General features: G+C 51.0%; 45 protein-coding genes, 2 tRNA genes and 1 pseudogene (2 of these 48 cut by a window edge). 33 read left to right on the top strand and 15 right to left on the bottom strand.

Annotation, left to right across the window (positions count from 1 at the left end; all coding sequences use genetic code 11):
- On the bottom strand, positions 1–486 hold the 5' portion of the coding sequence (gene upp / locus JTE88_RS08630; protein WP_204424387.1) for a uracil phosphoribosyltransferase. Its footprint begins 153 nt before the window's first position; the window shows 486 of its 639 coding nt (coding positions 1–486); the start codon lies at positions 484–486; the stop codon falls past the left edge of the window.
- A gap of 164 nt (positions 487–650) precedes the next feature.
- Here upp and tadA point away from each other — a divergent pair, with 164 nt between their 5' ends.
- From tadA to JTE88_RS08590, 8 genes and pseudogenes are all read left to right on the top strand, one after another.
- On the top strand, positions 651–1103 hold the full coding sequence (gene tadA, locus JTE88_RS08625; protein WP_239519516.1) for a tRNA adenosine(34) deaminase TadA: 453 nt from the start codon (positions 651–653) through the stop codon (positions 1101–1103).
- 126 nt (positions 1104–1229) lie between these two features.
- A tRNA-Ser gene (locus JTE88_RS08620) sits at positions 1230–1320 on the top strand.
- 610 nt (positions 1321–1930) lie between these two features.
- A complete protein-coding gene (locus tag JTE88_RS08615) occupies positions 1931–5845 on the top strand; it encodes a VaFE repeat-containing surface-anchored protein (protein WP_204424385.1) in 3915 nt (1304 codons plus the stop codon).
- A gap of 353 nt (positions 5846–6198) precedes the next feature.
- A complete protein-coding gene (locus JTE88_RS08610; protein ID WP_204424383.1) occupies positions 6199–6390 on the top strand; it encodes a hypothetical protein in 192 nt (63 codons plus the stop codon).
- 398 nt (positions 6391–6788) lie between these two features.
- Positions 6789–6926: a hypothetical protein gene (locus tag JTE88_RS09325; protein ID WP_204424381.1), complete on the top strand. Its 138-nt coding sequence runs from the start codon at positions 6789–6791 to the stop codon at positions 6924–6926.
- Positions 6927–6962: 36 nt separating this feature from the next.
- Entirely contained in the window at positions 6963–7193 is a 231-nt protein-coding gene (locus tag JTE88_RS09320; protein ID WP_420826948.1) for an integrase core domain-containing protein, read from the top strand.
- 34 nt (positions 7194–7227) lie between these two features.
- Positions 7228–7497 (top strand): annotated as a pseudogene (locus JTE88_RS08595) (hypothetical protein); the annotation flags it as partial.
- A 498-nt stretch (positions 7498–7995) separates the two neighbouring features.
- A complete protein-coding gene (locus tag JTE88_RS08590; protein ID WP_204424378.1) occupies positions 7996–10485 on the top strand; it encodes a SpaA isopeptide-forming pilin-related protein in 2490 nt (829 codons plus the stop codon).
- A 154-nt stretch (positions 10486–10639) separates the two neighbouring features.
- On the opposite strand, the gene JTE88_RS08585 is transcribed toward JTE88_RS08590, so the two are convergent.
- From JTE88_RS08585 to JTE88_RS08555, 7 genes are all read right to left on the bottom strand, one after another.
- Positions 10640–13366 carry a hypothetical protein gene (locus JTE88_RS08585; protein ID WP_204424376.1) on the bottom strand — a complete coding sequence of 909 codons (2727 nt, stop codon included), beginning with the start codon at positions 13364–13366 and terminating at the stop codon, positions 10640–10642.
- A gap of 4 nt (positions 13367–13370) precedes the next feature.
- Complete coding sequence (locus JTE88_RS08580) at positions 13371–15227, bottom strand: HSP90 family protein (protein ID WP_204424375.1); 1857 nt, start codon at positions 15225–15227, stop codon at positions 13371–13373.
- Between the two features lie 24 nt (positions 15228–15251).
- A complete protein-coding gene (locus JTE88_RS08575) occupies positions 15252–15728 on the bottom strand; it encodes a type III secretion system chaperone family protein (protein WP_204424373.1) in 477 nt (158 codons plus the stop codon).
- A gap of 1 nt (position 15729) precedes the next feature.
- Entirely contained in the window at positions 15730–16173 is a 444-nt protein-coding gene (locus JTE88_RS08570) for a type III secretion system chaperone family protein (protein WP_204424372.1), read from the bottom strand.
- 157 nt (positions 16174–16330) lie between these two features.
- A complete protein-coding gene (locus JTE88_RS08565) occupies positions 16331–17404 on the bottom strand; it encodes an acyltransferase family protein (RefSeq protein WP_204424370.1) in 1074 nt (357 codons plus the stop codon).
- A 126-nt stretch (positions 17405–17530) separates the two neighbouring features.
- Positions 17531–18808 (bottom strand): hypothetical protein, encoded by a 1278-nt coding sequence (locus JTE88_RS08560; RefSeq protein ID WP_204424368.1) that lies wholly within the window; start codon positions 18806–18808, stop codon positions 17531–17533.
- Positions 18809–18974: 166 nt separating this feature from the next.
- A complete protein-coding gene (locus JTE88_RS08555; protein ID WP_204424367.1) occupies positions 18975–19850 on the bottom strand; it encodes an endonuclease domain-containing protein in 876 nt (291 codons plus the stop codon).
- Positions 19851–20296: 446 nt separating this feature from the next.
- Here JTE88_RS08555 and def point away from each other — a divergent pair, with 446 nt between their 5' ends.
- The 10 genes from def (at position 20297) to rbsK (ending at position 36591) form a co-directional block, all read left to right on the top strand.
- Positions 20297–20995, top strand: coding sequence for a peptide deformylase (gene def / locus JTE88_RS08550; RefSeq protein ID WP_204424365.1), 699 nt, complete (start codon positions 20297–20299; stop codon positions 20993–20995).
- A 284-nt stretch (positions 20996–21279) separates the two neighbouring features.
- Positions 21280–22773, top strand: a complete 1494-nt coding sequence (locus JTE88_RS08545) for a DUF1846 domain-containing protein (RefSeq protein WP_204424364.1) — start codon at positions 21280–21282, stop codon at positions 22771–22773.
- A 2-nt stretch (positions 22774–22775) separates the two neighbouring features.
- Entirely contained in the window at positions 22776–25196 is a 2421-nt protein-coding gene (locus JTE88_RS08540; RefSeq protein WP_204424361.1) for an HAD-IC family P-type ATPase, read from the top strand.
- A gap of 395 nt (positions 25197–25591) precedes the next feature.
- Positions 25592–25849 (top strand): GlsB/YeaQ/YmgE family stress response membrane protein, encoded by a 258-nt coding sequence (locus tag JTE88_RS08535; RefSeq protein ID WP_204424359.1) that lies wholly within the window; start codon positions 25592–25594, stop codon positions 25847–25849.
- A 172-nt stretch (positions 25850–26021) separates the two neighbouring features.
- Positions 26022–28649, top strand: coding sequence for a sialidase family protein (locus JTE88_RS08530; RefSeq protein ID WP_204424357.1), 2628 nt, complete (start codon positions 26022–26024; stop codon positions 28647–28649).
- 139 nt (positions 28650–28788) lie between these two features.
- Positions 28789–32049 (top strand): FG-GAP-like repeat-containing protein, encoded by a 3261-nt coding sequence (locus JTE88_RS08525; protein WP_204424356.1) that lies wholly within the window; start codon positions 28789–28791, stop codon positions 32047–32049.
- 128 nt (positions 32050–32177) lie between these two features.
- Positions 32178–33149, top strand: a complete 972-nt coding sequence (locus JTE88_RS08520; protein ID WP_204424354.1) for a sugar-binding transcriptional regulator — start codon at positions 32178–32180, stop codon at positions 33147–33149.
- Positions 33150–33312: 163 nt separating this feature from the next.
- Positions 33313–34656, top strand: a complete 1344-nt coding sequence (fucP, locus tag JTE88_RS08515; RefSeq protein WP_204424352.1) for an L-fucose:H+ symporter permease — start codon at positions 33313–33315, stop codon at positions 34654–34656.
- A gap of 63 nt (positions 34657–34719) precedes the next feature.
- The gene (locus JTE88_RS08510) at positions 34720–35685 is read left to right on the top strand and encodes an aldose 1-epimerase family protein (RefSeq protein WP_239519515.1); all 966 of its coding nucleotides are present in this window, start codon (positions 34720–34722) and stop codon (positions 35683–35685) included.
- A gap of 3 nt (positions 35686–35688) precedes the next feature.
- Complete coding sequence (gene rbsK, locus JTE88_RS08505; RefSeq protein ID WP_204424348.1) at positions 35689–36591, top strand: ribokinase; 903 nt, start codon at positions 35689–35691, stop codon at positions 36589–36591.
- Between the two features lie 119 nt (positions 36592–36710).
- Here rbsK and JTE88_RS08500 read toward each other — a convergent pair.
- The 3 genes from JTE88_RS08500 to JTE88_RS08490 form a co-directional block, all read right to left on the bottom strand.
- Positions 36711–36784: transfer RNA gene (locus tag JTE88_RS08500), tRNA-Pro, on the bottom strand.
- Between the two features lie 105 nt (positions 36785–36889).
- Complete coding sequence (locus JTE88_RS08495) at positions 36890–37867, bottom strand: metallophosphoesterase (protein ID WP_204424346.1); 978 nt, start codon at positions 37865–37867, stop codon at positions 36890–36892.
- Between the two features lie 15 nt (positions 37868–37882).
- Positions 37883–40306, bottom strand: a complete 2424-nt coding sequence (locus tag JTE88_RS08490; protein WP_204424345.1) for a penicillin-binding protein — start codon at positions 40304–40306, stop codon at positions 37883–37885.
- A 155-nt stretch (positions 40307–40461) separates the two neighbouring features.
- Between JTE88_RS08490 and JTE88_RS08485 the strand changes: the two genes are divergently transcribed.
- From JTE88_RS08485 to JTE88_RS08475, 3 genes are read left to right on the top strand one after another with little or no spacing between them, the layout of a single operon-like run.
- The gene (locus JTE88_RS08485) at positions 40462–40782 is read left to right on the top strand and encodes a WhiB family transcriptional regulator (protein WP_204424344.1); all 321 of its coding nucleotides are present in this window, start codon (positions 40462–40464) and stop codon (positions 40780–40782) included.
- A gap of 56 nt (positions 40783–40838) precedes the next feature.
- Complete coding sequence (locus JTE88_RS08480; RefSeq protein WP_204424342.1) at positions 40839–40997, top strand: Sp36 family protein; 159 nt, start codon at positions 40839–40841, stop codon at positions 40995–40997.
- Entirely contained in the window at positions 40998–41471 is a 474-nt protein-coding gene (locus tag JTE88_RS08475) for a RidA family protein (protein WP_204424340.1), read from the top strand. It abuts the gene before it with no gap.
- Between the two features lie 172 nt (positions 41472–41643).
- On the opposite strand, the gene JTE88_RS08470 is transcribed toward JTE88_RS08475, so the two are convergent.
- A complete protein-coding gene (locus JTE88_RS08470) occupies positions 41644–42321 on the bottom strand; it encodes a Crp/Fnr family transcriptional regulator (RefSeq protein WP_204424338.1) in 678 nt (225 codons plus the stop codon).
- A 186-nt stretch (positions 42322–42507) separates the two neighbouring features.
- On the opposite strand from JTE88_RS08470, the gene nth reads away from it, so the two are divergent.
- On the top strand, positions 42508–43200 hold the full coding sequence (gene nth, locus JTE88_RS08465) for an endonuclease III (RefSeq protein ID WP_204424336.1): 693 nt from the start codon (positions 42508–42510) through the stop codon (positions 43198–43200).
- 20 nt (positions 43201–43220) lie between these two features.
- Here nth and JTE88_RS08460 read toward each other — a convergent pair whose 3' ends face one another.
- Complete coding sequence (locus tag JTE88_RS08460; protein WP_204424334.1) at positions 43221–44132, bottom strand: alpha/beta fold hydrolase; 912 nt, start codon at positions 44130–44132, stop codon at positions 43221–43223.
- A gap of 28 nt (positions 44133–44160) precedes the next feature.
- Entirely contained in the window at positions 44161–45330 is a 1170-nt protein-coding gene (locus JTE88_RS08455) for a hypothetical protein (protein WP_204424332.1), read from the bottom strand.
- 182 nt (positions 45331–45512) lie between these two features.
- On the opposite strand from JTE88_RS08455, the gene JTE88_RS08450 reads away from it, so the two are divergent.
- The 7 genes from JTE88_RS08450 to JTE88_RS08420 all read left to right on the top strand — a co-directional run bounded on the left by JTE88_RS08450 (position 45513) and on the right by JTE88_RS08420 (position 50148).
- On the top strand, positions 45513–46538 hold the full coding sequence (locus JTE88_RS08450) for a CpaE/TadZ family protein (RefSeq protein WP_204424331.1): 1026 nt from the start codon (positions 45513–45515) through the stop codon (positions 46536–46538).
- Entirely contained in the window at positions 46535–47683 is a 1149-nt protein-coding gene (locus tag JTE88_RS08445) for a TadA family conjugal transfer-associated ATPase (RefSeq protein ID WP_204424329.1), read from the top strand. Before JTE88_RS08450 ends, JTE88_RS08445 begins: the two co-directional genes overlap by 4 nt.
- Before the next feature lie 8 nt (positions 47684–47691).
- Positions 47692–48378: a type II secretion system F family protein gene (locus tag JTE88_RS08440; RefSeq protein WP_204424327.1), complete on the top strand. Its 687-nt coding sequence runs from the start codon at positions 47692–47694 to the stop codon at positions 48376–48378.
- Positions 48379–48906 (top strand): type II secretion system F family protein, encoded by a 528-nt coding sequence (locus JTE88_RS08435; RefSeq protein ID WP_204424325.1) that lies wholly within the window; start codon positions 48379–48381, stop codon positions 48904–48906. It begins immediately after the preceding gene.
- 185 nt (positions 48907–49091) lie between these two features.
- Complete coding sequence (locus JTE88_RS08430) at positions 49092–49283, top strand: DUF4244 domain-containing protein (protein ID WP_204424323.1); 192 nt, start codon at positions 49092–49094, stop codon at positions 49281–49283.
- Between the two features lie 126 nt (positions 49284–49409).
- Positions 49410–49763, top strand: coding sequence for a TadE family type IV pilus minor pilin (locus JTE88_RS08425; RefSeq protein WP_204424322.1), 354 nt, complete (start codon positions 49410–49412; stop codon positions 49761–49763).
- A 76-nt stretch (positions 49764–49839) separates the two neighbouring features.
- Positions 49840–50148 carry a pilus assembly protein TadG-related protein gene (locus JTE88_RS08420; RefSeq protein ID WP_204424320.1) on the top strand — a complete coding sequence of 103 codons (309 nt, stop codon included), beginning with the start codon at positions 49840–49842 and terminating at the stop codon, positions 50146–50148.
- Here the strand turns inward: JTE88_RS08420 and JTE88_RS08415 are convergent.
- Positions 50145–52433, bottom strand: coding sequence for a DEAD/DEAH box helicase (locus JTE88_RS08415; protein ID WP_204424318.1), 2289 nt, complete (start codon positions 52431–52433; stop codon positions 50145–50147). The two genes, JTE88_RS08420 and JTE88_RS08415, sit on opposite strands and share 4 nt — an antisense overlap.
- A gap of 296 nt (positions 52434–52729) precedes the next feature.
- Here JTE88_RS08415 and JTE88_RS08410 point away from each other — a divergent pair, with 296 nt between their 5' ends.
- The 4 genes from JTE88_RS08410 to topA all read left to right on the top strand — a co-directional run.
- Positions 52730–54538 (top strand): ribonucleoside triphosphate reductase, encoded by a 1809-nt coding sequence (locus JTE88_RS08410; protein ID WP_204424316.1) that lies wholly within the window; start codon positions 52730–52732, stop codon positions 54536–54538.
- Positions 54539–55300: an anaerobic ribonucleoside-triphosphate reductase activating protein gene (locus tag JTE88_RS08405; RefSeq protein ID WP_204424315.1), complete on the top strand. Its 762-nt coding sequence runs from the start codon at positions 54539–54541 to the stop codon at positions 55298–55300.
- A 7-nt stretch (positions 55301–55307) separates the two neighbouring features.
- On the top strand, positions 55308–56822 hold the full coding sequence (locus JTE88_RS08400; RefSeq protein WP_204424301.1) for a DUF7059 domain-containing protein: 1515 nt from the start codon (positions 55308–55310) through the stop codon (positions 56820–56822).
- A gap of 67 nt (positions 56823–56889) precedes the next feature.
- Positions 56890–57671, top strand: the beginning of a protein-coding gene (topA, locus tag JTE88_RS08395; protein WP_204424299.1) for a type I DNA topoisomerase. 1978 nt of this gene lie beyond the right edge of the window; 782 of the gene's 2760 nt are visible here — the first part of the coding sequence; it begins with the start codon at positions 56890–56892; its stop codon lies beyond the right edge, outside the window.

The raw sequence follows: 57671 nt of genomic DNA, 5'->3' as shown, positions 1-57671 counted from the left end.
GGCAGCCAAAATGCATACAGCTGTGACGTCACGAGCGCCGCGCTCCAACAAGTAATCGATCGACGCGATCAACGTGTGGCCGGTAGCCAACATCGGGTCGAGGACGAAACACTGACGGTCGTGCAGGTCGTCAGGAAGGCGGTTAGCGTAGGTGATCGCCTCAAGAGTCTGCTCATCACGCTTCATACCCAAGAAACCAACCTCGGCCGCTGGGATAACGCGAACCATACCATCAAGCATGCCTAAACCCGCACGTAAAATTGGGACCACAACTGGGCGTGGGTGAGCCATCGTTGTACCGGTCATATGTGCAACCGGAGTATCGATTTCCTTTGGTTCAGTGAGAATATCGCGTGTTGCTTCATAAGACAGAAGCATGATGATTTCTTCAACCAGTTGGCGGAAAACTGGGGAAGGGGTTTTCTTGTCGCGGAGAGTTGTAAGCTTATGTGCCACAAGTGGGTGGCTAATTACCTGAAGTTCCATACTTACTAATCTACCGGGTTTATGGATATCAGACATGTTTTACTGGTGACGAATGTGCATCAAAATTTGGTAGGGCTCGAGGGAGGTGGGTGCGCGAGGATGGTGGCGTTCTGGAAATTCTATCGAGAGTACACGGATGGCAACAAACATGCGACCATAGTGATATGTATGAATCCGAAAAAGAAGCGATGAGTCACGCCATAGAGCTTGCTCGCCGTGCCGGGGAAGCTGGCGACGTGCCGGTGGGTGCATTGGTGTTTGCCGACGACGTCGTCATCGGCACCGGGTGGAATACCCGCGAGGTCGACGCCGATCCGTGCGGGCACGCCGAAATTAACGCCTTGCGGGAAGCGGCGCGAGCATTGGGTCGCTGGAATTTAAGCGGATGTACGTTGGTGGTGACGCTTGAGCCGTGCACGATGTGTGCCGGAGCGATTGTGAACTCGCGGATCTCGTGCGTGGTGTTTGGTGCTTGGGACGAAAAAGCCGGAGCGGCTGGGTCTGTGCGGGACGTATTGCGCGACGCTCGACTTAACCACACCGTCGAAGTTCTTGGCGGCATCCGTGAAGAAGAAAATATGCAGCTGCTGCGCGACTGGTTCCAGCAACGTCGGTAGTGCACTGGAAAAAGAGCCGACAAATCCCCTATACAGTCGTGAATATCGATGCTGAACTATGTGACGTACCCGAAACGTGTCTAATTTTGCGTGCAGGTAGGCTAACACGATAGGATTGGCAGGCAAGGTAGCGTGTCCGAGCGGCCGAAGGTGCAGCACTCGAAATGCTGTGTACGGTAACCCCGTACCGAGGGTTCAAATCCCTCCGCTACCGCCACTAGTTCCCCAACATGTGTTCGCATGTCGGGGAACTTTCTGTGTTTTCGAGGCTTCATATTTCACGTCATGTGACCGCATGGTGAGGTTTTTCAAAAGGTGCAGGTGGGGTCTACCGTATTAGACGGTAGTTTTGCCGGTGTTTTTCATGATGGTTAGTTGTAGCGGGTCTGTTGGGGGGCAATGATCAGTTATTTCGGAGTAAGTTATGTGTAGGCCGTTGAAGTGGTCCGGATTATCTTTCTTTTGGGTAGGTAGGAAGCCTGTACTAAACCTAAGAAATCTGATTACGAGGCTAAGGTTCGTGCGGTTCGTTTTGGGGAGGGCTGAATCCTCTGAGTGTAGCCAACGGTTAATAGATGCCAGTTTTATTCCTTCAACGGGCAACGTTGTTGATAGTTACAATAACGCGTTAACTTCAAAATGTTCATAGGCACATACAAAAATGAGTTAACCCATTCGAATTACTGGGTTGACATAGCTCAAGAAAGAAATTGGATCACTGCATTTCACTTTTAAAGTGAGATAGCGTACAAAGCGAAAGATATCTTTTAGACGTAGACAACGTATAATTAAGAGGATTGTCCGTTGATTGCTTGTAGGAGAATAAAATGATGCGATATCTCAACCGGATGGGAATATTTTTTTTGGCGCTTTTCCTGATGCTTTCTGGAGTTACGTCAGCAATAGCCGTTCCGTCTCCGTCTAAAGATGAAACTACTGTCTATTACGCTCACGATAAAGGAGAGCGACTAAAGGTCGTAAAAGGGGAAACGGGCGAAATTGTCGCCCCCTGGTCGTTCTGTTTAGATGAGCGTCATGGCACCCCAAGTTATTCTTCGAAGAAAAAAGTGGGTGAGTATAGGCTCATCAGTAATGCTAATGCAGATACTCTCGATGCGGTGTTAGCTAACGCGGAAGGTGGTCGGGCTTTAGATCTCAGGAATCCAGAATTCTCCAAAGACCAACGCTTTGAAATGATTAAGCGACTCATATATTCGATGGAACGAGATCCGCTAAAAATTCAGGAAAGGTATAATTTTCCGTCGTTCAGATTATGGGCAGCTCAAGAGGAGTTAGTATATAACATTGTAAATACTAAGAAACTGACTAGTATTTACGGTGAGGCAATGAAAGAGCTTGATGCTTTCATGCGCGATCCTCAGGCAATTCCTAGTGGTGTAGAAGTCGTTGTGGATATTTATGAAGCCCAGCGTCCAAAGCGAGGAAAAGAAACTCAGTCGTTAATTACAGGTCGTGTGATTACACCGAAGGTTGTGAATCCGGTTGGTTCTTTGAAGACTACTGTGAAGGCTGATTCGGTTGCTGCTACTGGTGATCGGGCTGTGAGTGTTTTGGGTGATAAGGCTGTTGCCGGTGTTCCGGTGGTTGATACTATTACCTACACTGGTTTGGTTGCGGGTGCTCAGTATAAGGTCACTGGTACTTTGATGAAGGTTGATGGTGAGACTGTCACGCCTGTTGCTAATGCTGTGGTGTCTAAGACTCTTGCTGCTAGTGATAATGGTGCTGGTACGTGGGACATTGATTTTGGTACCGTGAAGCTTGAGGCTGGTACGACGTATGTTGTGTACGAGAGTGCTGTGTCGGTTGAGGATCTTGTTGATGCTGATAAAGATGGTGTCAAGGATGCTAAGCATGTGGTTGAGCATAAGGACAAGACTGATAAGTCTCAAACTGTTGTGACCACACCGAAGGTTGTGAATCCGGTTGGTTCTTTGAAGACTACTGTGAAGGCTGATTCGGTTGCTGCTACTGGTGATCGGGCTGTGAGTGTTTTGGGTGATAAGGCTGTTGCCGGTGTTCCGGTGGTTGATACTATTACCTACACTGGTTTGGTTGCGGGTGCTCAGTATAAGGTCACTGGTACTTTGATGAAGGTTGATGGTGAGACTGTCACGCCTGTTGCTAATGCTGTGGTGTCTAAGACTCTTGCTGCTAGTGATAATGGTGCTGGTACGTGGGACATTGATTTTGGTACCGTGAAGCTTGAGGCTGGTACGACGTATGTTGTGTACGAGAGTGCTGTGTCGGTTGAGGATCTTGTTGATGCTGATAAAGATGGTGTCAAGGATGCTAAGCATGTGGTTGAGCATAAGGACAAGACTGATAAGTCTCAAACTGTTGTGACCACACCGAAGGTTGTGAATCCGGTTGGTTCTTTGAAGACTACTGTGAAGGCTGATTCGGTTGCTGCTACTGGTGATCGGGCTGTGAGTGTTTTGGGTGATAAGGCTGTTGCCGGTGTTCCGGTGGTTGATACTATTACCTACACTGGTTTGGTTGCGGGTGCTCAGTATAAGGTCACTGGTACTTTGATGAAGGTTGATGGTGAGACTGTCACGCCTGTTGCTAATGCTGTGGTGTCTAAGACTCTTGCTGCTAGTGATAATGGTGCTGGTACGTGGGACATTGATTTTGGTACCGTGAAGCTTGAGGCTGGTACGACGTATGTTGTGTACGAGAGTGCTGTGTCGGTTGAGGATCTTGTTGATGCTGATAAAGATGGTGTCAAGGATGCTAAGCATGTGGTTGAGCATAAGGACAAGACTGATAAGTCTCAAACTGTTGTGACCACACCGAAGGTTGTGAATCCGGTTGGTTCTTTGAAGACTACTGTGAAGGCTGATTCGGTTGCTGCTACTGGTGATCGGGCTGTGAGTGTTTTGGGTGATAAGGCTGTTGCCGGTGTTCCGGTGGTTGATACTATTACCTACACTGGTTTGGTTGCGGGTGCTCAGTATAAGGTCACTGGTACTTTGATGAAGGTTGATGGTGAGACTGTCACGCCTGTTGCTAATGCTGTGGTGTCTAAGACTCTTGCTGCTAGTGATAATGGTGCTGGTACGTGGGACATTGATTTTGGTACCGTGAAGCTTGAGGCTGGTACGACGTATGTTGTGTACGAGAGTGCTGTGTCGGTTGAGGATCTTGTTGATGCTGATAAAGATGGTGTCAAGGATGCTAAGCATGTGGTTGAGCATAAGGACAAGACTGATAAGTCTCAAACTGTTGTGACCACACCGAAGGTTGTGAATCCGGTTGGTTCTTTGAAGACTACTGTGAAGGCTGATTCGGTTGCTGCTACTGGTGATCGGGCTGTGAGTGTTTTGGGTGATAAGGCTGTTGCCGGTGTTCCGGTGGTTGATACTATTACCTACACTGGTTTGGTTGCGGGTGCTCAGTATAAGGTCACTGGTACTTTGATGAAGGTTGATGGTGAGACTGTCACGCCTGTTGCTAATGCTGTGGTGTCTAAGACTCTTGCTGCTAGTGATAATGGTGCTGGTACGTGGGACATTGATTTTGGTACCGTGAAGCTTGAGGCTGGTACGACGTATGTTGTGTACGAGAGTGCTGTGTCGGTTGAGGATCTTGTTGATGCTGATAAAGATGGTGTCAAGGATGCTAAGCATGTGGTTGAGCATAAGGACAAGACTGATAAGTCTCAAACTGTTGTGACCACACCGAAGGTTGTGAATCCGGTTGGTTCTTTGAAGACTACTGTGAAGGCTGATTCGGTTGCTGCTACTGGTGATCGGGCTGTGAGTGTTTTGGGTGATAAGGCTGTTGCCGGTGTTCCGGTGGTTGATACTATTACCTACACTGGTTTGGTTGCGGGTGCTCAGTATAAGGTCACTGGTACTTTGATGAAGGTTGATGGTGAGACTGTCACGCCTGTTGCTAATGCTGTGGTGTCTAAGACTCTTGCTGCTAGTGATAATGGTGCTGGTACGTGGGACATTGATTTTGGTACCGTGAAGCTTGAGGCTGGTACGACGTATGTTGTGTACGAGAGTGCTGTGTCGGTTGAGGATCTTGTTGATGCTGATAAAGATGGTGTCAAGGATGCTAAGCATGTGGTTGAGCATAAGGACAAGACTGATAAGTCTCAAACTGTTGTGACCACACCGAAGGTTGTGAATCCGGTTGGTTCTTTGAAGACTACTGTGAAGGCTGATTCGGTTGCTGCTACTGGTGATCGGGCTGTGAGTGTTTTGGGTGATAAGGCTGTTGCCGGTGTTCCGGTGGTTGATACTATTACCTACACTGGTTTGGTTGCGGGTGCTCAGTATAAGGTCACTGGTACTTTGATGAAGGTTGATGGTGAGACTGTCACGCCTGTTGCTAATGCTGTGGTGTCTAAGACTCTTGCTGCTAGTGATAATGGTGCTGGTACGTGGGACATTGATTTTGGTACCGTGAAGCTTGAGGCTGGTACGACGTATGTTGTGTACGAGAGTGCTGTGTCGGTTGAGGATCTTGTTGATGCTGATAAAGATGGTGTCAAGGATGCTAAGCATGTGGTTGAGCATAAGGACAAGACTGATAAGTCTCAAACTGTTGTGACCACACCGAAGGGAAATGTAGCACCTCCATCCAAGACCCTGGCTCGGACAGGAGTAGAACTACCGCTCCTTTTATTGTTGGGCATTGTTATGAGTGTTTCTGGTGGAATTCTGTTAATCAACAGGCTACTTGTCCACAAAGAGGATAACTGCTAAACGTAACAATCAAGTGTTACTGTAAGCCTAAATGTTACCCCGCTACTTAGCCCGATAAAAATATGGGTTGAGAGCGGGGTAACTGCGCAGTGAGCTAAGAATCAGTTCGTACAACTTGAGCGGTTGCTATCTGGTTCTCGTGTTTCTATTGCTCCGCACACTCATTTGGCGATTATGTTTTCTAACGTTCAATGCGGATGTTCATTATCGTACCTATTCTGTTGTCATGTAATTCTTTTTCGGTATTCTTGTCTTAATAGAAGGGGTGATCCCCGAACAATTCTTCGCACATCTGGTTGTGAGTGGACCGTCGTGGGTTTTGTTCCCTGTTGTTTTGAGGAAGGATTGTTGTTTTGGCACGGAAATTTACGCAGGGGTTGAAGGATTGGGCTATTCGTTTGGCGTTTGAACATCAGCAGTTTCATGAGTGTCCACGTTGGGTAGCAGCCCAAGGGATTGTGGTTAAACTTCGTATGTCGCCGCATTCGATCTTGGATTGGATGAAAGTAGATCCCAGTATTACCGTTGGTTATCTCAACCCCTAACACCAAGTGAGCGTTGAGGTGCTTTAGCGTTTATTCGCTTTACGTGCCGGGCATGAAAAAGATCCACAAGCTGGATACCGTTATCTACAAGATTAAGCAAGCCAAGCTGGTGTGAACATGTGCGAACGTAAGTGCATGGAAACTGTGTAATCAAGAACGACTATGGTCTTCTTACGGTAAAAAACGTTCTCGCCGTTCAAGGCCTGGGCCTGCTGTTGGTGATGATTACTGAGCAATCACAGATCAACAAGGAGTAATTAGCCATAAGTTCACTACCGCAACGCAGAGATTGAATCACGTATGGGTTACTGATATTACTGAGCATCCAACCAAGGAAGGGAAACTGTATTTGTGTATGATCAAAGATCTGCACTCTAACTTACATAGTAGGATACAGCATGAACGAGCGTATGGATGCTTCGTTAGCCATCAATGCTCTACAAGCAGCAATCATGCACCGCAAGCGAGAAGGAATGAACACGCACGGATGTATTGTCCATTCCGACCGCGGTAGCCAATTTCGTTCGAATGCTTAGACTCAAGCCCTGCGAAATCACCACGTGATTGGGTCTATGGGAAGAGTTGGAGCGTGTGGCGATAACGCTGCTGCTAAATCCTTTTTCTCTCTACTCCAACGCAACGTGCTCAACACCTGGCACTGGAAGACCCGCAACGAACTAAGAATCGCGATAACCACATGGATCGAGAACACCTACCATCGCCAACGCCACCAAAACCGGCTCGGTAAACAAACACCCATAGAATATGAGAAAATAGTATCCGCAGTTCTCAAAGCTGCATAAAAAACTGTCACCTAAAAATGCATCAGACCCGGGGATTGATGAGTCCACTGGTAGTGTAGGAGGCTCCTACGACAATACCCTAGCCGAGACCGTCAACGGCCTACGCAAAAGTGAACTGATCTACTCCCAAACGTCGGAAGGATTAACCGAAGTCGAGTGGGAAACCTTGGGCGCGGTTCACCGGTCGAACACCACCCGCCTCCACTGCGAACTGGGATACCCCATCCCGCAAGAAATCGAAAACGACCGATCTAATTCACCATTGCGGCCACGGATCGCAATATGTAAGCATTGTTTACAATGAGAGTCTTGCCGAGTATGGAATTCCTGTATCTACAGTGAGGGTTGGCGATTCCTATGACAACGCTCTGGTTTGCGAATGTCAACGGTTCGTATAAGAATGAGCCGATCTATAGGCGGTCGTGATTGGTCCGTGGTTGGACGTTGAAATCGCTGGCGTTTGAATGGGGTTCGTGGTGGAACCAAGCGCGGCTCGACCAAAACCTGGGCTACCGTACACCGGTTGACACTGAGGAAGAGTTTTGGACCGGCGCAGAAGCCATAAATGATTGAAATCAAGGTACACGCCAAGGAACATAACTCGGAGCACCTCATTTTTAGATGAAATTCGAGAACCCGAAGTCTGGCAAAAGTTACTTTGGAATAGCGTAGATCTAATGTTGCAACCTTACATAACAAGATTTTGTATCAATTTAATATGACTTCAAGCAGATAATGTTCCCATAGTAACCGTTTTGCGATATGGTTGAAGAGGTTTAATTTAAAATAGAAAAGGAACCCAATGAGTACATGCAATATCATTGATAGGCAACTGGGTGGTTTAGGACGGCGCATAACTTGTGTGGTGGCAACAATTGTTTTGCTCATCTCAATAATGGGATTCAACTATTCCAGCCAGGCGCAGGGTGCTGAGCTAAGAAAAATCGATCTAAATATCTCCAAAATTGGAGCAGACACAAACAAGAGTCTAGAAGGCTCGAAGTTGGAGATACGTAGAAATCAAAATGGTTCAACCGGTGTGACTATTGAAGAGTGGGAGTCAGACGGGTCCCTTCATCAGACTAAACTGATGCCAGGGGAATATAAATTACTAGAAAAAGAAGCTCCCAAAGGTTACAGCCTAGCTGAGCCGATCATCTTTAAAGTGCAGAGTGATGGGTCAGTGCTTGTGAAGGACTCATCTGGCAGTTTCGTCGAAACTCCCCTGAAACATATCGACTCCAAGAGTGTCACCGCGTTTAGTGATTTTAATGATGATAGTATGTCCTGGCCAGGTACTCCATATGGAAAGTTCTACTACGCAAAAACCACGGACAGTGCCGAAGAGAATTCCGGCAAAGGGGAAGTGGTTTATTGTCTGAATATTGAGCGAAAAGCTCCTCCGGAATCATATGATGGAACTGGAAATGATGTCAAGCCTAACATTTTGCAACCGAATATTGTCACGTATGAACGTGTAAATGATAAGAACGTTGCGAAGTATTTAGATGGTGCAGTGACTGATTTCCAGGAAGGAACGTACGATAAGTTAGCAAAGATAGTCTGGGCAGGATATCCTAACGACTCGCAGAATATAGGTCAGGAATTGAAACTGACTGCAACCCAGTTCAGAACTGCGACACAATTAGCAATTTACCATTTGACGGATAACTTTGACGTTCAAAAAGCAGTAAATGAAGGAAAAGAATCCCATGGCTTTGAGGGGATTTTGAAAAATGAAGAGCCGAATAGTAGCGTCAAAAAAGCTTACGAGAAGTTAATAGCGTATGCGGGCAATACTGATGAGCAACTACCTGGTAATTCAACTTTGAATTTCTATTCGGCGTCACAGCCTGGTTATCAAAACCTTATCGGTACAAAACTAGATAATCCCAGTTATGTACCAACTCTTCAAATGGTCGATAAAAAGCAGGAGGAACCATCTCTGCCTAAAATATCAACCGAAGCCACTATTGACGGTGAAAAAGAAAAAACGTTAAGCCAGGCTAAATCGGTTGAGGTTGTTGACACGATTGCTTGGAAGGATCTCCCAGCTGGTAAGTATGTTGCTGAGGCGACGTATGTTGTTAATAATGCTGGTCAAGAATCTGTTGTTGTAGGAGAACAGAAGTTCGTTGTGACAAAAGATCAGGCAGCGTTTGGCGAAGCTACAGTTCCTGTGATCTTGACGATTCCTGAGTCGGCGTTGACTGCTGATGGTCAGCCGGTGAAGTTCACTGTTCTTGAGCGTGTGTTTAAGGCTGATGATGCTGGTAAGAAGACTGGCGATGCTGTTGCTGAGCACGTTGAGAAGGATTCTGATGATCAGACGGTTACTGTTACTGTGAAGAAGCCTGTTGCTCCGAAGCCGTCGATTTCGACTGTTGCTACGGTTAATGGTGAGAAGTCTGTTGAGCTTGATGGTGTGAAGCCTGTTGAGGTTGTTGACACGATTGCTTGGAAGGATCTCCCAGCTGGTAAGTATGTTGCTGAGGCGACGTATGTTGTTAATAATGCTGGTCAAGAATCTGTTGTTGTAGGAGAACAGAAGTTCGTTGTGACAAAAGATCAGGCAGCGTTTGGCGAAGCTACAGTTCCTGTGATCTTGACGATTCCTGAGTCGGCGTTGACTGCTGATGGTCAGCCGGTGAAGTTCACTGTTCTTGAGCGTGTGTTTAAGGCTGATGATGCTGGTAAGAAGACTGGCGATGCTGTTGCTGAGCACGTTGAGAAGGATTCTGATGATCAGACGGTTACTGTTACTGTGAAGAAGCCTATTGCTCCTGCTCCGTCTACTGTGGCGGTTAACTTCTCGAAGGTTATTGCCGGTCAGGGTGATGAACTCAAGGGTGCAGCACTCAAGATTGTTAAAGGTGATAAGGCTGATGGTTCAGACGTTGTTGCTGAGTGGATCTCCACTGGAGCTGTAAAGACCTTTGAACTCAACGAAGGTATCTACACCCTCGTTGAAGACCAGGCTCCTCTTGGCTTCTTGAAGGCTGAAGCGATTACTTTCCGTGTAACAAACACCGTTGATAGTAAGAAGATTGAGATTCTTCAAAACGGTGTTTGGGTTGAAGCCAAGGACTCAACAATCACAATGGAAGACGTTCGCGACACGAGTCCAAAGACGCCAGCTCCTGAAAAGAAGCAGACTCCGGAAACTCCGAAGCCTGTTCCAAACCAGAGTGGTAATCTCGCTAAGACGGGTATTAACCTTGCTGGTCTGAGTATGGTAACGCTCCTGCTCGTTGCGGGTGGCGCAGTGCTGTTACGTCGTAAGAAAGCATAGTCCTTATTCCTTATAAAGAGTGGGCGGGTAGAGATGAAAATCTTTACCCACCCACTCCTCTATCCCACGTGAAAACCCTAAGAATCGCAGTCTGGACTAATTATCATTGGAAAATTGCACGTGTAGGCACTGTTCACAACAAAAGACAATAAACTCAATAGCCATCTCGCAACGAGTTGAGATGCTGCTTAAGCTGCCGCGCATACGAGCGTACGTTCTTACCTGCAAACTTCGGCTCAGCCACTGCATCAGAAATCTGAGTAATCAGTTCCGAAGCCTGATCCAGCTGCCCCGTAATGAGGTACATGTGTGCTAACCGGCAACTGACCTCCAGCGCACACTCGGTCTGGTTAAGCTGCTCAAAACCCGCGATAGACGCCTGGAAATGGCTCTCCGCCATGCCGTACTTGTAGCACAACATGTACATATGACCCATGTCGCTCTGCCAGTCAGCCTCATACCATTGCGGACTGCGTTTCAAAAACTCGGTATGGTTCGGATCGGTGACCAGCGTGCGCAACCGTTCCATCATCGACTCCAACAAGGCAACGTCTTCGTCTGGAACCTGACCTGGCTGCTGACCTATCGACTCACTAAACTGATAGAGAGTCTGGCATACCTGACGCACCGCCGTGTTGTAATCCTTCTCCGCTTGCACAATCGCATCGGCGTCATTATCGGCAATCGTTAACTCGTCAAGAACAGTACTCGCCTGAGCAAACCCATCCTCGACCAGCGCAAGAACCTGCTGCCAGACACGAATCGAATCAGGAAACCGATGCGCCTCGCGGTAAGCTTGCGCCGCCCGCGTCAACGCCTGCGTATGCGCATCTTGATCCTTGACCGGCATCGTCTGCGCACCCAGCTCCAAATGCAGCGCCGCAGTCTCACTCTGCTCCATCTTCCCCGACGCCTGCGCCAACGCTAAATGCAGATGCGGAAGCACAACGCCACCAAGATGCTGACGCTCCAAAACATCAAGCGCATTTTGTGCAACCTCCGCCATCTCTTCCCAGCGACGGCGGCGGCCCAACAGTTGCACCAAATACACCGCTGCTACACTCTGACGGTAAGGCAGTTGTGCAGCCGACGAAATATTGAGCAGCTCCCGAGCTGGTTCGATCGCTTCTTCAATATAGCCAGCCTTCTGCGCCGCCTGCGCCAACAAGCGCAACGCCCGCAACCGGGCACCCAGCGGATCGGCAGTATCAGCACCCAAAGCCTCATCGGCAGTTTGCGCCGCCTCCATGTAATCTCCGCTGTCCATGAACTGCTCAGCCTGCGCAATAAGCTTAAACGCCGGATCCGAGATTACGTCCGGAATACGATACGGCGACTCATCTTCCTCATACAACAACTCGCGAATCTCAAGACGCAACTGCTCCCACTCACTGCGCGCCGCGTCAGACAAGTCTGGCAGATCAGCGTCGAGAAGCTGCGGCTCAGCCACCACCCGCTCCAAGGCCTGCATCCAATAAATCGACGACACCGCCGAACCAAACTCGGCATCCCGCGTCAATAATTCGCTCAGCGACATGTCCTTCCACGGGCCCGAAAGCTGATCAGCAGACAAGCCCGGTTCCGATTCGAGAGTGGACAGTTCTTCGTCGTCGACAACGTCGCTGGCCGACGACGCCGATAACGCTTCGCTAATCTTCATACCAGAAACGTCAGGAATTGCGCTCTTGACCGTCGGTTCTGGCGCCGGGAGCGGATTGAGGATCTCATTCAAGCGCTCCATTTCACGTTCCGGATGCGGATGTCCCGGACGCTGTACAAACTGCTCAGTAAGATCAAGTGCCAACTGATAAAACCAGTCACGCGCCTGACGAATCGTCGGACGCTCCACCTGCGGGGCGCTAGCCCATGGCAGCTCCGCACCCGGCAACGTAACATCGAGAACTTCGGCGTCACGCTCTCCATCAAAACTGTCCAACATCAATGTCACAGTCGCAGCGAAATCCAGCAAAACGCGCGGCGACTCAGCTTCCTTTATCCACGGAATATGGCGCGAAACAATCGTCAATCCACGCTCCAACCGCTCCGGGCGGCCAGCACGGCCAGAAACCGCCAAATAAACTAACTGCTGGTCGAGATTCTGCAAATAGGTAGCCGACTGCTGATAACGGCGATAGGCACGCAAATGTGCAGCCCACGCCTTGTCATCACGGCCAGAATACAGCCACGGCAACAACAAATCGCTCAACAACTGCTCGGGCTGATTACTGCACTGGCTCTCCGCACCTAGCGCCTCCTCCCCAATCTCAATAGCCTTATCCCACTGCTCCAAGCGAGCATAATAATCGACCTCATGGCCAGGATCGCACAACGCACAATCGGACAACTCAGAACGGTCAGCATTCAGCCACTGCTGATAGAAACCCTCCGCCTTCTCCTGCTCCCCAAGACGGCGATACATTTCGTAATTACGGAAATACCACGCACGTTGCGGATCAGACTGCTGCTGATAAAAATCATGCATACGCTGCAAAATCTGTTCCGTTTGTACAACCGACACATTCGGCAACTCACGCGCAGCCGAGAACACATACTTGTAATACCAGCCAAGCTGATGAATTAAGCCATCGGAATATCCGGGGAGTTCAACGTCGTCAAACCACTGCGGATTGTCCCGGAAATTACGCTCCAGCCACGCAAACGGAGCAATCACGCGCGTCGATTCACCACCTTGAACATAAGCGGTTACCAACTCAACATAACAGCGCACAGCCATCTTCATATCGCCACGATCTTCAGCCACCTTCGCAGCCTGCGCCCACAACGCCGAACACGTCTTACCCCACGGAGAACCCTCCGCACGCTGAATCAGATCAGTAAGTTCGTCGACACCGTCATCAACCCAGTTATTATTGCTCGCCATGAGACTACTTTTCTCCCATCGTGCCACGGCGCGAAATTAACGCCGAAACTAAGGTGGTAAATACGGTTGCCGACCACGACCTGGCCTGCTGGTTCATCGGATGCCGGCCGGCAAGTAACGCCTGGACATAAAAGCCCCGAATCGCGCTCTTAACCGCATCCTTCTCCGTTGTCACCGCACCGGCAAGCTCATTAATCACACTGCTACGCGCATTAAAAATAAGCCGTGGCGCATCATCCTTCACCTGCCCGTTACTGCGCGCAGCATCAGCAGAATCCAGAAGTCCAGCGAATAAATCATCGCCACTATCGCGCTCGTCTTTTTCAATCAGCTTCCCAGCCAAATTGCCGTTCGGTAAAAACAACACCGGCAACGACGACGGATCAAAACTCCGCGCCTCAACCACCAACGACTGGCCCTCCATCACGTCAGTAGCAACATCCAGCAACGTCATAAAATACGCCTCTTGGGAAATGCTCACCGGTTCAAGCACACTCAACACTTCATCGACGTCGAGCTCACTAATCGACATCTGCGGACGATCCAACGCCACCTGCGCCAACAACTCCTCGTCGAACGCAAAACCAGCATTCACCACGCACAAGCCGTTACGCTCAAAAATTGTCTCCAACGTACGGAACTCATTATCCGTACGTGTAAACCGAATCGAGCCATATTTTTCAATAATCGCCGCCAACGTCAACTGGCCCTGGCTCGTCGTAAACGGAACCGCCGACACCACCAAATCGCGAGTCGCCCGATCCGTTATCGCCAACGACTTCAAACCATTAATATGAACACTCGTAAACCGGTGGAAACGCTCAAGATCAAACTGCGCCAACTGCTGCAGCCACGCCCGGACCTGATCACCCATCTGCTCACGAGCCGCATCCAAAATCTCGTTATCAAAAAGCTGCTCGCGCGACGCCGTCGGCTTCAAATTATCCGTATTGAGCACAACGCGCACAAAATACGCCCACTCTGGCAAAATATCGGTGACCTTCTTGCCCAACAACATCGAGCGCAAATACACGTGATGATGCAACGACTGGCCCGGGCTCGCCCCCGAAGATAACACATAAGCGACACCCTTAATGCCCGCAATTGGCACCTCAAGATCAATCATGTCAAACGGCGAAAAACCAAAATTCTCGATACACCAACGCGCCTTCTGGCCGCGCGGCATATCCCACGGAGGAGTCGAATCAGTCAGCGTCACAGCCTGCGTATTCTCCCGCTCCAACGTCACAGACAACGGCAAAAACTGGCCATAGCCACTAATCAACGACTGCAATTTCGCATAATCAAAACTACGATCGCCCGGAATCTGTTCCAACACAACCGTCGTACCGGCGTCGCCCGACTCGGCCGGAACCTCATGCGGCTGCGGATAATCAACCAGCCACGTACCATCCGAGCGGCCAACCCACCGCACTACTCGCCGGTCAGCTACCTTAGCTGATCGCGAGTAGACAGTAATAGAATTCGAGACCATAAAGCACGAGAGCAAACCGATGCCAAACTGTCCCAAATAATCAGCACGCGAAAAGCCAAAATCGTCACGCTTCGACGAAGCGCCGATCGTCGAGAGCAGATTCTTCACCTCGTCAAAGGTCAAACCCACACCCGTATCGGTTACCCGCAAAGTAGAGCCGGTCGTAATAAACCGGATCCGACGCGGAGCAGCAGAATCCAACTCAGCACGAGCCGTGATCGCGTCGAGGCCATTTTGCAACAACTCACGCACAAACACCGCCGAACTAGAGTACAAATTCCGAGATAACAGCTCAACAAGACCGCCCAAATCAACTTGGAACAACTGCTCAACCTGGCCGTCATCCGCAAAATTCTGCCCCGCCATCGACACCCTACTCGTCCTCGATTACTAGTTTTCTTCCTGCTCCGGCTGAGGAATCTCGAAATCCTCGATGTACTTATCAATCGCCGAAATATTCAAGCTCACTGACAAACCAATGTAACGCTCAAGCTGCTCATCAGTTGCACCAGCCTCAATCGGGAACGACACATCAACATTCATGATCAGATCGTTATCGTCATCAACATGCGGATGCGCCGTACCGAAAACAGTCTCCCGATTCCAGTTATTCGACCACGAAAGTGCCTCATTGAAACGCTCAGCGGGCAAAATAGCGCCAGTACCAAACGTAGCAACCGTCAACATATCCGACTCGCCAATAATGCGCACAACCGTGAACCGGCCATCAAAACCAGTCAGTAGCGTATTCTCGCGCTCCTCATCGACGTCGAACGACCACTCGTTCTTCGCAAAAATCTGCTTGATGCGCTCAATCGTGACCGGAGCTGGAGTTAGCTCATCCTTCTTCTTGTTAAACCACGCCATGTTACTCTCCTTGATCCTCGACGGTCCACGTCACCAAATGTGGCAACGCCTCAGCAAGCTCAGCCTCAGCTCCAAAGAAGGAACCCATAGCGTTACGGAACGCAGCCTGGAGCTGCTCATCGCTCAAGCCATCATCGATCGGGAGATTAAACTCAAAAACAATCGAACCACTACCTTCTTCGGTAGGATCCTCCACATACGCCTTAGGCAACGTACGCTCAGTATTAATCTTGTTCACCAAAAGATACGCCTGCTCGACGTCTTCCTGTGCGACAATATCTGCACGCCACAAACCCGTAATCAGGAGAAGATTCTCGGTCACGCGCATAAACGCAATCAACGACTCAAAATGAACAACGAGACGCTCGTCATCAGTGACTTCATACTTCAGCTCTTCAGCTTCCAAAAGAAGCTTGACACGATCATGTGTTACTTCAGGTAGCACGTGATCTCCTTTCTGTTGTATTCGCGCAACGATGCCAACGTCTGTTGAATTGCGCTCGAGGTTAAGAAAACCCCATCATCATCCTATCGCGGATAGGAGACACAAAGAAGCCCAAATGAGGACCCAAGTCCCACACTTCAAACAATTCGGATAAACCCTACCGTGGTGGTTGGAATGCTGCGATGATTTTCCGTTGAACCGGCGCCATTAAGCGTGAGAAAACAACCGTCAGTGCAACAGTAACCGCAAACGACACCACCACAAACCAATACCGGTAACTATCGGCAAACCCAAAATACGTCAACGTCAACATCGGCAACCGTTGCAACACATAGATCCAAAACAGATTCCGGCCACACCACGCCAAAATCGGGCTATCAAAATGAACCACCATCGACACCAACACCGCCACCGCACAATACGCCAACGCCGCCAACTGGAACACCAAATAGTGCACACCCGCAACACTCTTCAACGCAACAAAGATCGCCGTCGTCGACACCAGAAAAACCAGCCACCACAACCGGCCACGTGGACCACGTAACCGAGCTTCCACCGGAGCGCGGAAAACCGACCACGCCATCCCCAACGGATAACACAACACCGTGTTAAATGTATACGCCGCGCTCGCGCCCTTCGCCCACAACATCAACGCGCCAAACAGCAAGCCGGCAGCAAACATCGCCGTCACCGCGAGGCTTGGACGTAGGCGCGCAACATCACCTAAGAGCCGATGAACCACAAACGTCAACCCATACAACACCAAAATCGCAAAAATATACCACGCCGAATTACCAACACTCGTCCAACCAGACAATGCCAACACAAACTGCGAAACCGAAATGTCACGATCGGTCACCAACGACAACACTGCATACGCACTCACCGCAACCGCAAAATTCACCCACGTCACGGCCAGGCGCTTCACCGGAATAGAAGCAACATATCCCGGCTTGCGCTTAATTGACTCTTGCACCCCAAAGCCCGAATAAAACAAAAATAGAGCGACCATCAGCTGGCCCAGGCCCGTCGCCAACCCGTACATCCAGCCATCCGCCGCCGGAGCCAACGGAATATAGGTGCGCACATGGGCATAAAACACGATCAAAATAAATACACCATTAATCTGCGTCGTGTGAGCATGCGAAATATAGGAATCAACGTCGGGACGCGCATATATCCGCAGACCAATCAGCGAAACCAGCACGAGTGCAACTAAGAAAATATTCACGACACCAGACTATCGAATTCGGTGATGCGGCGGGGCTTGGTGGGGTCGGTTGGGGCTGGCGCGCTGCGGTATCTGCAGTGAATGGGGTTATAGTGCAAACCTCGCCCATATACGTCGCAGTTTGCGCTATTCCCCGATTTGCTGCTGCTCTGGGTTTGGCTGGGTGCTGTTCCGGGTCCTGCGTGCCCGGCGATAACGAATAAATGAAAGAATCCCAAACGCAATTCCCGTCACCACCGGTAGCCACAGCTTCGGATGGCCAACCAGCCACGCCAGCCAGTCAGGAAGATCGGGGAGTGGCGGGAAGAATGAACTAAGCCACGCAAAAAACTGCACGACGGCATCCTTGAGAGGTTTAAGTAATGAACCAAGCGTGTCAAGCAGCCAGCCAATTGGCCACCAGATCTTCCGCAACAGCCACCCGATCGGCCACCAGATCTTTCCAATCAGCCACCAAAACTTCGTCCACAACCACGCGAGTGGAAAGAACAACCATGATACGTACAACTTCACTGAATCCCAGACTGGTTCTAGAACAGCTTTGACAATTGGGAAGAATAAGACGGCGAACCAAGCCCACCCCACCTTGCTTAATCCAATGAGAATAGGAAGGAAAAGGCGCTTTAGTGGTGACGACTCCAGCATGCGCAGTCGTTTCTCTGCATAGCTGTTCGGTGGGGCGGTGAATTCGAAGATGTCATCGGCCGATTGGTTGCGGGTGGCCGGCTTGTTAGTGGATTGCCCCGAGCCCACATAGTATGCCGAAATAATGTCACCAAAAGGTGACGCCTCGAGTGTAATTTTAGGCTTCCGAGCCGGACTTAGTTGCGCGAATTCGCCAGGTGCAGGGAAAGGTGAGGATGATGTGTCAGAGTCTGTGGGAGCTTGGCCATCATTAGAATGAGCCTGCCCATCAGCGGCTGAAGCTTCCCCTTCAAGAAGGAAGGCGCGTAGCCCACAAGTGCCAGAACGAGGGCGGTAGTAACGCGCTAGCGTGCGGCCATTGAGCCGTATTGCCACCTGATTTCCCACGTTTGAACGGATCCGCTCTGTGTACTCAGATAATCTTTCCTTGACGGGATTTAGCTGACGCGGGAGACGATTGGACCAGCGTTCGAAGCGGTCAGCAAGATTTTTGAGGGCTACGCGCTGATCTTCAGTCTCTTTGTTGGGGTTGGATGTTTCTTTGGCGACTTCAGGTATGTCTGTTCCTGTTTCAGGTGTGGCTACTCCAGTTTCAGGTATGCCTTTTTTAGAGTCGAGAGCTTCGTTGCTAGTTTCATCGGCTGGCGATACGTCAGGCACAGCGTCCCACTCCGGGTCAAGCTTGCGCATTTCTACTGCGGGAGCCTCGACAATCTCGAAATGTCCATGTATGGGGTGTTCGAGTGTCCAAATCTGCATGGAACGAGTTTAACATCGGGCGATAACTGCTGTAAATGTGGCTATAGCGCAAACCTCGACGTATATGGACGAGGTTTGCGCTATTCCCCGATTTGCTGCACATCAATCACTGCGCAACGGTTCACTGCACGTCGATTTACTGCACGTCGATTTACTGCACGTCGATTTACTGCACATCAAAACGACCAACCAGCGGCCGGGGTGGCTTCAAATGCTTCCGGGTATGCAGCACTGCGCGAATGTAGCTGCATGTGTTTTCCCAATCGTCCCAAACCTGGTGATAGCTCAGTCGCAGAAAGCTATATCCGAGGCGAGTTTGCTGAGCATCTCGGCGCCGATCGTCGACGACATTCAACGGATGACTATGAAAGGCCGTGCTATCACATTCGATAATGAGTGACTTTCCGACGAGCAGATCCACCCGCCCAACTCCCGCAAGCCATACTTGAGGCTGTACTTGCACACCTAGAGATTGGAGGAAACTTCGCACTCGCGTTTCGCTCCCAGATTGTGCTGTACTGATGCGACGCCTGAGGATTGGTTGCTTGCGTTTTTGCGCGTAGCTAATGATTTCATCAACGGCAGCTAGGGTGATTTTCTGTTTGTTCAATGCGGATTCGAGGATGATCAATCCGGTTTCAGCGTCGTGATAGTGAACGACTTGCTCGACTGCTTCCACTAGAGAACAAATGATATGAGGAGCTTTGCTTGGTGGATGATGTATTCCGAACTGGCGGTGTCCATTGAGTGCGCGATGGATAATCATTCCCCGCTTTTCGACCCGCTGGGCATTCCGTGGGCAAATGAAATGCGGGGTTTTCGAGTCAGGCATCCACAGTCCCCATAAGTTGGCCGCTGTGCAACACCCGATGAGAAATCCATGAGTTGCCGCGGTTATTTCTAAATTCGAAGCATTGGGCGTGGCGTACCAGTGGTGATGGAGTCGTCCAAGTTCTTTGCGACTGAGTGCCATGTGGAGTTGGTAGCGGTTCGTGTCGAGTGGCGTGGGGAGTTGGGAGCGGCGAAAGAGTTGTTTTTCCATGGAATAAATACTGAGGTAAGTCCCGTGTCCGAGGATGGGGGTTTTCATTTCCTGTGGATATCCGGAGGAAATGGGGGTGGTGTGGAAAATGTTGGCGAAGTTCCGGGCTTGCGGGCGGTTTAGTGGGTGGTTTGTCGGTTTGATAGGTGGCTCGGCGGGCGGTTGGGCGGTCCAACGGACGCTTGGTTGGTTTGGTACTCAGCGGTAACTGCAGTGAATGGGGTTATAGTGCAAACCTCGGCGTATATGGACGAGGTTTGCGCTATTCCCCGATTGAGTGCACAAGAGGCAGGGTAGAGGCAGGGTAGAGGCAGGGTAGAGGCCGGGCATGGAGCAAACAACGGACTAAATAGCACCACCCCAGCCACCCCAGCCGCCGCGGCCTCCAGATTCTCACTAAACCCCAAATAAATGCACACCTACCGCCAATCGCGTAGTCTAGATATATGCTTTACCCCATTCATGTATATGGTTCGCCGGTTCTCCATAAAACCAGCCGTCCAGTGACTGTTTTCGATGACAAACTCAAACAGCTCACCGAAGACATGTTTGAAACGTGCGAAGTTGCTCCAGGCGTTGGCCTCGCCGCGCCGCAGATCGGTCTCGATTTATCGATGTATGTGTGGATGTATGACGGCCCGGAGCATAAGGGGCCACAGCGCGGAGTGGCAATCAACCCGACGCTTCTGATCGAGCCGGTTGATACGTTCGAGCCAACTCCAGCCGACGAGGAAGGCTGCCTGTCTTTCCCTGGCTACCAGTATGGTTTGCGCCGCTCGCCGCATGCGGTGTTGCGCGCCCAAGATGTTAATGGCGAATGGTACGAGTTAGAGGCCGATGGCTGGTTTGCTCGTATCATGCAGCACGAATACGATCATTTACACGGCCGGATTTATGTTGATCGGCTGACGGGCAAGTCAGCGCATCACGTGTCGAAGGTCATGAAGCGTGAGAAGTGGAATGTTCCAGGGATTGCGTGGTTGCCAGGTGAGGACGAGTTGTTTGATCTCGACGACGATGCACTTGCGAAGCTTGACGAGATGACTCGCTATTTCGCGGGTGTTTCGGAAGATCCGGAGGTGGAAGGGGAAGCTTCTGCCTTCCCGGCTGAAGACGGTAAGGGCGCAAGTTTCGGACTATCTTAAAACCGCTATCCCGAGCTAAAACAGTCGCAAAATGCCCACAATTTGGATGAGCATTTGACGAGGATAAACAATGGCGCGTAAACTCCGTTGTTGGGCTCCCTGGAAGTCATCTCAGTTTTTACTGAAGATTTCGGCAAGGGAGCTTTTCCTTATTTATGATGGAAATAGCGAGGTGTTCCGGTGGTGAGTTTGCGTGACGATCTACTGGTTTCACGTTGTTGTTTTCTGCAGGGAACAACCGGTTCCGAACGGCGTTTGCCGTTGGGAGTATTAAGGAGATAAGCATGGGCTTCAAGGTGGGGTTCGACCGCGAGAAGTATATCGAGATGCAGTCAAAGCATATTTTGGAGCGGCGGGCGAAGATTGGTGGCAAGCTCTATCTTGAGATGGGTGGCAAGCTGTTTGATGACAACCACGCCTCGCGAGTATTGCCTGGCTTTACTCCGGATAATAAGATCGTCATGTTGGAGAAGATCGCTGACGAGATTGAAATTATTGTGTGTTTGAATGCCAAGGATTTGCAACGTCAGAAGATGCGGTCGGATGTTGGTATCACGTACGACGAAGATGTGTTGCGTTTGATTGATGTTTTCCGTGAGCGTGGTTTTTTGGTGGAAAATGTTGTGATGACGCAGTTCGATGAATCGAATACGTTAGCTGTGACGTTTATGCAGCGGTTGGAGCGGATGGGGGTTAAGGTGGCTCGCCATCGGGTGATTGCTGGCTATCCGTCGAATGTTGATCTCATCGCTTCAGAAGAGGGCTTGGGGAAGAATGATTTTATTCAGACTTCTCGTGATCTTGTTGTGGTGACGGCGCCTGGTCCGGGTTCTGGCAAGTTAGCTACGTGTTTGTCGCAGATTTATCATGATGCTAAGCGTGGAACGAAGGCTGGTTATGCGAAATTTGAGACGTTCCCGATTTGGAATGTTCCGCTTGAGCATCCGGTGAATTTGGCTTATGAGGCTGCGACTGTGGATTTGGATGATGCGAATCTTATTGATCCGTTCCATTTAGAGGCTTACGGCGAATCGGTTTCTTCCTATAACCGCGACATTGATGTTTTCCCGTTGTTGCATACGATGTTGGAGCGGATTGCGGGCGAGTCGCCGTATCAGAGTCCAACCGATATGGGCGTGAATATGGCTGGCTATTGTATTAGTGATGATGAGGCTGTGCGGGAGGCTTCGCGTCAGGAGATTATTCGTCGTTATTATCAGGCTCGTGTTGAAGAGCGTAAGGAATCTATGGATTCGACGTTGTCGGATCGTGTTCGTCATGTGATGCGTAAGGCGGGTGTGACGACGGCGGATCGTAAGGTGGTTGCTCCGGCGTTGAAGTTGGCTCAGAAATCTGGTGGTCCAGCATCGGCTATTGAGCTGCCAGATGGCACGATTGTTACGGGCAAGACGTCTGAACTGTTGGGTTGTTCGGCGGCGATGTTGTTGAATGCCTTGAAGCATTTGGCGGGGATTGATCGTGAAGCGTTGTTGCTTTCGCCACAGTCGATTGAACCGATTCAGAAGTTGAAGACGGAGCATTTAGGATCGCGTAATCCGCGTCTGCATACTGATGAAGTGCTGATCGCATTGAGTGTTTCGGCCGGTACTAGCCAAGATGCCCGTAATGCCATGGCACAATTGAAGAATCTAGCTCGTTGCGACGCTCATGTGACGACGATTCTAGGTACGGTCGATGAAAGCATCTTCCGCAATCTGGGCGTCTATGTGACCAGCGAGCCAGTGTTCCAGCGTAAGTCTCTCTACCAGAAGAAGTAATTATGTCCCAGACATCATCGTTCGGTTTATCATCTGAGCAGGTTGCGCAACGTCGTCATGATGGGCAGGTTAATACGTTACCGCCACGCACGGGAAAGACGGTGGGCGATATTATTCGGTCCAATGTGTTTACTCGAATAAACGCAATGTTGTCGGTACTGTTCGTGATGGTGATGACAACTGGTTCGGTTATTAATGCGGCGTTCGGGTTGTTGATTATCGTCAACTCGAGCATCGGTATCGTTCAAGAGTTGCGGGCGAAGCGTACGCTCGATTCGCTGTCGTTGATCGGTGAAGAGAAGCCTCGGGTGTGGCGTGATGGCGAGATTGTCGAGGTTGCTCAGGAAGATATTGTTCTTGACGACGTCGTAGCCTTGCGGTCCGGTAACCAGATCGCGGTCGACGGCGAAGTGGTGGATTCCGACGGTTTAAGTATCGATGAGTCGATGCTGACCGGCGAGTCTGACGCGGTTCGTAAGCAGCCGGGCGAGGATATTTTGTCTGGGTCGTTTGTGGTTTCGGGTACGGGTGCGTACCGCGTGACCAAGGTTGGGGCGGATTCGTATGCGGCTCGGCTGACGGCGGAGGCTTCGCGTTTCACGTTGGCCAAGTCGCAGCTCCAATCGGGGATTAATACGATTTTGAAGTACATTACGTGGGTGTTGGTCCCCGTTGGTGTGCTGATTATTTATTCGCAGGTTTCGCAGGGAACAAGCCAGTGGGATCAGGTTATTTTGAAGATTTCGGGTGCGTTGGTTCCGATGATTCCAGAGGGCTTGGTTCTTATTACGTCGACGGCGTTCGCGCTGGGTGTGATCCGGTTGGGTCAGCGTCAGTGTTTGGTGCAGGAGTTGCCTGCGATTGAGGGTTTGGCTCGCGTGGACGTGGTGTGTGCGGATAAGACTGGTACGTTGACAGAGAACCGGATGGTTTTCGAGTCGATTCGGTTGTTTGACGACGACGGCGCCTTGGCTGATTCGAAAACTACGGCGAGTAAATGGAATTTTGCTCAGTTGGAAGAGGTGCTGGCGCAGCTGGGTGCTGCCGACCAGGACCCGAATTCGACGATGGCTGCGATTATTGAGGCGCATGCGTTGGATGCAGGCGAGCAGAAGTGGGACGTTGAGAGCCGGCATGCGTTTACCTCGGCGACGAAGTGGTCTGGTATCACATTTGCCGGGCAGGGTTCCTGGTTGTTGGGTGCTGCTGACGTGCTTGCTGGGGGTAGCGCATATGCGAAGAATGCCGAGGAACTTGGTGCGACCGGCTTGCGTGTGGTGATGTTGGCACACACTGATCAGGTAGTGGATGACGACACTGAACTGTCCGACGTCGAACCAGTTGGCTTGGTGGTTTTTGAACAGAAAGTGCGCCCAGATGCTGCTGAAACGTTGGAGTATTTCGCCGAACAGAATGTGACGGTGAAGGTTATTTCGGGTGACAATGCGGCTTCGGTTGGTGCAGTGACGCGCAAGCTGGGTGTGGATTCGGGTCAGGCGGTTGATGCGCGGACGTTGACGGAAGAGAATTTCGATTCCCAGGTGGCGGACAATCTTGTGTTTGGTCGGGTCACGCCGGATCAGAAACGTTCGATGGTGGCGTCGTTGCAGGGCGCTGGCCATACGGTTGCGATGACTGGTGACGGCGTCAATGACGTGTTGGCGTTGAAGGATGCCGATATTGGTGTGGCGATGGGGTCGGGCGCTCCGGCTACTCGGTCGGTTGCCAAGATTGTGTTGTTGGACGATAAGTTTGCGACGTTGCCCTATGTGGTGGCTGAGGGCCGCCGGGTAATCGGCAATATTGAGCGGGTTGCCAACCTATTTTTGACGAAGACGATCTATTCGGCTGTGTTAGCAATGCTGGTGATTATCGCGGCGATTCCATTCCCATTCCAGCCGATCCATGTGACGATTACTGGTTGGTTCACAATCGGTGTGCCGGCCTTCGTATTGTCGTTGCCACCAAACAATCAGCGCGCTCGCGATGGTTTTGTGCGCCGCGTGCTGTGGTTCGCGGTTCCTGCCGGAGTTGTGGTTGGCGTGAGCGCGTTTGTGTCGTTCTGGATGGCTACGGGTGGCGATTTTGTTGCGGGCCGGAGTTATGTTCCAGAGTCGACGGCGGCGTTGTTGGCGTTGATTATTCCGTCGACGTGGGTTTTGGCATGTGTCGCTCGCCCGCTGTCGTGGTGGAAGTCGATCCTGGTTGTGTTGCCATTGTTGGGATACGGGGTTATTTTCACCTGGGACTTCACGCAACGTATTTTCATGTTGGATTCGTCGAATTCTGCGATGATGCTGCAAGCGATGGTGATCGGCGCGATCGCAGTAGTTCTTATCGAAGCGTTGTGGTGGACTGTGAAACGTTTCCAAGGTGAGCCAGCGATTTTATGGCGCCATGATCCGCTTGTTTCGCGGCATTGATGTTGTGCGACGCATAACCAGTATCTAATCGGTAACCATAATTCTCAGGTTTTTCTCAGTATCTGCGCATTGGTTTTCGAGTTAGACATGTTTAGATTTACGTATCTGAAGGAAATCCTAGTGTGTAACTCCTAAAGAATGCGGAAAGTGAATATTTGAAAGACCGTTAGTTTCAGGGAATTGTGCGACCTTGATCTAGTTAGACGGACTCTCATAGAAAACGGGCGACTATCTTAGCGGTAGTCGCCCGTTTTCGTTAGCTGTAGGTACAGTATTCCACGTAGAGCTGACTAACTATATCATCGAGAATGCTTTCGCTAGGATAATTTATGTCTATTTTCAAATATTTCTCGAGCGCCAGATGTCTTTGAGAAACGTGTGTGGAAGGTGTTGTTTTGTTTAATATCATTGGAACAATTATTTTTGGAGCTGTCATTGGCTTCCTTGCTAAGTTCTTCAAGGGCGCTAACCTCTCGGTTGTTGCAACAGTTGTGCTTGGCGTTGCTGGTGTCCTTCTGGGCAACTTGATTCTCTCCCTCTTCGGATACCCCACCGACACCTCCGGTATTGACTGGATCCGCTGGGTGGTCTGCACGCTCGTAGCTATGGGTGCAATCGGTTTCTATGCCGGTGGTCGGATGCGCAATAAGTAGGCGTTTTACCTCAAACAAGCCGCGAAGCGACACGTCCGTTTCGCGGCTTGTTTTTTATGTATACTTGCTGAATTTACGAAAACCGTTACAACGATGATTGGTGAGATGTCTGTCAAGTAAATGATGTAGTATTCGGGTAAGACAATGGTGTCTATTCAAGGAGAAATGTGCAATGAGGACGTTGACCTCTAAGTTGGTCGCTGTTGTAGCAATAGTTGGCCTACTTTTAGTCCCCGGATTACCGGCATACGCTGCCGGAGAATCGCAGCCAGATCCGGCTATCTCGCCAGCCAGCGAGTCAACTAGCCAAACAAATGATACTGGCGTAGCAATTATGATCCTATCCGCCCCAACTAAAGGGGAAGGGTATAGTGCCGGAGAAGAGATAACTGTTTCTCTGCGCTTCGAATCTGCTCTGAATACAACAGTAAATATTGTTGGTTCATCAACAACTATTGCCGGCCCAGAAAACTGTAACTGGAATAATTTCCCACCCGCACCACGCGGTCGTTATAACTGCAACACACAGTCACAGAATTTTCAGTCATGGCCCACATACACAGTGACGTCAGAAGATGAAGAACGCGGCTGGGCTACTCTTGATTTCACGTTCACAGCACAGGCATTGGATAATTCTAGCTCTCAAGCTGTTACGGTGAAGAAAACTGTTCGAGTCTATAAGCCAGGCGAAAGCGAAGCGATTCCAGAAGACCCGTATAAGACGGTAACGTTAGCGCGTGCGGGTGACGATAACTACGTATGTCATCGTATTCCTGCACTAGCGAAGGTCGAAGGGCGGTTGATTGCTGCCTGGGACGGGCGACCCAACAATTGTGCCGATGCCCCAAATCCGAACAGCATCATTATGCGTTACTCTGACGATGATGGCGAAACCTGGAGTGAATATTCAACTATCGCCCAGGGACATGTAGGTGCAGATAAGTACGGCTATTCTGATCCTTCATTTATCGTCGATGAAGAAACCGGCACTATTTTCGCGTTCTTCGTCAGGAGCTTCGACGCTGGTATTGTCCAGTCAGTCCCAGGTTTTGATCCACTAAATCGCAATATTATCCACACGGTTTACGTCAAGTCTGAAGACAAGGGCGAAACATGGTCTGAACCAGTAGTAGTGACTGAAGAAATCTCTCAGGGACAAGACCAACACGCTCGCTTCGCAGCTTCTGGTCGTGGCATCCAGCTCAAGTATGGGCAGCACAAGGGACGATTGATTCAGCAATACACGGTTGTCAACGGTGGTTCCTGGTCAGTTGGCCGTCACCAGGCAGCCTCGCTCTACTCTGATGATCACGGTCAGACTTGGCAAGTTGGCCAACCAGTAGGCGGCACCATCGGTGAGCAAATGGACGAGAATAAAGTTGTTGAGTTGTCTGACGGAAGTGTTTTGCTCAGCTCTCGCCGCTATGAAAGCTCGGCATTGTATGGCCGGCATTACGCAATTTCGACCGATGGTGGTCACTCGTATGTCGTGGATAAGTCAAATAATCGCCGGTTGAAGGATCCGCGTAATAACGCCTCCATTATCCGCGCATTCCCCGACGCCCCACAAAACAGTGAGCGTGCAAAGGTACTGTTGTCCTCCCATGCAAATAGTGACACTGCGCGTGTTGATGGTATGGTCAGCGTCAGTTACGACGACGGAAAGACCTGGAGTGATACGCAGTTGTTCAAGTCGGGCAGCATGCAGTATTCCACGATGGAACCACTGGGCGACGGCAAGTATGGCATCCTCTTCGAAGGTGAATCTTCTGAGATTCTTTATCGCACAGTTGATTTGGCCTGGCTGGGTCTAGATAAGGCTCTCCCATTGTTGCCAGACGTCGAGAAAGCAGAACAAGATCTTGCTGATAAGCAGGCAGAACTAGATAAGGCTCAGGGCGATCTTGAAGATAGCAAGGCAGAACTAGCAAAGACGGAAGCTGAGAAGGAGCAAGCTGAGAAAGCTCATCAAGAAGCAGAGAATGCTCTTGCACAAGCTCAGGAGGAACTAGCACAACTGAAGGCTGAGCTGGAAAAGGTCAAGGCAGATAATGCGGCGAACGCTGAAGAATTAGCTCAAGCCCAGCAAGCTACTGATGAAGCTGGAAAGAAGATTGACCAGCTAGAAAAGGACAAGGCAGAGTTGGCTGAGAAGCTAGCTCAGGCACAGGAAGAAGCTCAGGCGGCTAAGGACGCCCAAGCTCAGGCTGAAGCAGAAGCAGAAAAGCTGAAGGCGGAGAAAGCGGAACTAGAGAAGAAACTAGCCGATGCGCAAAACAAGCCACAGGTTGAGATTCCACTTATTCCGTTGACTCCAGCCCAACCATCGGAGAAGCCAAGTGAAGATGGTTCCCAGCCGAAGATCATGATGCCTGCAGGTGACATTGTCCAAGGTGGAACATATACCTTCACTGGAAGCGGATTTACTCCAGGTGAAACCTTCAAGGTGACGGTCCACTCCGTCGTCGTCGATCTGGGTGCGGTAACTGCTAACGAACAAGGTGAGTTCACTCTTACCTGGACGGTTCCAGCTGATTTTGCCCCTGGTCAACATACGGTGAACATAACAGGAGCAAAGATTGCGGTGCGCGCTACTTTCGATGTGATGGAAAAGAAGGTGCCGCAAGATGGGGATACCCCGACTCCGCAACAACCACAAGTTGTTCCAGAAGTTCAACACGATAAGCACGTGTTGGCGAAGACCGGTGTAGGACTTGGTGTTGCTGGCGTGGCGATGCTCAGTTTGTTGGCACTCGGTGGCGCACTAAGCGTGACTAGTCGCCGACGCACTAACAGCTAGGTCATAACTGACAAGTGCCCCAGTGGATACGTCTACTGGGGCACTTTTGTGTTTTCTTCTTGCGGGGAAGAATTCTCATACAGCTAAACTTAGGTTAGGGTTTCCTAAGCAAAACTAAGAGGAAGGTTAAGAAAGCACTGTGAAAAACATACGTGCCGTCATCGCTAGTACGTGTCTAGGAATGGTTATCGCTCAGATGGTAGCTCTTCCAGCACAGGCTGAAAGCATTGAACCAGCGCATCAGTCCGCGGCTACGACGCAAGAAAAGCATGCTACTCCTGCAGATTCTACCGGTCGGCAATGGGGTGGAATAGATGGTAGCCGTTACGGTGATGCGATTCGAAAAACAGACCGAATAACATACACTGATGCCGGCACAATTCCCCAAGTATCATGCGATATTTTAGGTGATAATCACGATGATCTAATATTTGTCTCAGATAAAGAACAGAAGTTGTCGATTCTTGACTATGTTCCATATGGCTCCGATACTGACCAGATTGAACGACTGATTGATGAACAACCAGGAATACGGCAATATCAGTTACCAAGTGATGCGAATGGACCATGGAAAACAACATGCGTCAAAATTAGCCGTGGTGAGAAACCAACAATCGCATTAGCGAATGGCAATACAGTATATGTTATTGATCGGTCGGCGTTTGAAGCGCAACCTGCTATCACGTTGCCTATCCATGCAACATACACATTTGATAAGCCTGTTTATGCCATATCGTCGGCTTCACCAGTACTTGAAAATCAGGCACTGGCAGTTCTCGCCGGTGATGGCGTATTTTATTTTTCTTCGTTAACGGAAAAGGGTGAGTTTACAGCCACCAAAGCACGGCGCACCTGGCAACTTGATGACGTAGATCCTCAAGCAACATTAGTGCCACTCAACAGTGTTTACGGTGACGAAGTAACACTTGGTGTTGGATTACCAAGTAGAGATACTGTTTATGCGATCCCAGTATCGGCGGATTCTGGGCGTGTTTCTGAGATAGCAGCGAAAATTACTGGCACAGAAGACACGGGAACGGCTGGTTTTGGTAGTGCGCTTATTGGAATCGGTGATATTAACGACGACGATATCGACGACTTCGCAGTTGGGGCCCCACAGGCTAATAATGATGCCGGTGCGGTTGCGATTATTTATGGTCAAGAAAGCCCTGCTTCGGAAATACATGTTGCAGTACAGCTCGACGCGGATACCCCCGGTGCGGTAACAACTAATGGCACGCCGTCTGGAACACTATTGCGGCAATCTGCGGTAGGACGATTAGGTGTTTCGTTAGCGTATATGCAGCACGATGGGCCAGATAATCCTGGAGCCTTAATTGTTGGCCGTCCTGATCATGAAGAGCACCCAGGGGCGCTAATGATTTCCACACGCGCATTGAAAAGTGATTGGAATTCAGGACTGGGAGTGGATGCGATACCGGGTAGTCAATGGGCATGGTTTGCTGCTGAAGAAGGTGAAGGCGACGGTGGTCTTGGCGTTGGAGTAGTCCAATCGTCAGACACTGCTGAGTATCTTTCGGCGGTTTTGACAACTGATTCGGACGGAAAGGTGAATGTCTGGACAGTCGATATGAGTCGTCAAACAGAAACGACTGATCCGGTCGAGCCGCTTTATCCAGCTCCAGATAAAGTCATTGAACCGCCAGCTATCAAGCCTATTGATACGACGACGCGAAAGCGTTGGGTAGGGGAGTTTTCGGACGGTCTGGGTAGCATTATTGCGCGAGGGCGTTGTGACGTTACTGGTGATGGTAAACCTGATTTGGTGACATCATCACCGATACGTTCGGAATGGAAATTTGATCCGCACTATGAGCTTTCAACTCCCACTCATGGATGGATTTTGAATGTTACTGGTCAACTGCAGATTATTCCGCATGCGACACCAGGAAGTGTTTTACCTGACGATTCCATTATGACGATCCACGGGCCGAAAGAAACTCAAGATCCAGCAGTAGATGCGGCAATGGGCTTATCGGTGGCATGTCTAGGTGATGTTAATGGTGACGGGATTGATGATATCGCCGTCGGCTCGCACACGATGGGTAAAGTATGGGTTCTTTATGGAGGCCCGAATATCCAATATGCCGATATGAATAAACTGGAAAAGAAGCATGGTTATGCTATCTCGATGCCTTATGAACTTGGGGCTGCCGGATATCAAGTTGCCACGGTTGGTGATGTTAACCATGACGGTTTAGCTGATATTGGTTTCATTGTGGCCAATACGCCGTTATCGCGTGGTGAATATGGATCGTTTGGAACAGCATTAGTTGTTAGTGGGCAAGCAGAATCTGACGACGTCGACCTAATCGCATCTTATGACAATCCTCGAGTAATCTGGCGTGCTCAAACTCCGCAAGGGCACACATTATCGGCATTTAATGTGGTTGGCGATATTAATGGTGATGGTCAGCAAGATTATGTTCTAGCAGACTTCAATTCATTTTCTGACACCGGTACAGTTCCTGGTCAAGCATGGGTAGTGTATGGGTCAGCCGATACTCATATTGATCTTGATAACGATGTTCCAGGCTTTACTCTGGTGATGCCGTCGGATGCTTCGTATCGGTTAGGTGCTGGAAATTCGATTGCTTCACTTGGTGATATTGATGGTGATGGACTTGGTGATTTTGTTATCGGATTTGATGGTGGACAGGTAGTTAATACGACGAACGGAGGTATCGCTCTTGTCCATGGAACGAATTTTGCATCGACGACGTCGTCCACTCGTGTTATTTCGCCAAACGATGTAGCCCATCAGGATTCAACAATATCTGTTGTCACTGGAATGGGAAGTGGCGATGGATTTGGGTGGGCAGTAGATGCTTTACCGGAACGTAAGCTTATTGCAGTAGGTGCGTGGGGTGACCAAGGTGACGGTGCTGTTTATCTACTTGATGGGGTAAAAATTCCCGCCGGAGTAACCTCTGTTGGGGATCTTGGATCGGCAGTTCGGCGTATTGATACTGATGCACACCGTGCACGCTTTGGCCGTTCAGTTGCATTTATTGGCGACTACATGGATGCTACTACTTTGGCTATTGGCGCTGATGGTGTTGTTGATGATCCAGTTGCCGACGAAGAAGGGTACTCGCATGCCGCGCACATTCTCACTATGACAATAGATGAGGAACAAAATACTGTTCCGGACGTGAAGCCGGACGTGAAGCCGGGCGCAGATTCTGGGGTGATGGATAAAATCCAACACAAGAATCAGCCCCAGATACTAGCGCAGCCAGTTAACCCTGTGGTACGTCACTCGCTGGCGCACACTGGCCTAACCATCATGAACATCATGGCAGCTCTAGGCGCTGTTCTTCTGATGGGAGTGGGGTGTTTAATAGCAGTAAATAGACAACGCTCAGAAAACTCATAAAGGGTACACCCTCAAGAGTTACTAAAAGCAGGATACGTGATACACCTATATGTAGGCGTATCACGTATCCTGCTTTGTTTTTAGGTGGGATGCTGATACAACAAGGCAAAGCCGATAGGATGCGAGTTATGGAGTCATTGAGTGAGCGCGATATTCAATCCCTTGATGCTGCCAAACTATATTATTCCGGGCTAAACCAAGAGCAAGTTGCTCAACGGCTACATGTTTCCCGACCAACTGTTTCTAAACTTTTGGCTCATGCCCATGCGCAAGGTTTTATTGACGTGCGCATTTTAGATCCACGAGAACAAGATGAATTGCTTGTTGAGGAACTGCAACGTCGTTACCATCTGATTGATGTTGTGATTATTAGTCCAGTGCGCACCGGAGAAGTGGCGATGCGTGACGCCCTTGGCAAAGCAGGAGCTCAGCTTATTGGTTCTCTAGTTCGTGACGGCGACGCGATTGGTTTAGTGCCTTCACGAACGATCAGCGCGATAGCTGACTATCTTGAACCACGTCAGCGCCGAAACGTTGAGGTTATCCAGCTCTGTCGCGGACTATCGGATCCGGCTCCTAAACCGGGCCGGCCAAGTACGCTCGAACGTTTTGCGGCAGCATTTAGCGCTCGCTATCAAGAGTTGAATGCGCCAACATTCTTAGGTTCGGTTCCAGTTCGTACCCGGTTGACGCAAACCCCGCATGTGCGCCGGGTTCTAGAAGCAGGTGCGCAGGCTCGGATCGCGATATATACCGTTGGGTCGACGACGGCGAACCAAGAACTTATTGAAGCTAGCCCGCTATCTGAAACCGAAAAAGATACTATTTTTACACGATCGGTTGGCGATATTTGTGGCCGGTTTGTTGATAGTGGAGGACGAGTGTGTCTTCCAGATCTTAATAACCGCACGGTTGGGATTACGTTGCCAGAACTACGTCGTAAAGAACAAAAAATTCTCGTAGCGGGCGGACCAGAAAAAGTCGACGTCGTCAAAGCTGCGTTAGAACACGGCTACGTCAATCGATTGGTAACTGACGTCCGTACAGCACAGCACATCGTCGGAACAAATGTTCCATTCAAGTACGAACGATACAAATAATAACCAAAAATTGCCTAATTATCCCTAGTAATCGTTGCTATATCAACGATATTTGCCTGGAACAATCGTTATGTTGAGGTGGTTCACATAGTGCGGTAGAGAGGTTAGATTGAGGGTAATCCAGATCATAAGTTCAACGACGAACTCCGTGAAAGGTTTACTCATGGCCACGAATACTTCTTTTGGTCTTATTAAAGATCCAACCATTCAACAACCAGATGGATACCTCGATAAAACACCAATCTGGCAATACATTTTGCTCTCCATCTGTTTCCCGATGTGGGGAGCAGCTGCGTCGCTCAATGACGTTTTGATTACTCAATTCAAATCCATCTTCGAACTATCTGATTTTGCTTCCGCATTCGTGCAATCCGCGTTCTACGGTGGCTACTTCCTCCTAGCCATTCCAGCTTCCCGGGTTATTCGTCGCTGGAGCTACAAGTCCGGACTGCTCATCGGTTTAAGCTTCTACATCATCGGATGTATGCTCTTCTTCCCAGCCTCCCACGTGGCCACCTACACTGTATTTTTAGCCGCACTCTTCGCTATCGCAGTAGGATTATCGTTCCTCGAAACTTCCGCAAACACCTACTCGTCGATGATCGGCCCGCGTAAATACGCCATTCTGCGCCTCAATATTTCCCAAACGTTCTATCCACTCGGATCCATTTTCGGTATCCTGCTCGGCAAATACCTCATCTTCACCGACGGAGACGCCCTCGGCAAACAACTCGACGCCCTTACTGGAGTAGAACGTCAACAATTCGCTGAAGAAATGCTCCAACGTACCCTTGGACCATACCGCTGGATCATCGTCGTCCTCGCTGTTCTCATGTTCGTTATTGCTATAACGCAATTCCCACATGCCAAACCGCTATCGCACGATAAGGAAGTTAAAGCGACCATCGGTGAAACCCTGCGATACCTCGGAAAGAACCGAAAGTTCGCCACCGGCGTTTTCACCCAATTCATGTATGTCGGTATGCAAACCGCAGTATGGTCATTCACCATCCGTCTTGCCCTCAACCTCGACGACACCATCAACGAACGTACCGCATCGAACTATATGATCTGGGCCTTCGCCGCCTTCTTCGTCGGCAAGTTCATCGCAAATATCCTCATGACCAAGTTCAATGAGAATCTTGTCCTGATCGGCTACTCTGTTGCTGGCGTTCTGGCTCTCATCTGGGTTATCACCGTTCCTAACATGACAGCAGTGTATGCCGCGATCCTCACATCGGGCCTCTTCGGACCATGCTGGGCCACCATCTATGCTCGAACCCTTGACGCTATTGAAGATAAGCGCCACACTGAAACCGGCGGTGCAGTCATCGTTATGTCCATCATCGGCGGTGCTGTTATCCCGGTTATCCAAGGACTCGTCTCCGATACGTTCGGCTCAATGCAACTGGCCTTCTCCGTGTCGCTCGTGTGCTTCCTCGTCGTCTTGACATATTTTGTTATGCAACACCGGGCTGAAAAAACCGCTTCTATAATTGAAAAGTGAGAACTCATCATGCTAACAATTCCGCTCCATCGCAATCAATTTACTGACGTGTGGCAACTAATCGTGGCCAGCGAACATATCAAAGTTCAATCTTTTCGGTATGCAACCGGCATCGAAACGCTACGGTTAGACAACAGTCGCGGATATATTGAGATTCTGCCATTTATGGGGCAAATCATTTGGGACGCAGAATTTGACCATACCTCGCTACGGATGACGAATATGTTTAGCTGTCCGCAGCCGTGCCAAGAAATCGTTGACACATACGGGTGTTTTGCGTTCCATTCGGGACTGTTGTCTGCTGGATGCCCCTCACCTGCTGACGATCATCCCCTTCACGGTGAATTCCCGTGTGCAACCATGGATGAGGCTTGGTTAGAAATCGACGACGACGGCACAGTACGTGTCGTATCTTCCTACGAATACGTCCAAGGTTTCGGACACCACTATTGGGCGGTGCCACATGTCGAAATGCGTCCCGACTCCGCCATGTTCGATATTGGCATGAAGGTTACTAACCTGTCGAAGTATGCGCCGATGCCGTTGCAGTACATGTGCCACATGAACTATGCCTTTGTGGAAAACGGTGTGATGAGTGAAAACTTGCCTGCTGGCGCATTCCAGCTCCGCCGAAGTGTTCCGGCGCACGTTACGCCAACTCCGCGCTGGAGCGAAATCAACGAACAGATTTTAGCTGGCGATATTGACGCATCCTCATTGGCTCAGGCAAAGGAATTCGATCCAGAAATCGTCTTCTTCGCTGACGATCTGCCACAATATGGCGAACGTGTCGAATGTGAATTAGCGGGTGAAAATGGTGTAGTTTTCCGTACGGAATTTAGTTCAGAAGAATTACCGGTGGCTACTCGCTGGATTCTCTACAATGCCGATCAGCAAGTAGCTGCCTTCGTTATACCAGGAACATCGCGCCCCGAAGGTTTCCTTGCAGCGTGTGAAGCAGGTACGCTGATTGAACTAGGTGCAGGGCAGACCCGGACATTTACCGTCACCACTGGAATCAAGGAGTAACCCATGGATATTGCAGTAATTGGATCAAATATGGTGGATCTTATTGCGTACATTGATCGTATGCCAGCTGAAGGCGAAACCCTAGAAGCTCCAGATTTCCACATGGGGTGTGGTGGAAAAGGAGCAAACCAGGCGGTGGCTGCGGCTCGGCTTGGTTCTGACGTTTTGATGGTCACTCGGGTTGGGACAGATATTTTTGCGGACAACACCGTAGCCAATTTCGAAAAGAACGGTATCGATACCCGGTATGTGATGCGTACTGAGGGAAGATCTGGAGTAGCACCGATTTTTGTTGATGCAGAATCGCATAATTCGATTTTGATTATCAAAGGTGCGAACGCGCAATTATCGCCTGCCGATGTTGATAATGCAGCAGGTGATATTATCCAGTGCAAACTTATCGTGCTACAGCTTGAAGTACCGCTAGAAACGGTTTATGCCGCTATTCGTTTTGGTAAAGAACACAATATTCCAGTTTTGCTCAACCCGGCACCAGCGCAGCCAGATTTGGTGCTCTCTGAAGTAAAAGACTGTGAATACTTCATGCCGAATGAATCTGAACTCTCACTGCTCACGGGTATGCCTGTTGATACTATCGACGACGTTCGCAATGCTGCCACGACGCTCTTGAATGCCGGGATGAAGAACGTTATCGTCACTCTTGGCTCCCGTGGAGTTTTGTGGATGGCTGACGGTATTGACGAACTTCTTCCTGCTCACACTGTTAAAGCTCGCGATACTACTGGTGCTGGTGACGCATTTATCGGGTGCTTTAGTCATTATCTGGTCAAGACTGGAGATATCCGAGAATCAATTGCGAAAGCGAACCGATATGCTGCTGATTCAATAACAAAGCTCGGAACGCAAACGTCGTACGCAACGGCAACAGAATTTGCACAGTTGTAACAGATATGTGATGCGGTAACGGTAGCAGTGTTGTTTTGCCTGCTATCGTTACCGCACCATTTTTCTGATGAAAATATTGAGGGCCTGAGACAGATCTGTCTCAGGCCCTCAATGACGAGTCGGGGTGGCGGGATTTGAACCCACGGCCTCTTCGTCCCGAACGAAGCGCGCTACCAAGCTGCGCCACACCCCGAAAGGTTGATAACCAACCAAATAATCATAACCCCGCGCAAGCATTTTGTGAAATTCATGGGCGGTGCCTGCGCAAGACATCACATCAATGTGCCGCTCGAAGGAATCACACTTGAACGACGTCGATCATGATTGCTTCCGGAGCACAAAAAGTTCTGATCGGCGTATATGGCGACGTACCAATCCCAGCCGAGATGTTCACAAGCATGGTGCCACGTGAATCCACAGAGCCATCACGTTTAATAACCGTAGGGTTGCCGTCTTGCGGGTGCGCTGGCCATCGGAACAATCCGTTGGAGTAACTTGTGGGCAAGTCACAGTTGGTCACTAACGCGCGTGAGCCGGGCAGATTAACCTGACCGCCATGTGTGTGCCCAGCAAACGTGATATCTGCACCGTCGTCGTGCATCATATCTAAAACCCATGTGTAGGGTGCGTGAGCTAAGGCGATACGCATGTGCGGTCCGGTGACGTCGTCGTTGTGTGAAGCTGCTGGCATAGCATGACGGTCAATATGTGGGTCGTCAATACCAACTAAATCCAGTGTCCAGTCTCCAACAACAACGCGCTGCCGGGCATTGTTGAGGTCTATCCATCCGCCGCTGGTAAGCCCACTACGTAACTTATCAGTGGCTAGCGGCTGTCCAACTACATCTTTTGATTCTGTCGCGCTCTTTCCGGTATGTCCAGCGAGATAGCGCAACGGATTTTTCAACTCTGGGCCTGAGTAGTCATTTGAACCAAAAACGAAGGCGCCAGGCACGGTCAGCAGTGGTCCGAGGTCCGCAAGCAATGCTGGGATTGCGCGATCTTCGGCAATGAGGTCACCTGTGAGTACAACGAAATCTGGGTGTAACTGAACTAGCGAACGAATAAATGCCCGACGTTTGTTTTGACGCGCCAAAAGATGGGTGTCCGAGATGTGCACGATCCGTAGTTGTGCGGGTTCGGCCAGCTTTTTATAGTTGGCGGAAATAATCGCGGTACGCCGGCGAATCTTATATGCATGGGCATGTGCTAAAGCACCAGCAGTTGACAGTATCCCGGTTCCGATAACACTGCCAATGAGTTTATATATAGTCATAGTGAATGCAAAGGGTTATGGACGAGGGCCGATCGAAATCCACAGATTGATACGACTGCCAGGGCCGCCATCGCCAGTATTTTCTTGGCGGGCTACTTGTCCTGTCGGAAGATCCGAATAATCGGTGCCAACCGCAACCACGTAGCCTGCTTGTTGCAAGGTAGAAACAGCATTATCCTCAGACATTCCAATAACCGAAGGGACGGCTGCTTGCTGTTCTTCTTGCTGGCGTTGTTCTTCGGCTTTGCGCTCTTGTTCCTTTCGTTCTTCTTCTTCCTTGTTGACAGAAATTGCGCCGGTAGGTTTTGCGAACGGGACAATCGGCTGATCTGCTAAGGCAGAGTTCATGAAATCGCGGAACGCTGGAGCGGCCAGAGTGCCACCATAGACTGTGCTGTAGTAAACGCCGTTCACGGTAACGTTCAACATTGGGATATTGCCATTCATGTGACCGGTCCACACAGAAGTTGCTAACTGCGGAGTATAGCCGACGTACCACATGTGGTACGAAGAGTCGGTAGTACCGGTCTTGCCGCCAGATGGACGTCCACCAGCTAGCTGTGCAGCTGAACCTGTCGCGCCCGGCTGCGGAACTTGTTGCAATACGCCATTGACTGCACGAGCAACATTTTTATCAATAACTTGACGGCATTCTGGTTGACGCTCGATGAGAATGTTGCCGGCACGGTCGGTGATCTTGGTAAACGAATGAGGTTGGCAAGCAAGCCCGTCTGCAGCCAAGGTTGAGACCGCGGAAGCCATCGACAATGGAGTAGTTGGATTGACGCCGAGCACTTGGGAAGGGCGCGGAATAATCGGTGCGATGTCACCTTCTTTGACACCTGTCATTCCAGCATTCGTCAATTCTTTAACGAGATCGGCAGTAACATATCCGCCTTGACGGGCGCCCATCGCTTCAGCAGTTCGGGTGATATCGCAAAGATCAAGCTTGGAAGACATCTGGGTGAATGCAGTATTGACCGAGTACTTAGCTGCGGTTGTTGCCGGAATGAGGCCGAAGTTTTCGCCGTCGTTATTAGACGGACTGAACGTGTCGGCCAATCCGGGGGCGCAAGAGATTTTCCAATCCCGAGCTGGAATAGTGATCTTTCGTGATCCGTTGAGCTTTTCGTAGGGGCTATGGCCCTTCGCGATCCAGTCCACAAGTGTAAAGATCTTGAAGGTAGATCCGGGCTGGAAGCCAGATCCGCCGCCCATGTCTTCTCCGACATTGTTATTGACTTTAGTGGCTGTAGGTTCAGCGTCAGACGGGTTACCGAAGGGGCGATTTTGTACCATCGCCCGAATGTTTCCGGTACCGGGCTCAATCGAGGATAATGCGATGTCAATACCAGAAGGATCGCCGATTGGAACGCGCTTAATAATCGCGTCGTATGCCTGTTGTTGTTCGGCCGGATTGATAGTGGTCTGGATGACGAGACCGCCACGGTAGAGCTTACTGATACGCTCGTCTCGAGTCTCACCTAAGGCATCAGAGTTCAGTACGTCCCGTACAACATATTCACAGAAGTTTGCGGAGATCCCAGCTTCTTCACAGCCGTTATATGCCGGTGATACTTTGAGCATATCCTCGATAGGCACAGCTATCGCCACATCATATTGTTCTTGTGTGATATAACCTTGTTCGAGCATCGTGCCCAACACAGTGTTGCGGCGTTTGAGGGCGCCTTCCGGATTCGACACTGGGTCCCACCGTCCAGGTGCCTGGGTGATGCCGGCAAGCATGGCGGCTTGTTCTAGGGTGACATCTTTTGCAGCTGTGGAGAAGAAGTAACGCGAAGCTGCTTCAACACCGTATTGGGATGGGCCAAATTGAGCAATATTGAGGTATGCGGTAAGGATTTCATCCTTTGTCATTTGGTTTTCGACGGCGATCGCAAAGCGTGCTTCGTTGAGCTTACGAGCGATTGTTTGCTCGGTGGCAGCTGCAATTTGTTCGTCATCTTCTTCAATTCGACCTTTTTCGAGAAGTGCGTTCTTCACATACTGTTGGGTGATTGTCGATCCACCGGCGAGCGAAGAGCCGGTGAGATTTGAGAACGCTGCGCCAAGAATGCCTTGGGCATCGATGCCGTTATGCTGGTAGAAGCGCTGATCTTCAATAGCTACGGCAGCATCTTTGATGAATTGGGAGATGTCTTGTGACGCAACAACAATACGGTTTTCTGAGTAGAAGCTCGCTAATTTAGTGCCGTCTGCTGCAACGATTGTGGATACTTCTGATGGAAGCGTGAAGTCGATTTTCGTTGGCAGATCGTCGAAGATTTTCGTGACAGCATTGGTAGCTGTCCCGGATGTAGCTACGACGGGGATTGCCATTGCTGCAAGCAGGCTACCACCGAGTCCACATAGTAAAAAGAATGACAGCAGAGCAGCAAGTGCTTGCTTCATGGTCAAGTTCCGATTGTGTGTTGACATACCTAAAGAATACTTCCTATTTCTTCTTAGCGCTCGCGACGGTGGTGAAGTCTGGAAATTTCTCGATGTGACGTTTAGCTGGAGAATAGGTACCATGTTAGTGATAGAAGTCACGGTATGGTGAAGCGAAGGTGCTTCATCCGAAGGGATACGTTATGAGCCTGGCATATCAAGAACAGACATGGGCCGTCCATGCAGCATGTGCAGATGTTGATCCAGATTCGCTTTTTGTTCGCGGCGCAGCTCAACGTCAAGTACGCAACGTCTGCTTTTCGTGTCAAGTCCGGCTCGAATGCTTGGCTGACGCATTGGATTCCAATGCGTCATTTGGTGTTTGGGGTGGACTCACTGAACGCGAACGCCGTGCGATTCTCCGAATGTTCCCTGATGAAGAAAATTGGTTTGACCGGCTAACGAACTCAGAAGAGCAGATGATTGCTGAACTGCGCGCCGGACGGGTGCCGCGATTAAACTAAGATTCGGCAGTTAATTCGTTCTTTGATTTCGCCATACTTACCAGTAGTCTAGAGGTATGAAGAAATTTGAATACGTCACGCTTCCGCTACTAGTGCACAACACCAAAGCTATTCTAGACCAATGGGGAGAAGATGGCTGGGAGCTAGTTTCGGTAGTTCCAGGTCCCAACGGTAGCCAGAATCCGGTCGCTTACATGAAACGCGAGAAGCATTAAATGGCTCGTATTTCAGTTAGTCAACGGCTGGCTGAGCTTGGTATTCAGTTACCACAATTAGCTCCTCCGGTTGCTGCCTACATTCCAGCAAAACGTTCGGCGAACACTATTCGTACCTCTGGGCAGTTGCCGTTTGTGGACGGCGAACTTCGTGTGCTCGGGAAAGTGGGCTTGGATGTTTCTGCCGACGAAGCCTACCAACAGGCGCGTATTTGCGCACTGAACGCCTTGGCGGCAATAGCTTGGGTGCTCGACGGCGACGTCGATCGGATCGTCTCAGTTTCGCACGTAACCGGTTTTGTAGCGTCCGATCCAGAATTTTATGGTCAACCGGGCATTGTTAATGGTGCGTCGGATTTAATGAAAGAGATTTTTGGCGACGACGGAGTACACACTCGGTCTGCTGTTGGAGTAGCAGTGCTACCGTTAAATGCGCCAGTCGAAATAGAACTGAGCGTCACGATCGCCGGGTAGCACGAGCTGGTCATGCGCCAAGTTAATACGAAGCGCGCGGGCTTCGACGCCGTGGGCTAAACGTTTGATCATATTCGCTGTCGTGAAAGCAAAAGAATGTCAGTGGTGGGTGGTACGTTTTCGTACCACCCACCACTGACATAAAAACTAGTTAGTGTGCGCGAGGCTCTAATCAGTGTGCGCGACGCTGCAAGCGCTGAACCTGAATAAGGAGAACTGCGCGTCCTTCGAGGCGGATCCAACCACGCGAGGTGAAATCAGCCAAGGATTTATTCACGGTCTCACGTGAAGCGCCAACGAGGTGTGCAAGCTCTTCCTGGGTGAGATCATGTGCGACATAGATTCCTTCTTGAGTACGCTCACCGAAACGCTCGGCAAGATCAAGAAGTGCCTTCGCAACGCGGCCTGGAACGTCAGAGAAAACGAGGTCTGCCATCTGCTGATTTGTGGTGCGCAGGCGACGAGCCAGTTCGCGAAGCATCGACTTCGCCATAGCAGGATGGGAGTCGATGTAGGTCATCATATCCTTGTGGGAAAGAGACAGCAGGCTGGTGGCAGCAATAGCTGTCACAGTTGATGAACGCGCACCGAGATCGAACAAGGTAAGTTCGCCAATAATCTCGCCGGGGCCGAGAACAGCAATAAGGTTCTCGCGGCCGTCGTCAGCAGTGTGGGAAAGCTTGACCTTACCGTCGGTGACTACGTAGAGGCGGTCGCCAGAATCACCTTCGTGGAAAAGCGATTCGCCACGCTTTAAGGTGGTCTCGGACATGAGAGCAAGCAGATCTGCGCGATCGGACTCATCTAACTCTCGGAACAGCTCTACATGAGCCAAAACGGTGGAATCCATCCGAATTCCTTTCAATAGAAAGCTACTAGGACAAAACCTCGAATCGTGTGTGCGAGGTCATACATAACTAAGTGTGCCACGTTTTACAGCTTTAGGCACGCGGTAGCACAATTTTCTTTTCAAAGAGTTATTTTATTTAGCGGGCGGTCCCATGTGAGGTTAAGCTGAAGTAAGCGAGGAGAAAGTATGAGTGAAAAGAAAACTGTGCAACGTCGTCTTCCATTCCGTCCGCGCTCACTGCGTGCCCGGCGCGAACATGCTGAAACAATCGTGGAACGATTGGCTGAACTCTACCCAGACTCACATTGCGCACTGGACCATAGCAACGCATTTGAGTTACTAACAGCTACTGTGCTTTCTGCCCAAACCACTGATGCGCGCGTAAACTCAGTGACGCCAACACTTTTCGAAAACTTCCCTGATCCGCAATCAATGGCCACAGCGCCACTTCCAGTCTTGGAAGATATCTTGCACCCGTTGGGTTTTTATCGCTCCAAAGCGCGCTCGATCAACGGTTTAGCCAATGGCCTTCTCCAAAGATTTGACGGCGAGGTGCCCGGCAACCTCGATGATTTAGTAACACTTCCCGGAGTCGGGCGGAAAACTGCTAACGTCGTTCTAGGAAACGCATTCGATATCCCCGGAATCACCGTCGATACCCACGTCGGCAGATTATCGCGCCGCTGGGCTTGGACACGCGAAACTGATCCAGTAAAAGCAGAAGCTGATTTAGCAAAGATATTGCCACAATCGCAATGGACCATCATCTGTCACCGCGTGATCGACCATGGCCGGCAAGTGTGTCACTCGCGTAAACCAGCGTGTGGAACATGCCCAATGGCAGACATTTGCCCTAGTTTCGAGCTTGAAATTGGCTAATAACGAAAAGAAACCCGGAGCTAGGCGAGACGATCTAAGAAATCTACAATCAAGTCGCTAACGCGCTCAGGCTGCTCTTCGGCAATAAAGTGTCCGGCGTCGGCGACGGATTCAAACCGGTAGTCGCCGATCGCAAATTCGCGATCTTTTCCCCAGGCTCGTTTCGGTAACAACGGATCGCTTTCGCCGCGAATAGCGAGAATCGGTAGTCGAACTGATTGTGCTGATTCGCGTAAATATGCACGCCCTGAGGGGCGATGTTGGGCAAGATACATCCATCGCAACTGATCGATTGCGATATCTGCGGCCATTGGCAGATTAAGCGCCTGTGCGTAATAGCTAGCTTGGGAGGTGGCCCCATTGTTTCCTGGTGCAGACCATGATTCGAAAATACGGCGAAGTTTTGTTTCGTCTTTCAGTGCACGCTTCGATATCGAACGCAAAAACGTCGTGGCCGCATACGTCCACGTCCGCAACGTCACGTGAGTTCCAATGCGCTGCAAAGTACGCGGATGAGGTGAGGAAAGAGTAATAAGGCCGCTAAACAGGTCAGGTTCCATCGACACTGCTGACCATGCCAAGGCGCCGCCGCGCCCTTGTCCAACGAGAACGGCTTGACGCACACCCAGGCTACGCACAATTTTCACTAAATCTTGAGCGAGCGTGAAACCGTCTTCGGATTTTGGTGTTTTATCGGATCCGCCGATACCGCGCTGGTCGATAGCGACTACTTGGTATCCGGCCTGGGCAATAGCTTCAATCTGATGTCGCCATGCCCACCAATACTGCGGGAATCCATGAACTAAAAGCACAAGAGGCTTTGAGTCAGTATATTCTCCAGCACTCACAATATGGAACTGGGCACCATTAGCTTGAATCAGGCGGTGCTCCCACGGCCCAGGTAACGTGATGCAGGTAGTATCGGCAGGCATGGCGGTCTACATTTCCGTTCGACGTGGTTTAGTTAGCCGGAGTATTCTCAGTTTTTTCGGATGTCGAAGTGCTGAGCAAGAACTCACGACGGGTGAGCGACGTTGCACGCATCGCTCCACGCCGGCGAGCTGCGTGGGTCGCAACACCGGTCATGAAGAGTAAGAAACCGAGAATAACAACGCGCCCGGTACCAAGATCGAGTTCAAGGTGATGAATAACGTTTCCGGTGAATGCGTTAAAGTCGCCGATTTGCGCATCGAGCCAGTTGATTCCTTTGTGTCCCAACGATGGAACAATCAGAGCAACCATGCCAGCAATGGTGACGATAGCTCCCCAGAATTGTGCACCAAGGGAGGATGCGCGCGCGGTGAGCCATAGTGCGGCCAAGGTGATAAGCCCGCCAAGTAGCTCAATGAATGGGAAGAACGCAAATGCCTGGGCATCCCATGGATTCTTCTCCACCAGATAGAGGCGAGCTCCGGCGTCGGAAATTAAATACCATGCCAGTGGCATAAGAAGAAGAGTGAGGAAGAAGCTACCAGTGTGGATCCAACCGCGTCCCTTTGGCTCTTCCGGGATTTCGGTGATTTCACCGATCTCGCCGGGGTCTGCTCCCCAGTCTTCGCGGGAAGGTGCGAAGGCTGGTTCATCGTTTTCCTCAACCGGCATAACAGATTTGCGCTGAGGAGTGGCAGCCTCGGCAGTAGCTAGTGCCGCGACAGCAGCCGAAGAGTCTGCACTTTCGTCATCGCCGAAGTAGGAACCAAGTGTCGGGTTAGGGTTCGACGGAGCTTTTGTCGCGATGGTCTGATGTGCAACTGGTTGAGCTGGTCCGGGCGCAGGAAGGTCTGGATCGGCGAGATCTTCTCGAGGTTCGACGTTAGCGAACTCGTTTGCGCTGTAGTGCGGCTCAGCAGCATATTTTGGCGATCCCCACTGGGAGGTATCCGTTTCGGGCAGCTCGGCAGATTCGCCAGATTCTGCAGGCGCCTGATCAGAGTTTAGTATTTCCCCAAAGTCTGGCGCATCATTGCCAAGATTGAGGGCATCGTCGGCTAGTACCGTCTCACCAGTGACATGCTCGGATTGATCTTCCGGCTGTAGGCGGTCGGTATTCTCGACGATTGGTTCGAGAATGTCGTCGTCATCAAACGGCCGTGGGTTGGCCGAGTTGTATGGATCGTTCGGTGTAGTCACGATTCCTCCTGTAGTTAGTTACACTAACGCTATCGCTATCTTTAGTATGAGTATGTGAACTCAGTGGTGTTTCGTGGAAAAGTTACACAGACCATGTTGTTTGAGCTGTGGATATATAGAGTTATCCACGTTCTTCGTTTCGTCCAGGCCATAGTCGAGTAGCTTACGGCACGGTTGTATATATGAGAGCAACATCAACACAAAAAATTCCTGAATTAGAATTAGCGTCATTGCTATATCGGGGAAACAATGAAACGATTGCCGAAGAATTGCGACGATTGGCGCAACTAGTCGGCCTCGATTTCCAAGTGGCCACAGCGTCAAATCATTCAATAGATGCCGTATTAACCTTCACGTCACACGGCCTTGCTCCGATGATGGTTCAAGCCCGATTCCATGACATGTTCGCATCCTACTTCGCTCGTGGAGTTGCCCAATTCCACGTGCGTGATGACGCAGCTGACCTCATGGCGCTGATGAGTGCAGTTGGAGCAACTGTGCGCGGCAGTATCATCGGGGTGATAGGTGCGCACGGCGGAGCCGGGACGACGACGATCGCCGCGTGGCTAGCGCGCCTAGCAGCCGCAGAAAAATCCCCAGTTGCCCTTGCTGATTTCAATATGTGTTCAGACTCATGGAATATATTGCTCGGTATTGATGATCAGGCAACCAATCGTGCCAATATTTTTACTACCCAAGGAGTGGTGCTTCCGGGAAAGCTTGCGCACTCACTCGTCTTATGGAACGGGGTTAGTATCTTGCCGGGCAATCGGATTGCCGTAGATAGCGCAAGCGGTGAACAAGGCTCTCGCGCAGTGAGTGCTTTAAGTCAAGTGCATGCTTGGACATTTATCGATTTAGGAGTGTTAGGTGGCGCCTGGGCGGCGCAACGCGAATGGTTGAAATGGTGCGATGTGCTCATTCTGGTCACCCACACTACTCCGCCCGCCGTGGAATCTGCACGCAAAAAATATCGTGAGTTAGAAGAATTCGCCCACACGTTAATTGTCGCCAATGAGGCAAAAGCCCACGCGCAAGCAGATAATGTTGCGGTCTCGCTTAACTATCGCGATGTTTATGCTGTGCGGCGTATGTCTCATGCAAATGCAGATCTCGACCATGGGGTAGTGCCTGGAGATCGCAAGCGGTCCACGGCCGCTAAAGATATGCGACGACTATGGTCGATTGTTCGGGAGTCAGTGGTATGAACAAACGCCTCCCAGCTGAACAAGTGTCCGCTATCCGCCGGCGGTTAGCGGCGGGAAGTACCTCAGCTGGAGCACTCAACGCTCAGCACGGATTGCTAACCACAATTGACGTTGCCAGTGCCGATGCGCAAGTACGCCACGAAGTCACCGGAGCTGGATTGACGATTGGACCGCTACTAGAAGATCCAGACGTCACTGACGTGGTAGTCAATGGGCCTGGTCAAGTATGGGTTGATCGCGGTGATGGCATGGTGCAAGTAGCTCCGGAAGAGGGCGATGACAGCGTCCGCACGGCAGCAGGCGTGCGAGCGCTTGCGGTACGGTTGGCCGCGTTGTGTGGCCAACGGTTGGATGATTCGAGTCCGATTGTCGATGGTACATTTCCCTCAGGTGTGCGACTTCATGCGATGATTCCGCCGCTTTCTGCATCGGGGACGCTCATTTCGTTGCGAACTCACCGTGCTCAAGTGTTGTCGCTGGAAAAATTAGCGCAGCTTGGAGCAATCCCGCATTCGCTTGTGTCGCTGGCTCATGCGCTTGTTGAAAAGCACGCCAACGTCATCATTTCTGGCGCTACGGGAGCAGGGAAAACAACGCTGTTGAACGCAATGTTGAGCCGAATTGCCGTTACTGAGCGAATTTTAATTATTGAAGAATCTGCGGAACTTGCCCCGGAACATCCTCATGTGCTGCATCTGCAGGTCAGACGCGCAAATGTTCAAGGAGCTGGGGAAGTGACGATGAGTGACCTGGTGCGCGCCGCGATGCGTATGCGACCAGATCGTATTGTGTTGGGCGAATGTCGCGGAGTTGAAGTGCGCGACGTGTTGGGTGCGCTCAATACCGGCCATGAAGGCGGGTGGGCAACCATCCACGCGAATTCTGCCCATGATGTTCCAACTCGCCTAGTAGCGCTTGGTGCGTTGGCGCAGATGAGTGAAAGTACGGTGGCCGCTCAGGCGGCAAGTGCGCTCGACGCTGTTATTCATGTTGAACGGCGCGGAGCTTGGCGTGGTATTGCTCAAATTGCGACTCTGCATCGCCAGGGCGGAGAACTTGTTGCCCAGATTGCGGTCAATGTTCACGCCGGCGGTGTCCAGTACGGGCCAAGCTACCAGCAGTTGTGTGAAAGGTTGGGGCTGTAATGCTTGTGGTGCTCAGCGTATTTCTCGTTGCTTTCGTAAGTGTGCCGCGCGTTGGCCGTGCGCTATTTGACCTCTCAATGCTCAAGCGATCAAAGCGTGCGGGTGAGAAAAAGAAAAAGCGCGTCGGACTGGATATGGGAATGGTGGTTGCAGAAGTTGCTACTCGGTTACGTTCTGGAGCCTCTCTTGAAAGGGCTTGGGAGCAGGCTTTGGAGCCTTATACATATCTACATTCTCTTCCGGGGCGAAGTGTATTTGACGACGACGGGGTTGCGCATGTGCTACGTGAGTTATCGCAAACGTCGTGGTGGTATCGCCGGCGTCATCGAATACCGCAGGCGACGATTTCAGCGTTGCCTGCGGTTTTTCTTGTCTGCCGAATGTCCCACGGAACTGGAGCTCCGGTGGCCGACGTCTTCGATGCATGTGCGTTGGGGATTACTGAAGCTGGCGAGGCAGTGGCGGCTCGCGATATTGCGATGGCAGGGCCACAAACATCGGCGGTGATGCTGGCATGTTTGCCAGTTGTGGGATTACTGAGCGGGCGTATGTTAGGGGCTGATCCGCTGGGGTTTTTTGTGTCATCAATTTTTGGTGCACTGGTGTTGGCTTCCGGGTTGTTGGCAGAAGCCTTAGGTGTGTGGTGGGTGTGGTGCTTGGTGGTGCGTGCTCGCCGAGAAAGCGAGGAACTTTAAATGCGTTATCTCTTAAGTATCGGATGGGTCGTGCTGTTGACTGTGCCAATGAAGAACATGGCCAAGGTGCGAGAGGGTAAACCGGGACGAGTAGACATGGCGGTCGTTTTAGATGTTGCGGCCGCTACTTTAATGTCTGGAAGCTCATTGCCGGATACGTTGCGGGTGCTGAGCATGTCGATGGCTGGGATGCGGGTAGGAGCAGGAGCGTATTCGGCCGATCAACTTACCGGGGTTGCAAATATGCTAGTGATGGGAGCAAGTTGGGAAGAGGCGTGGTGTGAGGTTGAGGGGTTTGATTTGCTTGCACGGACCTTGCAACCGGCTTGGGTAGACGGGGTCGCGCCGGTGGCGTTACTCGAGCGGGCGGCGCGCACACTGCGCCTGACTCAAGCACGACGTGCAAAAGAATCGGCAGGGCGGCTGGGGGCGGCCCTCGTTATGCCCCTCGGCCTATGTTTCTTGCCGGCATTCGTCATTGTTGGGGTGGTACCGGTGGTAGCTAGTTTCGCCACGTCCCTGTGGTGAGTGGGGGCGAAGCGAGAAGTTCCTACTGGGTGTGACTGTGCAGTTACTTTTTCCACAAGCACAGGTAGTTTCGGAGCTTTCCACGACAATCGGATCGGACTTTTGGATAGTGGGGTAGTTTGACAAACTGGAAACATCACTAAACGTGATGAAGCAATATCAAACAATAGCAAATGAGGTTGAAAATGAAAGCTCTATCAATGTTCCGAAACTGCCGTCGTGGTGTGGAAAACGGCATGGTCTCCGCCGAATATGCGGTGGGAACTATTGCGACAACCAGTATCGCGGGCGTTCTTATCTGGATCGTGCAACAAGACTGGTTTAAAGAACTTTTCGTGGCACTGTTCAAGATGATCTTTGAAGCGTTTATGAGCTGAAGTATGCCGGGGTACGCATAGACATGGCATATTCGCCATCCAACAGGTGATTTTCTGTGGCGGCCACGTAAGGGAGTGGTCGCCACAGAAAAATGGCTAACAATAAGTCTTCGAAGGAGCGTAGGGATGTCAGGAGTGATGGTGCGTCAAGAAAATGGGATGGTCAGTGTGGAAACAGCGTTAGGCATGGGCTCGCTCATAGCAGTAACTTTGTGCGCATTAGCCCCGTTAGTGGGGTGGTTGTATGTAACTGACGCAGGGCATAGCGCTCGTGAAATTGCCCGCGAGTACGCACTGCATGGTCAAGATCAAGTCGCGGTGATGATCGAGCATGTTCAATCAGATGGAAGTGAGGTGCATGTCGAGCGTGAAGGTGAATATGTGCGCGTCACGGTGAGCAAGAAACTTCCCCATATGTTGTCTTGGATTGGCGTAGATCTGTCCAGATCACAGTTAGCGATGGTCGAGCCACGTGGGTGATCGTAAATTCAGGAAAGAACCCAATATCCATCACGCGGGTGAACCTGGCTCGGCTACTGTCGTAATTCTCGGCGTTATGGCGATGATATTGGCATTGGTAGGTGTGCTCAGCGGTATAGGTCGAGTTGTTCACCAGCAACAAGATTTACAAGATCGGGCCGATCTCGCTTCCCTTGCAGTTGCACATACCTTTCGGCATACCGGCAGTGAACAGATAGCCTGCCGAAAGGGGAGAAGACTGGTCGGAAATCTGGAGATGATGTGTTCTGTAGATGGTGATAGTTCACGCATTATTACCCGTGCCGAGTTGACGATTGGAATGATTCCAGTAGAGCTTGAAGCTACGGCACGTGCTGGACCATATCTGTTAGGGGTAGATGATTAAGAGTTCTCTAGGGAATCATGTTGGTCAAGAAGCGCTGCCATAAGGAATAGTGCGCCAGTTTTGGACAGCGGTTGATTGTTATTACCGCATTTGGGAGACTGGACACAAGAGGGGCATCCCGATTCACACGGGCACGTTGCCAAGGCTTCGAAGGTGGCTTGTAACCAGGTGCGTCCCGCATGGAATCCGCGCAAGGCTGCACCGGATCCGCCCGCGATCGCATCATGAATGATGATGGTTGGGCATTGGGTAGCTGGATGAATAGCTGTTGATAAACCGCCAATGTCCCAACGGTCGCAGGTAGCGAGCAAAGGAAGCATGGCAATCATCGTGTGCTCAGCGCCATGAAGTGTGCCAGGTAGATCGGCAGTATCGATCTGGTAAGTACGAGTGGTTTCTTCGCTCAGAGATATCCACGTTCCCGCGGTGACAAATTCCCGAATCGGGAGGTCAAGGGGGACAGTCCCAAGGAAAACTCCATCGCTGGCTCTGCGCACGTCATATCCGACAACTTGCGAACGTACATTCACCGTCCCGTAACACCACAGGCCGCCGGGGAGTGTAACTGTATGTGTAGTCGAGATAATGTCAACCGAATTATTTGTCCGGGCAAACGTGCGAATGCTGGTATCGGTGGCTGGTTGTGCTAAGGCAATATCGGATTGGCGTTCGAGGATTTCGAAAGATTTTCCTTGGTGGAGGTAGATCGCACCAGGGAAGACGGTAGTGTCGGCACGACTGCCATCAACTGTTCCGAGAACCGAACCGTCGTGGGAATTGACGATCGAAATCGTTGAGTCCTCTCCGCGTAGATCCAGTAAGGAATGTGGTTCGATGCGGGTGGTCGTATTCCAAAACCAGCCAGAAGGCCGTGATTTCAAGAGTTCATTATCTACCATTTGATCCACGAGGGAGGTAGAAGTAAGAGCAAAAAGAGGTAGGTCTTTTTTCGTCAGCGGAAGTTCATGTGCAGCAGCTGCTAAGTGTGGCGGTAGTATCCAGGGATTTGTCGGGTCAAATGTGGAGGATTCGAGAGCTGGCGCGGTCAGCATGTCCGGATGGTGCACGATGTATTGATCGAGCGGGTTATCGCGGGCAATAAAAACGCTCATCCCTGGAGTTCCAGCCCGGCCTGCCCGACCAATTTGCTGGTGGAAAGAGGCGTGGGTGCCAGGCCAGCCGGTGGTAATCACCGCATCCAAGCCAGCAATATCGATGCCAAGTTCAAGAGCGGAGGTAGTGACAAGTGCACGCAGTGAACCGTTAGAAAGCCGGGCTTCTAAATCTCGGCGCTCCTCAGGTAGGTAGCCCCCGCGATAGGCAGCTATTGAGGCCGCAGCTCGTGGATCAAGTTCCGAATGGTGAATTCGTGCCAGTTCAGCTACCCGTTCCACTCCGTGCCGCGAGCGCACGAATGTCAAGAGTCGCTTGCCGTCGTGGGCTAGCTCAGCGGTTAGGGCGGCGGCGGTCTGGGCGGCAGATTCTGTTGGTAAAACGGTATAAATTTCACGCTCGGCCGCGGGTGAGCCATCATCGGTTATCGCAGTTACTGAGCCAAACGTAGAACCTAGAAAGCGTTGTGCGCTTTCGCGTGGATTGTGTGATGTAGCCGAAAGGAAAATGACTTGTGGATTAGCTCCATAATAGTGTGCAATGCGCAGAGCGCGACGCAAAATCAGGGAGACGTGAGCACCGAAATTTCCGCGGTAATGATGAAATTCATCGACGACGATAAACCGCAAACCGCGCCATAATCGAGCCCATTTTTCATGCTGAGATAGCAAAGAAAAGTGCAAGAAATCTGGATTGGAAAGGATGATATCTGCGTAGTCGCGTGCAAAACGCCGAGTTGGGGTATCGCTATCGCCATCGGCGGTTGCTATCGCAATGTGAGGATCGATGTCTTGTGCAAGTTGGGTCAGGTTTGCTAACTGGTCGGCGGCAAGTGCTTTGGTAGGAGAAAGATAGAGTGTGGTGGGTTTACTGTGGTGGTCTTTCAACGAATGGGAGTGAGAAAAAGAAAGAAGTTCGTGTAGCACTGGTATCCACGCAGCCAGTGACTTCCCCGAGCCAGTGCCGGTTGCGATTACTACATGGTTGCCGGCATTAAGTTCAAATATCGCTTGGGCTTGATGGCTCCAAAGTTGGTCTATGCCCCGGCGCACCAATGCTCGCCGGAGTCGTGGTGTTATATGTGCTGGCCAGTGTGCTTCGCGGGGCTGGCGCGCAGGGATTAGCTGGCGGCCAGTTATCATTTCACGGACTGAGGCGGGCAGAGAATTCATAGCTGTAGTGTCTCATTTTTTGGAATCGGTGGTCTTATTGTGGGACTGAATCTTGCTCACAACAGCAGCCAGTAAGTGATATAAACCACAGTGGATTTTTTCGAAAGGTGTGTCCTCCGCTCGTTTTCGGCATAGTTCGACATGAAGAGATTATTTTATTGAGAGCACTACATATAGGGTTGGCGTGTTTGAGTAGACCAATATGTAGTGTTCGGGGTACGGTAACTTTTACGCGCATCGAAGCGCGAGGACATTGCACCACACCAATTTAGCGCACGAAGAGAAAGGCTGGAGCTGTGAGCCGCCATATCGATCCCGTTGAATCAATCCAGGAATATATCACTCGTTCTGACTGGCGAGTAAACGCAAATGCCAACCAGGATTACTCACTCGGCGGCCTTATTTTGAACAACGCAGGCAAGATGGTGGCTAACTACTGGCTCGATGAAATTTTCGCACCAGAAGCAGGCCAGGCCCACCGCGACGGTGACTTCCATATTCACGATCTCGACATGCTCTCCGGCTACTGTGCAGGGTGGTCGCTACGCCGTCTTCTCGAGGAAGGCTTCAATGGTGTTTCTGGAGCTATTGCCTCCAACCCACCAAAGCATTTTTCTTCCGCTTGCGGTCAGATCGTCAACTTCCTTGGAACGCTTCAAAACGAGTGGGCCGGCGCCCAAGCATTCTCTTCCTTCGATACCTATATGGCTCCATTCGTGCGGCTCGATCAACTTTCTTACGAAGATGTTAAGCAAAACATTCAAGAACTGATCTACAACCTCAATGTGCCGTCGCGATGGGGTAGTCAATGCCCATTTACGAACCTCACTTTTGACTGGAACTGTCCTGCCGACCTAGCCGAACAAAACCCACTAATTGGTGACGAACTCTGCGACTTTACGTACGGTGAACTCGCTGAAGAAATGGCCATGATCAACCGTGCCTATATGGAAGTCATGATTGAAGGCGACGCCAACGGACGTGTCTTCACCTTCCCGATCCCAACCTACAACATCACCAAAGATTTTGAATGGGACTCCGAAAACGCCACGCTCTTGTTCGCAATGACCGCCAAGTACGGCCTGCCCTACTTCCAAAACTTCATCAACTCAGAACTCGATCCAGGCATGATTCGCTCCATGTGCTGCCGGCTCCAGCTCGACATGCGTGAACTCCTCAAGCGAGGAAATGGACTCTTCGGGTCTGCTGAACTCACCGGATCTATCGGCGTCGTCACTATGAACATGGCACGCCTCGGATACCTCTACGCCGGAGACCTCCCACGCCTCTACGCACGCTTGGACACTCTGTTGGAGATGGCCTGCGATACTCTTGAGCGCCGTCGCCAAGCCGTTCAAGGATTCATGGACGGCGGACTCTACCCATACTCCCAGCGTTACTTGGGCACGCTCAATAACCACTTCTCAACCATTGGTGTGAATGGCATGAACGAAATGGTTCGCAACTTTACCCTCGACGAGTACGACATTACCGACGAGCGCGGACACGCCATGGTGGCAGAAATGCTTGACCACATCAATGCCCGCCTTGTGGACTTCCAAGAGCGCACCGGAAACCTCTATAACCTTGAAGCTACCCCAGCTGAAGGAACCACCTACCGGTTGGCAAAGGAAGACGCCAAGCGTTACCCCAATATCATCCAGGCCGGAACCCCAGACCAGCCGTACTACACCAATTCCTCCCAGCTCCCCGTCGGCTTCACCGACGACGCCTTCGAAGCCCTTGAGCTCCAAGACGAACTCCAATGCAAGTACACAGGTGGAACCGTCCTCCATCTATACATGAACGAAGCGATCTCCTCACCAGATGCCTGCAAGGAAATTATCCGTCGCGCCCTGACCCGATTCTCGCTACCATACATCACCATCACCCCAACATTCTCGATTTGTCCAGTTCACGGCTATCTCAAGGGTGAGCACGAAACCTGCCCAACCTGTGCACAGACCCGTCCAGAAGCCGAACCGCAAGAGTGTGAAGTATGGACCCGCGTGATGGGATACTTCCGCCCAGTACAGTCCTTCAATATTGGAAAGAAGGGTGAATACGCTGAGCGTCAAATGTTCGTGGAGAAAGCGCTCTCCTAAATGAGAACGTCACAAGTCAGTGCGTCTGACCTTGCTATCGCTGGATACGTTCCACTATCCACGATCGACTGGCCAGGCGCACTGTGTGCATCTGTTTTCTTACAAGGTTGCCCGTGGCAGTGTGTGTATTGTCAAAATACGGAGCTGATGGATCCGCGTGCGAACACAAGCGTGACGTGGGAAGAGCTTCGTGCCTTCCTTAAGCGTCGCCAAGGATTACTCGATGGTGTTGTCTTCAGCGGCGGCGAAGCTACTCGTCAGTTAGCCCTCGGCCCAGCCATCCGCGCCACGCGCGAACTCGGGTTCCGTATCGGGCTACATTCAGCCGGTGCCTATCCCGCACGCTTCGCTGAAGTTATCAGCGACGTTGACTGGATAGGGCTCGACATCAAAGCCATGCCAGATGGCTACCAGCCGATCATTGGGGCCGATGCCGGAGCCAAAGCTTGGCAATGCCTCGACCTGATGATGGCTGAAGTCTGCGCGCGTGCCGGAACCGATCGCCCACTAACCTACGAGGTCCGCACTACTGTCTACCCGGATTCCTCGGTTGCGCGCGACCTGCCACGTATCGTCGGTGAGCTAGCAGCCCGCGGGGTGGAGAATTTTGCCCTACAAGAAGCCCGTGAGCGCGGCACTTCGCAGCAGTTCCAAGAACAAGCGCGGTCTTGGGACCTTCAAGCATGGCGCGAAACATGGGCGCAACTCGTATCGGTAGTAGAAAACTCCGGCTTTACTTCTGCAGTGATTCGCCCGGCATAATAGTGGCATGAAGAATTTTCAGTTTTTTGATGCCTTGCGTGCCGACCTGCGCGACTATACCCCAGCAAAGATCGCTGACTTACTTGGCGAAAGCGCGCTCGCGGCTTTGACACGCGACGAAGCGGTGCCTGCCCAGGTTGCAGCGGAAGCTGCCGGCGGCCAGCTAGGTTTGTTGGTGCGCTTGTGGTGGACCGGCGATACTGTTTCGGTAGACGACGTTGAACGTGCGATTCCGCAAACATATCACGCTGCGGGAGGATTTCCGGGGGTGGCAGAACTGGTTGAAGAAGTCGACGGCGATCAGGTACGTTCGCGCTTCCAACTTGTTCCGGTTGCCGTGGGCGAGCAGTTGGTGTGGATGGCTTCTGATCGGGGTTCCCTTCAAGGCGCCCGGCATAAAACTGATCATGTGATGGGAGTTGGCGGGGCTACCCGTACCTTGGCCAGTCTTGCCCATTATGCACCAGGTCAGCGAGTGTTGGATCTGGGAACCGGTTGCGGTATCCACGCGATTTTGGCGGCAAAAGCCGGCGCAGTGGCGGTCGCGACGGATATTTCCACCAGAGCTTTAGAATATGCCCGGTTCAACGCCACGTTGAACGGGGTGGAGATCGATGTACGGGAAGGCTCTCTCTTCGATCCGGTTGCCGGTGAGACGTTCGACGTCGTCGTCTCTAATCCACCGTTTGTGATCACGCCAGGTGAGGTGCGCGACAACTTAGGAACGATGGAATATCGAGATGGTGGTGTGCCGGGCGATACGTTGGCGGCAACTGTTGTGGGGGCGGTGGGTGATTATTTGTCACCTAACGGTTCGGCGTACATGTTGGCTAACTGGGAGATCGTCGGTGGGAACGAACCGCAGTGGGATGCCCATCCGCGCCAGTGGTTTGCCGGGACGGAACTATCTGCGTTGGTGATCCAGCGTGAGGTGATCGCCGTCGATGGTTATGTAGAAATGTGGTTACACGACGGTGGTTTGCGTGCTGGGAATACGGATTATGCGCCGGCTTATCGGGCCTGGTTGGGGGATTTTAGGGCGCGCAATGTTTCCCATATCGGATTTGGTTATCTAGTTATGGGCGGTACAGCCGGAGGCACGGCGGCAGCGCCGGCGAAAAAGTTCTTTGATTTACGCGGTGCGGCGCCCCAGGATATGCTCAGTGTTATTGAGGCTATGCGTCGCGCTCAGCATTTGGATGAAGAAACGTTGTCTTCGTTACGTTTGTCCAATTCGGGTATCGAGGAGCATCGGCATTATCATCCGGGTGACGCTGACCCGTGGCTGATTTCGTTTGCATCGAGTCGTTCGTTTTCTGATCAGGTCCAGGCAGATACGGTTTTAGCTGGTTTTGTCTCGGTTTGTGACGGTGAATTGACGGTTGAGCAGATTATTGTGGCGCTAGCACAAGTCTTAGAAATTGATAGTGTTGAGTTGCGCGAAGACCTCATCCCGAAGGTTGTCCACATGCTTGAACTTGGCATGCTTGCGGTAGTGGAAAACGCCGAAGTTGTGGATTGATTTGCGTTTGTGTGGGACAGATGCGGTATGTTTACAACCAGACCCCTCCTATATATAAGGATGTAACGTGACAAAGCTTGTGATTGTAGAGTCTCCTGCCAAGGCGCGTACTGTCGCCAACTTTCTCGGTGATGAGTATGAAGTAACAGCCAGTGTTGGTCATATTCGTGACCTGCCCAAGCCCTCTGATCTGCCAGCAGATATGAAGAAGGGTTCGTTCGGCAAGTTCGCTGTGGATGTGGAGCACAATTTCGAGCCTTACTATGTGGTCAATACAGATAAGAAGAAAAAGGTTACCGAGCTCAAGGCTGCCTTGAAGAAAGCAGACGAACTGTGGCTCGCAACTGATGAGGATCGCGAGGGAGAGGCCATCGCTTGGCATCTGCTCGAAGTTCTTAAGCCAAAGATTCCAGTCAAGCGTATGGTGTTTCATGAAATCACCAAGGAAGCAATCCAGCGTGCATTGGAAGCTACCCGCGATCTCGATACGAAACTAGTTGACGCCCAGGAAACCCGCCGTATTCTTGACCGTCTCGTCGGTTACGAAGTTTCTCCATTGCTTTGGCGCAAGGTTGCTCCGAGTTTGTCTGCTGGCCGCGTACAGTCCGTCACCACCCGCCTCGTTGTTGAACGCGAACGTGAACGTATGGCTTTTGTACCTGCCGGTTATTGGGATGTCGCCGTCGAGATGGCAAAAGATTCCGAGTCGTTTACCGCCAAACTACTTGATGTTGATGGTGCTCGCGTTGCCGTCGGTAAAGATTTCGACGATGACGGTCAGCTCAAGCCGAAATCAGCCAAAGAAGGCGTTCGGGTACTAACCGAAGATGATGCGCAGGCCATCTCCGC

This window comes from Arcanobacterium phocisimile, assembly GCF_016904675.1.
In the GTDB taxonomy this organism is placed as follows: Bacteria; Actinomycetota; Actinomycetes; order Actinomycetales; family Actinomycetaceae; genus Arcanobacterium; species Arcanobacterium phocisimile.
The sequence above is the reverse complement of the archived record's forward strand: the minus strand, read 5'-3'. Positions and strand labels throughout refer to the sequence as shown.

What these genes read in the sequence shown, in the direction of transcription:
- JTE88_RS08430 (WP_204424323.1), top strand. Translation starts at nt 49,092, where the DNA reads ATGAAAGCTCTATCAATGTTCCGAAACTGCCGTCGTGGTGTGGAAAAC.
- JTE88_RS08470 (WP_204424338.1), bottom strand. Translation starts at nt 42,321, where the DNA reads ATGGATTCCACCGTTTTGGCTCATGTAGAGCTGTTCCGAGAGTTAGAT.
- JTE88_RS09320 (WP_420826948.1), top strand. Translation starts at nt 6,963, where the DNA reads ATGGGAAGAGTTGGAGCGTGTGGCGATAACGCTGCTGCTAAATCCTTT.
- JTE88_RS08530 (WP_204424357.1), top strand. Translation starts at nt 26,022, where the DNA reads ATGAGGACGTTGACCTCTAAGTTGGTCGCTGTTGTAGCAATAGTTGGC.
- JTE88_RS08590 (WP_204424378.1), top strand. Translation starts at nt 7,996, where the DNA reads ATGAGTACATGCAATATCATTGATAGGCAACTGGGTGGTTTAGGACGG.
- JTE88_RS08415 (WP_204424318.1), bottom strand. Translation starts at nt 52,433, where the DNA reads ATGAATTCTCTGCCCGCCTCAGTCCGTGAAATGATAACTGGCCGCCAG.
- JTE88_RS09325 (WP_204424381.1), top strand. Translation starts at nt 6,789, where the DNA reads ATGAACGAGCGTATGGATGCTTCGTTAGCCATCAATGCTCTACAAGCA.
- JTE88_RS08555 (WP_204424367.1), bottom strand. Translation starts at nt 19,850, where the DNA reads ATGGAAAAACAACTCTTTCGCCGCTCCCAACTCCCCACGCCACTCGAC.
- JTE88_RS08615 (WP_204424385.1), top strand. Translation starts at nt 1,931, where the DNA reads ATGATGCGATATCTCAACCGGATGGGAATATTTTTTTTGGCGCTTTTC.
- JTE88_RS08580 (WP_204424375.1), bottom strand. Translation starts at nt 15,227, where the DNA reads ATGGCGGGGCAGAATTTTGCGGATGACGGCCAGGTTGAGCAGTTGTTC.
- JTE88_RS08490 (WP_204424345.1), bottom strand. Translation starts at nt 40,306, where the DNA reads ATGTCAACACACAATCGGAACTTGACCATGAAGCAAGCACTTGCTGCT.
- JTE88_RS08575 (WP_204424373.1), bottom strand. Translation starts at nt 15,728, where the DNA reads ATGGCGTGGTTTAACAAGAAGAAGGATGAGCTAACTCCAGCTCCGGTC.
- JTE88_RS08560 (WP_204424368.1), bottom strand. Translation starts at nt 18,808, where the DNA reads ATGCAGATTTGGACACTCGAACACCCCATACATGGACATTTCGAGATT.
- JTE88_RS08540 (WP_204424361.1), top strand. Translation starts at nt 22,776, where the DNA reads ATGTCCCAGACATCATCGTTCGGTTTATCATCTGAGCAGGTTGCGCAA.
- JTE88_RS08520 (WP_204424354.1), top strand. Translation starts at nt 32,178, where the DNA reads ATGGAGTCATTGAGTGAGCGCGATATTCAATCCCTTGATGCTGCCAAA.
- JTE88_RS08420 (WP_204424320.1), top strand. Translation starts at nt 49,840, where the DNA reads ATGGCGATGATATTGGCATTGGTAGGTGTGCTCAGCGGTATAGGTCGA.
- nth (WP_204424336.1), top strand. Translation starts at nt 42,508, where the DNA reads ATGAGTGAAAAGAAAACTGTGCAACGTCGTCTTCCATTCCGTCCGCGC.
- JTE88_RS08450 (WP_204424331.1), top strand. Translation starts at nt 45,513, where the DNA reads ATGAGAGCAACATCAACACAAAAAATTCCTGAATTAGAATTAGCGTCA.
- def (WP_204424365.1), top strand. Translation starts at nt 20,297, where the DNA reads ATGCTTTACCCCATTCATGTATATGGTTCGCCGGTTCTCCATAAAACC.
- rbsK (WP_204424348.1), top strand. Translation starts at nt 35,689, where the DNA reads ATGGATATTGCAGTAATTGGATCAAATATGGTGGATCTTATTGCGTAC.
- JTE88_RS08405 (WP_204424315.1), top strand. Translation starts at nt 54,539, where the DNA reads ATGAGAACGTCACAAGTCAGTGCGTCTGACCTTGCTATCGCTGGATAC.
- JTE88_RS08545 (WP_204424364.1), top strand. Translation starts at nt 21,280, where the DNA reads ATGGGCTTCAAGGTGGGGTTCGACCGCGAGAAGTATATCGAGATGCAG.
- JTE88_RS08445 (WP_204424329.1), top strand. Translation starts at nt 46,535, where the DNA reads ATGAACAAACGCCTCCCAGCTGAACAAGTGTCCGCTATCCGCCGGCGG.
- JTE88_RS08585 (WP_204424376.1), bottom strand. Translation starts at nt 13,366, where the DNA reads ATGGCGAGCAATAATAACTGGGTTGATGACGGTGTCGACGAACTTACT.
- JTE88_RS08475 (WP_204424340.1), top strand. Translation starts at nt 40,998, where the DNA reads ATGGCTCGTATTTCAGTTAGTCAACGGCTGGCTGAGCTTGGTATTCAG.
- JTE88_RS08480 (WP_204424342.1), top strand. Translation starts at nt 40,839, where the DNA reads ATGAAGAAATTTGAATACGTCACGCTTCCGCTACTAGTGCACAACACC.
- JTE88_RS08495 (WP_204424346.1), bottom strand. Translation starts at nt 37,867, where the DNA reads ATGACTATATATAAACTCATTGGCAGTGTTATCGGAACCGGGATACTG.
- JTE88_RS08460 (WP_204424334.1), bottom strand. Translation starts at nt 44,132, where the DNA reads ATGCCTGCCGATACTACCTGCATCACGTTACCTGGGCCGTGGGAGCAC.
- tadA (WP_239519516.1), top strand. Translation starts at nt 651, where the DNA reads ATGTATGAATCCGAAAAAGAAGCGATGAGTCACGCCATAGAGCTTGCT.
- JTE88_RS08485 (WP_204424344.1), top strand. Translation starts at nt 40,462, where the DNA reads ATGAGCCTGGCATATCAAGAACAGACATGGGCCGTCCATGCAGCATGT.
- fucP (WP_204424352.1), top strand. Translation starts at nt 33,313, where the DNA reads ATGGCCACGAATACTTCTTTTGGTCTTATTAAAGATCCAACCATTCAA.
- JTE88_RS08435 (WP_204424325.1), top strand. Translation starts at nt 48,379, where the DNA reads ATGCGTTATCTCTTAAGTATCGGATGGGTCGTGCTGTTGACTGTGCCA.
- JTE88_RS08400 (WP_204424301.1), top strand. Translation starts at nt 55,308, where the DNA reads ATGAAGAATTTTCAGTTTTTTGATGCCTTGCGTGCCGACCTGCGCGAC.
- JTE88_RS08425 (WP_204424322.1), top strand. Translation starts at nt 49,410, where the DNA reads ATGTCAGGAGTGATGGTGCGTCAAGAAAATGGGATGGTCAGTGTGGAA.